Here is a 57,671-nt window from a genome sequence, read left to right on the forward strand (position 1 = left end):
GTTTTTTAAAGAGTCTTTGATAATTGTAAGTTTGAAAATCAAGCTCAGTTGAACACTTCAGCATTAACCGCCAGTAGTTTTTTAGCTTGCGATAATCTTTCATTTTACTAGCGTTCGAACCAAAGAATTGTTTCATGATTTGAATGCGTGTTTGATTCAATGAACGAGAAATTAATTGAACCACATGGAATCGATCAATGATTACTTCAGCGTTAGGGAAGAGCTCACAAGCCAATGTAAAATAAGCAGCATTCATGTCAACAACGATTGTTTTTACTTGTTGTCGTGCTTCTAAGCTAAAGCGGGAAAAGTACTCTCTTAAACCGTTTAAGCGACGGTCTGGCAGAATATCAATGATTTCATGAGTAACAGAATCACAGTAAATAAAACTCATTTTTCCGACAACATTTTTAACAGACTTGAATTCGTCTAGAGACAAGTTGGGCGGTAGATAAGTATAGTCAACTTTAAAAGCAGCGCCTAACTGAGTTAAAATGCGTTCAGTAGTTGTTGGAGAAACGTTGTGTCGTCGTGATAAATCCTTTAACGAAATGGCATCACCTAATTCAATAGCGAGGGACTGTTTCACTTTATTAGCTATAAAACAGCTAGGGGCAACTTCTTCTGATTGGGCGACAAAGGTTCTTTTACATTTACGACAAAGAAACCGTTGTTTCTTTAACTCGATATAAGCTGGCCGATTGGCCAGATGAAGCCATTTTACCCTTGAAGTTAGAAAGCCATTCTTAACAAGTAGAAAATCAGTGTTTTCTCGGTCACAACATTTACAATGAGTGGGTGTATAAGTCAAAGTAGCAAAATAAAGGGTTGCAGTAACGCCTTTTATTTTTTGTTCAACGCATGCTTTTTCAGCAAATGTGACATTGGGGTCTTTTAAATTAAGTGATAATCGGATATAATCGTTATGAAACATATGAATCTTCCTCCCTGAATTGGTCTTAGCAACTTTATTCTAACTGGAAAGTTCATATGTTTCTATTTTTTTGTGTAAAAATAGGCGTGAATGAATTTCTTCATCCACACCAAAAATTATACAGCCAAAAGAAAAAGTTGGCGGTGAGTGTATGATTGAATTATTAACTGAAGACTATCTTAAAATTTCCGGGTCATATGGTGGTAACCAAGGCTGGTTTAAAGATGATCAGTTTAGTCATGATGACGAAATAAATTATGGCGGTTGTGGCTTGATTGCCATGGCAGATTATTTATTGTATTTAAGCCTTGCCGATCACCAACTAGCAAAAAGCTTGCCCGGATTAGTCAAACCTCAGCAGTTAAAAGGCGCTACTTATGAAATGTTTGTGAAATCACTTTATTATAAATACTTAAAACCTTGGCGTAATCCGCTGTTTTCGCCAAAAAAATACCAAAAAGATGCTAACTTTGTCTTAGGGATTCAAGGTTGGCAACTAAAAAACGGCTTAAATCGTTATTTTAAACAAAGCCAAAGTCAGCGGCGAGTTAAGTTTATTAGCTTAAAAAATCATAAACATAAAATCAGTCAAATTATAAAAAAAGAGTTACAAGAAAACCGTCCTGTGCCTTTGATCGTTGGTCCTAATAAATCAGAATTTCCTAAAGGCTTAAAATTTATTGGTCGAAAGCAAGGGATGTTAGTCAATAGTATTGGGGGCAAGGAAGCTGGAAAAGTAATTGATATTACCGCACATTGGGTAATGATCACTAAGTATGAAAAAGACTATGAAAGTGAAATAGAAAAAATAACCATTTCTTCTTGGGGGAAAATGTACGAAGTTGAGTTAAAGCGTTTTTTGGAACAGTCAGATTGGATTAGTGGCATCATACAAGCTCGCTAAATTATCATTTAATGAGCTTGTTTTTTTGTGAGTGGAGTGTTATTGTAAATCTATTATAGAATAACGTTCGCTAAAGGTGTTTTAAGCGAACTTAGTTAGGAGGACTTATGAAAAAAATCGGATTTGTCTTACATAAAAAGAATAAAGCAATGATGTTAAAAACATGTCACGATGTTTGGACGTTACAGGATAGCAAAACTGTGGCCCAAGAAATCAAAGAAGTCATTAAACGCAATAAAGAGGCAGAATTTTACATCCACTCCTTGAAAGATTTAGAAATGCAGTTGATTCAATACTACCCACTTTTTCTTATCTTAAAAGAACAAAATAAACTTCTTTATATTTTAGAAAAAGAGGAACTAACTAATTATTCAGATGAAAGTTTATTTAATATTTTATATCAATTAGCAGAATTGGAAAATCATATTATTAGTGAACGAACGATTCGTGGGATTGAAAAAGCCCGGTTAGATGGAGTTGTCCCAGGACGGCCAAAACTAGAGGAAAAAAAATCAAAGAAATTAAGAAGCATTACAATAGTCGAAATAAAACCTTAAAAGAAATTGCCTTATTATGTGATGTTTCCATTGGAACAGTCTATAAATATACTAAAGCTTAAAGTCTCACTCAAAAAGAACGCAGTGCTACCAGTTAACTTGGTAACGCTGCGTTCTTTTTGAGTGGTATAATTAATCCTTTTGGCTTAAGTTAATAAATTTTTTATGACTGACTTCAGCAATTGCCATTAAAAGGGTTTCGTAAAGGGACTCTTCTTCAAAATCATGGAACAGAAAGTATTGTAGGCCATCTGGTAAAATGGAAAAAGTGTCAGTAATTAGTAAATCTGCTTCATCAATCGAAGTGACAAATTCAATAAAAGTATCGGAAAAATGGGTGATAATTAACTCTTTAATCGTCAAATTAGCCACGATAAAGTTGGAGAAGTAAAACATAATTTTAAACTTAATTTCTTTTTTTGAAAAAGATAAGCCATGAGCCCATTTTTTTAACATCGGAATGAGGTCGTTATACTGTTTAGTGGACCAATTAGTATAAGGAAATGTAGGCAAGTCTAAAAGGCCAGCAATTTTTTTATTTGTTTCTTCTCGTTGGCGGGTATTCGAACGAGTTTTTAAATGGTAGTTTTCAAGGCGCTTGAATTCTAATAAAATATCAGCCGAAAATAAATCAATATAACAGAGCTGCAGTGTACAAATATAGAGTGCTTCCCAGTAATTGTCTTTAGAAGAAAAAGTGGTGCCAACAATATCTGCGGCTAAAACTTCAACTAGTTCAATGGCGTAAGTAACAACTTTATTATTAGTTAGTTTTCCGAGGGCTTTCCCAGTTAGAACCCGTTCTTCAAAAGTTAATGTACCGTTAATGCAACAACGAGCGATGAAGTTAATGAATAAGCTACTATTATGACTAAGGGGTTTAATGTCTTTGCGACAATCGTATAAGTTAACAACGCTTAACATACTTTCAATAATCTCTCGGTTTTCTAAATGGATGAAAGTCACAGATTCCAGTGATTGACGACGTAATTGAACCGTATCGTAGAGGGAGTTTAGTGAGCGTTTTTCATATGGGTTAGACAACTTTTTTTCAATAAGATTAAAGTATTTGTATATGTTCGGGGCGTTAACGAGTTCAGCACTTAGGGGAAAGACTTTTTTTTCAATCTCTAAAATCGCATAAGTTAGCAATAAAATACTGTTTTCAGAACCATCAATCGTCAGTGAACCTTGCTTATTAGTAATTTTGATATTAAAAGAGCTGATTGTTTTATTAATTTCAACTAATTTCTTGTAGACGTAACTTTGTGAAACATTAATGTCAGCACACAATTGGACTAAACTATTATTTCTTTCAGTGAAAATATGTGAAATTATTTTAAAAGTAATTGAAGAATTTAAGTAGGAGTGACCTAAGCGTCCGATAACTTCTGTTTGATTTAATTTAGTTGTATAGTTTAAAATATAAGCTTTATTTTCCAGAGTAATAGTTAACTTGTCACCAAAAATATCATTGATATCAGCGTTAAGGTCAGAAACTAGGCGGCTAGCAGTTGTAATTGGGGTCTTAGTTTGATGTTGGATTTGATGTAAAGTGACTTCTTTATGAGAATAAAAGAGTAAAAGAATCCGGATTCGATTAATCTCAGTTTTTTTGAAAAATAGATCTAACATAATGGATCATTCCCCTTCTGTTTAAGCAGTGACGGACGGAAAATGGCAGGAAATGAATCAAGAAAAATGATATTTTATTCCTTAAAGTTTCATAAATAGTACTTAAATAATATAACTTTAATGTGTATAAAAATCAATAGTTAGTTTCAGAGAGGAAAAGATAACATCCTGATGAAGTTGAATAATCTAATTATGGTTTTTTTATCCTAATAAAGGAAAAACTATTTCGGGATGAAATACCCGAAAGTATATAACGAACGGTATTTCTTACATGATATGATAAATAGCGTAAAGGGAGATAAAACCCCTTTATACTTGAGATGTTATTAAATTAAGTTAGAGAAAAGGAGGGGAAGATTGGTAAGAATCATGTTGTATAAGAATGCTGGCATATTTATTGTATTAATCAAAAGAAACAAAGAAGAATATTAAATAAGTGGGAAAAAAACTTTTAAATAGTGTACATAAGGGAAACTATTTAAATGGTCACCAAAGGCTAAAGTAACTCAGGAAGTGTGAGTCTAAAATTTTATTTTTTTGGGGAGATAAATAAAATATCACAAAGTATGAGTCGGTTAAAGGCCAACTTGTTTGAATGTCACTAACTAGAAAAAAATCAGAGATGGTTTGTAAACATGCAAAAGGCCTAGGTAAAGAATGACTGTCATGTCCTCTGAAGTATTTTAGAAGTCAGTCCAGCCTAATGCTGGTAGTTCCAAAGGTGCTGTTCATAATTTATAGTGGCGGCTATTTTTATGTAAGAGCCAAGCAAGTGTCAGGAACTTTTCGAATATAAAATAGAAATAATTTCAAAAGGGTAACGATTGACAAGTTTAGTTATGATAAATGATGCTCAACCATTCCTTAAAACAAGTCAGTGTTTCAATGATTGTACTTGTAAAGGTCCAGCCATGGAAGGAGATTATAAATTATGAAAATTGGTTATACATTTAATAAAAAAGAAGTCTTATTAGAGAAAAACTGTTGCGATGAAGTAATTGAAGATCACGCTAGTAGTTCCTCAGCTCAAGAATTTAAAGAGTTTGTTGAGGAAAATATCGAACATAAAATTCACATTCATAGTTTGGAAGATTTAGGAATTCAAATATTTCACTCCTATCCAGCTCTTAAATATTTAAAAGATCATAATAAAATTTTGTATGTTATTGATAAAAGACCTTTGTCTAATTTAGCTGATGAAGAATATTTTGATGTGCTATACCATTTAGCCCTCTCGGAAAATCAAGTAGTCAAAGAACACGGCTACCCAACTTTAAGAGCTAAAAAAGGCGGATCCTTCCCTGGGCGACCAAGTGTTTCCGATGAAAAAATCAATCGTATTCAAGAGTTATACGGCCATCGTAATAAAACCATTCGCCAAATTGCGGATATTTGTGGCGTCTCTGTTGGGACTGCCTATAAGTATGCAACAGCTGTTAAAGACCATCTCAATTAAATAAAAAGCAAGGGGTCGTGACTATTGTCACGGCTCCTTTTTTGCTAAAGGGCTTCTAAAAGTCAAATAGCGACTCTCTCAACAACTGCTAAGCGTTACCGTCATTCGTAAGTCTTTAGCCTTTAGAAATCTGGGACAACGAAGAATCGTACCTCTTATGACATCTCTCACACCACCATTTTGGACAAATCTTTAAATCTGTCCCTTCTAAAGTAAGCCTTTTCAAGGTAGACTTATTGTAAGATCAAAGAAAGGGAGCGAAGCAAGTATGAAAAAAATTATTAATCAACCGGAGAACGTTGTTAACGAAATGTTAGATGGGTTAGTTTATGCCCATGGAGATTTAATTAGTCGAGTAAATGATAGCGGAGTCATTATTAGTAATGATTTAAAACAAGGCAAAGTTGCCTTAATTTCTGGTGGAGGTAGCGGACATGAACCGGCTCATGCTGGGTTTGTCGGTCAAGGAATGTTAGGCGCTGCTGTTTGTGGACCTGTCTTCACATCACCGACACCTGACCAAGTATTAGTGGCAATTCAAGAAGCAGACAAGGGAGCTGGCGTCTTTTTAGTTATCAAAAACTATTCTGGTGATGTTATGAACTTTGAGATGGCTAAAGATTTAGCTGAGATGGAAGACATTCAAGTGGAAACGATCATTGTTGACGATGATATTGCTGTGGAAGATAGTACTTATACTGCAGGTAAACGAGGGGTTGCGGGGACTGTCTTAGTCCATAAAATCTTAGGAGCAGCTGCAGATCAAGGTGCTACTTTAATTGAGATTAAGGAATTAGCAGAGGCAATCGTGCCTAACATAAAAACTTTAGGTGTTGCTTTAACTGGAGCAACCGTCCCAGAAGTTGGACATCCGGGCTTTGTTCTTGGTGAAGACGAATTGGAATTTGGAGTCGGCATTCATGGCGAACCAGGTTACAGCAAAGAAAAAATTGCCCCATCAAAAGAATTAGCTAAAGAGATTGTTGGGAAATTAAAAGGTCAATTTAACTGGCAAGCTGGCGAAGAATTTGGCTTACTAGTCAATGGTTTAGGTAGTACGCCGTTGATGGAACAGTATGTCTTTATTAATGACGTTAAAGAATTATTAGCAGCCGACGGTTTAACAGTTAGTTTCAAAAAAGTTGGCGACTATATGACCGCCATTGATATGGCTGGTTTATCATTAACAATGATTAAATTAACAGAAGCTGATTGGCTAGAAAAACTTAATTATAACGTTCAAACAATCGCTTGGTAAGAAGTTAAAAGGAGAGGAATTAAGACAGATGGATAATACTCAAGTAATCAACTGGTTAATGGATTTTACAACAAAAATTAATGAAGAAAAAGCCTATTTAAGCGATCTAGATAGTGCGATTGGTGATGGCGATCACGGCATGAACATGGCTCGTGGTACGACTGAAATGGCGAAAGCCTTAGAAGAAAAACAACCGGCAACGATTGCTGAGACCTTTAAATTAGCTGGTATGACCCTTGTCAGTAAAGTTGGTGGAGCGTCAGGCCCACTTTACGGCTCTGCTTTAATTAGCATGGCTAAAGCTGCAACTACTTCAGAAGAACTAATTGTGATGGTAAAAGCTGGTTTAGAAGGAATTCAAAAACGCGGCAAAGCTGAAATTGGTGAAAAAACCATGGTTGATATGTGGGCTGGTGTGATTGAGGCTTTAGAAGCAGGCAATCTAAGTAGTGAAAAAATCACAGAAATTGCTAGTTGGACGAAAGATCAAAAGGCGACGAAAGGCCGTGCTTCTTATTTAGGCGAACGCTCGATTGGTCACCTTGATCCTGGGACTGTGTCAAGTGGTTACTTCTTTGATAGTATGTTGAAAGCGGGGATAACAAATGGCTAAATTAGGAATTGTAATGGTGTCTCATGTACCAGAGCTAGTTAAAGGGATTGCACGTTTAATTGCTGAAGTAGCTAAAGATGTCCCAATTACTTATGCTGGTGGGACCGAGGAAGAAGAAGTTGGCACAAGTTTTGCTAAAATCGAAAAAGCCTTTGAAAATAACACTGGTGAGAAGATTTTAGCTTTCTATGACTTAGGCAGTGCTAAGATGAATTTAGAAATGGCCATGGAGCTGACAGATAAAGAAGTGGTTCTCTATGATACCGCCTTTGTTGAAAGTAGTTATACAGCGGCTGCGTTAATGCAAGCCGGAGCTGATTTTTCAGCTATCGATGAACAACTACAACCTTTAACTATTAAGTAAATCCCTTAGTGCAAAAAATCAAAATAACTTTAACTTCAGCTAATGAAAGTTATTAGATAAACGGGTTCTCAAAGTCAAATACTACAAAAGTTCAATAAATCCGGATGATCAAAAAGCTGATTATTCGGATTTATTTTCATTTTTTGGGATTTAACTGACTTTTATCCCACTTTCAATTTTTTTGAACAGCCATGAGCTTAAATATATGATAAACTAAAAAAAGTTAATTCAAAGATGAAAGTCGAGGAAACGAGATGAAAAAAATAATTAACCGTTCAACAGATGTCGTAACCCAACTTTTAAATGGGATTAATTTCGCCTACGCAGATATCTTAGAACGGGTACCTAAGACAGGTATTATCTTAAGTAAAGTTCAACCACAGGCCGTGGCGGTAATTAGTGGTGGTGGAACAGGTCATGAGCCAGCCCATTCCGGTTACGTTGGTGAAAATATGTTAGCAGCTAGTATTAATGGACCAATCTTTATCCCACCGACAGTGGCAGAAATCGTACAAACGATTCAATTAGTCGATAAGGGCCAAGGGGTATTATTAATCGTTAAAAATTTTGAAGCTGATGTGACTAATTTTTTAGCAGCCGAAAAATTAGCCCAAGGAGCAGGCCATCAAGTGGCTCATATTATTGTAAATGACGACTGTTCCATCGATAAAGAGACTTTCAAAAAACGGCGCCGGGGTGTAGCTGGTACTGTCTTTGTTCATAAGATTCTCAGTGGGGCAGCAGCTGCTGGTCAAACTTTAAAAGAACTAACCCTTTTAGGGGAACAAGTTGTGATGTCTTTGAATACTTTAGGTTTAGCAGTCGCCCCAGGGACCTTACCTGGTGAAAGTGCGCCTCAGTTTCAATTAGGGGAGTCTGAAATTTCTTTTGGGATTGGCATTCATGGCGAGGCTGGTTATCGTGAAGAACCGATTAGTCACTCGGAAAAGTTAGCTAATGAACTGATTAATAAACTAAAGAGCCAGTATCAATTAAAACAAGGCAGTCAATTAGCACTGCTGATTAATGGCTTAGGCGGAACAACGGCACTCGAGTTAATGATCTTTGCCAATGATGTTCGCCGCTTGTTAGAATTAGACGGCATAGATGTCCAGTTTAAAAAAGTCGGTAACTTTATGACTTCTCTAAACATGGCCGGTGTCTCATTAACTTTTTTAGAAATTAAAGACCCTCAGTGGCTGACTTATTTGCAACTACCAGTCAGTGCTTACGGTTGGTAGTTGCCCTTAGGGAATCAAAGCTCCAGCCAAAGCGTTTTCTAAAGTTGTTGAAATTTGAGCGGCTAAAATAACTGGTTCTTCAGGGCAACCATTCGTTAACCAGTTTTTAGTCACTCCTACAAAGGCGTGACTATAAAACTCCGTTGGAAACGTTAGTTGGGAAACAGTCAACTGTTTTCCAGCTTTTTTAGTGATGTCTGAAGCAATGGTTTTTATAAGGCCATTCGTATGTTCTAAAAAGTAGTGGTCAAAAGAGTTCTGTTCTGAAAAGGCGAAGGCATTCCGATAAAAGGGTTGGTTATGATAAAAATAGTCGAGAATTCGGAGAATCACATTGTGCCATTCTTCGTAGTCTAAAAAGTCACTAATGTTCTCACTAATTTCTTGTTGATAGATCCAAGTAAGTAATTCATATTTATCTTGAAAATGATTATAAAATGTTTGGCGGCGAATGTCTGCCGTTTCCATTATTTGACGAATCGTAATTTTAGTAAAGGGGGTTGTGGTCATTAAAGATTTTAAGGCATAAGCAATAATTTTTTTAGTGATTAAAGATTCTTGCATGTTGCTCCCCCTTTCTTAATAGCTAATTAATTATAACATGAAACGAAAAAGGGGCCATTGATTAAGGGTCTGAAAACAGTTCAACTTAAGAGAACATTCAGGCGTTCATTTTTTTTGTATGTCCTTTAAAATTGCGTTATACTTGCATGTAAAGAATTATAAATTAGGAAGAAGGGAACCAGATGGCAAGAATATATTTAGATCATGGAGCAACGACGCCGATGCATCCCTTAGTAATTGAAAAAATGGCAGAAACCATGGCGACTGTCTACGGTAATCCTTCTAGTGTTCATCGTTTAGGCCAAAAAGCCCACGGGGTGATGGAAGATGCTCGCCAAGTAGTTGCCGAAAGTATTGGTGCTAAAGCCCATGAAATAGTTTTTACGAGTGGCGGAACAGAAAGTGATAATACGGCGATCATTCAAACAGCCTTAGCCAATCAACACAAAGGTAAACACTTGATAACTACGGCTGTTGAACATCCAGCTGTTTTAAATACGATGGAGTATCTCCAAGGGGAAGGCTACGAAGTTACTTACTTAGGTGTCGATAAATTAGGTAATCTTTCTTTAGCAGAATTTGAAGCAGCTTTGCGACCGGATACGATCCTCGTTTCAATTATGCATACGAACAATGAAACAGGGGTTCAGTTTCCCTTGGCAGAAATTGGTGACATTTTAGCCAACCATCCCGCATATTTTCACAGTGATGGCGTTCAAGCTTATGGTTTAGCAACAATCGCTGTCCAAGAACTAGGTCTCGATTTGTTTTCAGCGACTGCTCATAAAATCAATGGTCCAAAAGGCTTAGGGTTTTTATACCGCCGGGATGGGTTAATGATGAAACCGTTAATTCATGGTGGTGAACAAGAAGAGAAACGGCGGGGCGGAACTGAAAACATCCCTGGCATTGTCGGTTTAGCCACGGCCGTTTCCTTGCTAACGACTGCAGAAAAAGCCAATCGCTTAGCTAGTTATGAGAGTTTTAATGAGAGTATCATCAAAGGCTTAGAAGCAGCTAAGATTGACTTTTCAATTAATGGCGATGTCAGTCGTAAATCCCCACATATTTTGAATTTACGCTTTAAGAATGTGCCAAATGACTTACTCTTAATGCAATTAGATTTACAAGGGATTGCCCTTTCAATCGGTTCAGCTTGTACCGCCGGGAATGTGGAACCATCTCATGTTTTAGAAAGCATGTATGGCTTGGGGCACCAAGCCACCAAGGAGTCTTTGAGAATTAGTTTCGGCTTAGGGAACACTTCTGAGGAAATCGCAAACTTCTTGGCTCATTTAATTCAAACTATCGAAGGCTTAAAAAGCTAAACCACCCTAGGAACCATAGACTAACTAAGGAAAAATAGGTATAATAAAGCTAGAATAAAAATATAGAGGTGAATAGAATGGCATTTGAGCAAACTGCAACAGTATTAGGCTGTCCCATTTCTTACAAAATTGGTCAAGAAGCTAAAAAATACACAATGCGAGACAATGGCTTTACGGAAACTAAATCTGGTAATTTCCAATTAATCCGCCCGTTAGATGCAACACCCCAAAGCAAACAAGGCTTTAAACTAAAAATTACAGTGTCAGAAGACTTAGAAACGTTAAAAATGTCTGTGACAACAGCCAATGGTATGAAAGCACTTGATATTTTTTCAAATGATAAATTTGCGATGAACCAAGAGAAGTTTTACTTCTTAATGGATGGTATGATTGATCGTGGTTGTTTCGAAAAAGTTGAATAAAAGCGTTAAAAAAAGGGATCGCTGACTTATGTCGCGAGCCCTTTTTCGTTACAATAAGGAAGTAAAGGCGGGGTGAGATGAAAGCTTGTACAGTTATCGAATTATCAGTTTTTAGTCAAAAAAATGGTGGTGGCAATCTTTGTGGTTTAGTCTTGAATGGTGCGGAATTAACCTCTCAAGAGATGCAAACAATTGCTAGCTTAGCTGGCTATAGTGAGACAGTGTTTATTGTTGAGTCTAAAGTAGCGGATATCGGCTTGCGTTTCTTTATGCCTAATCAAGAAACCCCTCTCTGTGGTCATGGAACGATTGGCGCAATTAGTTATTTAAGTTCCCAACTAGAGGCAGAACGTCAACACTGGCACATTGAAACTCAGGCAGGGATCTTAGAGGCCACATTTAATAAACAAGCACAAACAGTGACTATGAGCCAGTCCCCAGCAATGTTTAAACCTTATCAAGAGGACATCGTTGAATTATGCCAGGTGTTAGGAATCCAGCCCCAAGACCTAGACCCGACTTTGCCCGTTGTTTATGGTTCCACCGGTGTTTGGACCTTAATTGTACCTGTCAAAAAGCTTGCCAGCTTAGCTAAAATGCTTCCTCAAACTCAAGAGTTTCCGAAAGTTCTTCAAGGGCGCAAAGATATTTCCATTCATCCTTTTACTAAAGGGGAAACAAGTGACTATGTGGCTCGGCATTTTTCAAGTTACGCTTCAGGAATTATCGAAGACCCAGTGACAGGAACGGCTTCTGGGGTGATGGCAGCCTATCTATTAGTCTATGGGGATGACCCCCAAGTCCAGAGGGGGATCAACATAGAACAAGGGGTGGCGCTAAAGGAGCTTGGCAAGGTAACGGCACAAGCTAATTATTTAAATCAGCAAATCGACGTTAAGGTTAAAGGGGAAACGACTTATAAGCGTAAGTTTAATCTATCATTTTACTAAGAATTGGCTTAAATAGATGAAAAAAAAGTCAAAAGGGCTTATAATAAACACTACTGAAAATCCGACCTTCAAATCGTAGATAATTCAGAATTCGAAAGAAATGATGGTGATAGTATGACAGACAATAGCAAAACTCGGGTTGTCGTCGGCATGAGTGGAGGAGTTGACTCTTCTGTAACAGCTCTACTTCTGCAAGAACAAGGATACGATGTCGTTGGTATCTTCATGAAAAATTGGGATGATACAGATGATAACGGGGTGTGTACGGCAACTGAAGATTATAAGGATGTGGCGAAAGTCGCTAAACAAATTGGCATTCCTTACTACTCAGTTAATTTTGAAAAGGAATATTGGGACCGTGTCTTTGAATATTTCTTAGAAGAATATCGTCGTGGCAGAACGCCAAACCCTGATGTAATGTGTAACAAAGAAATTAAATTTAAAGCCTTTTTAGACTATGCTTTGAAATTAGGTGCCGATTACGTAGCAACTGGCCACTACGCCCAAGTGACTCGTGATGAAAATGGGGTATCTCATATGCTTCGAGGCATTGATAATAATAAAGATCAAACGTATTTTTTAAGCCAATTATCACAAGAACAATTAGCTAAAACGATGTTTCCTTTAGGACATTTAGAAAAATCAGAAGTCCGGGAATTAGCTGAAAAAGCTGGTTTAGCCACAGCTAAGAAAAAAGATTCCACAGGAGTCTGCTTTATTGGTGAAAAAAACTTCAAAGAATTTTTAAGTAAATACTTACCGGCTAAACCAGGCAATATGGTGACTGAGACTGGCGAAGTCAAAGGGCAACATGCTGGTTTAATGTATTATACAATCGGTCAACGCCAAGGCTTAGGCATTGGTGGTGGCGGTGATAACTCAGCCCCTTGGTTCGTGATTGGTAAAGACTTAACAACGAACACGTTATATGTTGGCCAAGGCTTCCATCACCCAACCTTATATTCAACCCATTTAGAAGCTAGTGAGATTCATTTCACAACGGAAGGGGAACGTGAGCTCGAGTTCACTTGTACGGCAAAGTTCCGCTACCGTCAAGCTGATGTAGGGGTTTCTGTTAAATTGAATCCTGCTAATCCAACAAAAGGGACAGTAATCTTTGATGAACCTGTCCGGGCGATTACCCCAGGTCAAGCAGTCGTCTTCTATGATGGGACGGAGTGTCTTGGTGGCGGGATGATTGATTTAGCTTTTAATGGTGCAAAAGAGTTACAATATATTTAAGAAAGACAACTTAGAAATACTAAAAGGAGTAGAGCAATCTACTTCTTTTTGGTTGTGAAAAAGACAAAAACTAAACTAATGAATGATAAGTCATTTTAATTATTATATGATATAATAAAAATGAGAATTTTTTTAAAGGATGTTATTAATAATGTATGATACTTATGATTCAGATATATCAATAATTGAGGCTACAGAAGAAGAGATTCGTTTTTTCGTTGGAAGTGTTGCCTCTTATTATGTTTTTTCAAAAAAAGAGCTATTAGCTGAGCAAACAGTTTTATTAAAAAATAACTATCAACAGGCAGAAGAGAGCCGCTTGCTAGGTCGAATCAATTTTAGCGATAGCAAAGCCTTTATTTATACCCATTTAGGTAGTTTATTTATTGCCCTGGAAACAAGGACTTATTTTGAAAGTTCTTCCCGTATCAAAATTAAAGTGTCTTATTTGAGAGAAGGGTATCAACTTGAACGTAAGGGTATGTTTGATATAGGTGTCATTAATAAACAGGGAGAGCAAATTTTTCAGTTAAATCAGCGATTTTTATTAGAAGCCTATTACACAGAAGAAGCCACTGATTTTATAGATAACCGTTCGGAAATCCAGTGCATTTACGAACAGGGGAATCATTTTGGCTTTGTCTATCAAGACAGTCAGCAAAAAATTAAATTTAATAAAATCTATTTTAATACTTTGTTCAGAACTGATAAAATTAAACAAGTCAGCGTCATCAGTGAAGTAGCAATTAAATTGAAAATGTTCAACAATCGTTTAGTTACGATTGATTTAAGTAAATTAGTTGTTAATAAACCGTTGAAACTTTTGGAAGGGAAATATTTAGACAAACTGCAAGGGGACCCAATTCAAAGTATTATTCAACAAAACCGGACTAGGTATTATGTCTTTTTAAAAGAGACTGGGGTTTATATTCAAAAAGGCCAACCAACTCAAGTTACCCAGTTTGTCAATCGCCTAGGCTGCTTGAGATTTGGTAAACATTTATATGTTTATGGCTTAATGTTTCATAAAGCATATAAGGCCCATGCCAAGTTTGATTATTTATTTACTAGTAGTGAAGCAACGCCGTTGGCTAAGTTTAAAAGACCCTTTAACCGTATTCGCATATTAAAAAAATTAGGTTATTTTAAATTAAATATAAATGAGCTAAATATCGGTGATCGCGTTCATTACCCACTGTGGATTGGTAGTCAGACTAATCCAATTCACCGATTACAGCTTAATCAAAAGAAAATCAAAAGTCGAGTGTATACTAAACTAGTGACTAAAGAGTTAGTTTATGTTTTACGGACTGATATTCACGGCAGTGTCAGTTATTCGATTGTTCCTAATAATAAAATGTATAATCTCATGAACAGGATTAAACAAAAAATAGCGATGCTTGGGGCAAAAATCAAGCTTAGTCAGAAAAAGACGAATGTTTATTTTGAAAAAATGGCTTCCAAGGCAGACGAATCAGCTTATCGGGTGTTTGAGAGCGTCATGAGAGTCAGAAATGTCCGTTCTAAAAATTTTTTCATCTTAGCTAAAGAAGCTAAAATGTATCGGCCAATGAAAAAGAAATATGGAAAACATTTAGTGGCAAAGTATTCTTTGAAACATTATTATTTATTGTTTAAAGCTGACTACTATATTAGTAGTGATTTAAGTAATCATATTATAAATGACCGCATCTACATTAACGAAATTATGACGAAGTTAAAAGAAGTGCCTTTGATCTTTTTACAACATGGTATTATGTTTGCGAAACCAGTTGAAAATCCTTTAGGTAAAATATTTTATAAAGAATACGGCGCCTACAATGTGTATAAGAATGTCGTGAGTTCTGATTTAGAAGCCTTTGAATTTTATAAAATGGGTTACACCTCAAAAGATTTGATTAAAACAGGTTTAGCTACGTTTGATTATGCCGAAATTGTTAAAAATAGTCAGAAGATTGTCTATATGCCAACTTATCGTTATTGGGAAGAAGGCATGATTTATAGTGGGGACATTGAGAAGACGACTTACTATGCGTCACTACTTAACATGATTAAAGTCTTCGAAAAAAATGGGCTTTTAGATGACTTAATCTTAGTTTCTCACAATAAGTTTTCTGAATATATTATTAAGGCCCTGCCAGAGTATCGCCACTTGTTTGCAGATAATCCTTCAGAAGCCTTAAAAATTGGCCGAATCTTTATTTCAGATTATTCTTCTGCTATTTACGACGCGATTTATCGAGGGGCTTATCCGATTTTTTATTGGAAGAACAAAGACTACTTGAGTGAAAATTATCAAGCAGAGCCACCAATTACTGAAAAAAATGCGCCAGGTCCAGTGGCCACAAGTGATGAAGAGTTAGTTGCCATTATCAAAGAGGCGATTGCAACTAATTATTATTTAAACAATGATTACCTTAATAAGTATCGAAATATTAACCAATTTACGGATAATCGCAATACCGAACGGATAGTTAACTATTTATTAGCAGATAATATTTTGTAAGAGGAGTGAAAAAAGTGATAGTACATTTGAAAGAAATTAGTCCGTTAAAAATTGAATTTAGCTTATGGACGAAAGATGCTCAGCGTGTCTATATTAGGAAGCGGAAAGACTTGAAAAATAATTTGGACATTGAAATCAAAGAAATCGCGGAAGATAAATATGTCGGGATTCTTGATTTAGAAGCCAATAAAAACTGGTTTCTCACTGTTGATTTTTTTGATTTTGTCGTAGTGTTAAATGATGGTAAAGAGCAATTTGTTTCGATGGAAGAGTATGGGAACATTGATGGCGTTGAGTATGGCTTAAATAAGATTTTCAAACTAAAACCTTATAAAAATTTAAAAGGTAATTTATCGTTTAAAAGCTACACTGACGTCGAGTTAAGGGAAAAAGGTATTAATAAAAACGATGGCACGATTGACTTAGATTTTGAGTTGCCTTTTGAAGATAATTTTGGTGTTTATTTACTAGAGTTAGAGCTTGCTCATAGTAAAGAAATTTATCAATTTGCGACAGAAGTAGCCAGTTCTAAAGAAGTTAATTTTTCAGTAGATATGAGTTTACTTGGGGAAGGTATCCCGATCTATTTTACAACAGAGCATCCAGTCGTTAATTATTGGGTGAGAGTTTACTATTATGATGAGTTGTTAAGTAGTAAAACAGAACTCCTAGTCACCGAAACTAATAGTATGAAAAAGACAAAAGTAGGTACCTTACTGACTTTCGAGCAAGAATTTAGTGGCTATAAGCTGACTAATGTTAAAGTCGAAAAGGATGGTATTCGTCTAAAAGTACTAAGTGACAATTCCGCAGCCGAAGTCTATGTCAAAAAACGTAATAACTTTCGTGCCCCGGTTGATGGCACAGTTTTTGTGAAACTTGATAAACATAAAAATGACTACCTATTAAAGTTTGATGACTTTCGATTTGAATTTAATTTAAATGAAGATCGCATTTTTGATTTTTATTATGTGGAAGAACACGATAAAAAAACATTTATGAAAAATCTAACCTTTGATGAAGTTTTTGAAAAAGAGATGATAACTTTTCATAATAGTGATTACAGTGTCTATGAAACAAATGATCATAGTTTGGCTTTAGCGGTAAGAAGGAATTATCGGGATAGTCCGAAAAATACAGTTAAGTTAGGGATTATAGGCAGTTGCTTTAGTCGTGTTGGTTTTTCTAACAAAGCATATTTCAATCCAGGCTACTTTGCGAAGTATGAAATTGTCGATACGATTTTTCATAGCACGGCGGCGAGTCTCTTAAGTTCCCCTTTAGACGTTCCTTATCGTCAACTTTTGGAAGTTGAAAATGAAACAATCAGAGAACGGATTGAACTTGAGTTTAGTAAAAAGCATTTAACCAAGATGAAGGAAAAGAAAGCAGATTTTTTAATCATTGATTTTTTTGCTGAGGTTTCTTCAGAAATAGTTAAAATTCAAGGAAATCAGTATCTAACAAATAACATCCAGATGAAAAAGTATAAAATTATTGAAGAAGCAAATTTAGTGGGGGAAATTGTCACGGTTGAAAATTGGGAAGTTAGAAAAGCAATCTTTACAGACTTATTAAAAGAATTTATACAAGAATTAAAAAAAATAGTCCCAGAAGAACGAATTATTTTAATGAAAATTAAATTAGCTGAGGATTACTATACAAAAGAAGGAACTAAAGAACGGTACAGTCCGAAAGAAATCGAAACGATTACTCAGCTGAATGAGAAATATAGCATGATTGAAGATCTATTTATTGATTGCTTACCAAAAGCAAAAATCATTAATTTAGGGGATAAAAACTTTATTAGTGATAAAAGATTTCCTTTAGGGGCATCAATTAATCATTTTGAAAGTGCCTACTATAAAGAATTTATGACCCGTTTAGATACGATTGTCATTCGTGAATTGACTAAAAAGAAAATCAGCCGCCGTAAAAAGTAAAAAACACTCAAAGGACCGAATTAAATCGGTAACTTTGAGTGTTTTTTTATAAGAGTGGGGCAAAAACTGCTAGCACAGCTCGACCAACTCGTTTGTACCAAGGAATATCTAAGGCAGCAGCTAGACTAATTTCTTGGCAGTCTTTTTCGGTGGCTAAGAAATCAGTTAACATCTCTTTTAAAGCAGTCGTTTTATACATCCAGACGCCACATTCGAGATGTAAGTATAGACTGCGATAATCAAGATTAATCGTGCCGACGACGCCATAAATTCCATCAACAACAAAAGTTTTAGAATGAATGAAGCCAGGGGTGTACTCGTAAATTTTCACGCCAGCTTCGATCAGTTGGGGATAGTTTGAACGACTCATTGTATGGACGTACCACTTATCAGGGATATGCGGGGTTTGAATTCGTACATCAAGGCCACCTTTAGCAGCATTGCACAAAGATTCCATTAAGACATTGTCAATTACTAAGTAAGGAGTAGTGATGTAAATATACTTTTCTGCCCGATTAATCAGATTTAAGTAAACATTCTCACCAACAGTTTCATTTGTAAAGGGCATATCGGTATAAGGTTGATAATAGCCACTGGTTGGTTCTGACAATTGGGGGTAGCCGGGATAATATTCGCAGTAATCCCGCTCTTCAGAACGTTGAAAATCCCAGAGAGCTAAGAACATTAATGTAAAGCCCCAAGCCCCTTCCCCTTTAAGTAACAAACCAGTATCTTTCCAATGACCAAATTTTTCAACTTTGTTAATGTATTCATCGGCTAAGTTATAACCACCAGTAAAGGCGACTTTACCGTCAATGACTGTTAGTTTTCGGTGATTGCGATTATTAAAAATCGAAGACAAGACTGGCACAAAAGGATTGAAGACCGCACATTTAATTCCCAGTTTTTCTAGTTTTTGATGGTAGTTATGGGGGAGGGTAAACATACAGCCCATGTCGTCGTAAGATAGGCGAACGTCAACGCCAGCTTGGGCTTTTCGGACTAAAATTTCTAGTAAACTATCCCACATCACCCCTTCTTCAATAATAAAGTATTCCATGAAAATATAATTTTCAGCTTTTTCTAATTCTTCAAGCATTTTTTCAAAGGCAATTTCACCAGTGGCTAAATACTCACTAGTCGTATTTTTAAAAGGGGGGACAATTCCGTAATTAGATAAATAGTGAGATTGAAAAAGGGCGTTGGGATTTTCCGAAGTCATCCGCAAGTCAGGAATCGTGCAAGCTAAAGCATGGGCTTCTTTTCCTTCAATTTCTGCCATCTTGTCAGTTAGTTTTTTCGGCATCCGCAAGCGCCCGAAAATTAAATAAATAAAAGTTCCAAAAATTGGTAATAACATAATTGGAATCAGCCAAGCAATTTTATAAGCGGGATTTGTTCGGGCATTGATAATCCGTAAAACAATTACGATCGACAAAATAATGTTTATGACATAAAAATAAACGAAAAATTCTTGGAAGCGTAAGACAATCGCGAAAATTAAACTTAGTTGAACAAGTAAGAGCAAGACCGTTAAAGCGGCTCGATGAGTCAATAATTTTAATAGGTTCATTTAGTTAACTCCTTTGTAATAATCAGAAAGACACCTTAATTATACGCTAATAGTCAATTAGATGGGAGTTTAATTGGTAATTACCAAGATTTAGTTAATTATTAAATTAAGTTGGCTGAGAAGTGAGCTTTAAGATCGAGGCAATCATCCCGAGAATTAATAAGGCAATTAGGGTAAAAGAGAGATAAAAATTATTAAATAGATCAGTCGTCAAACCGAATAACAGGGGACCTAAAGCGCCGATCATAAAGCCACCAGACTGCATAAATGCTGATAAAGTAATAACTTCTTGGGCATTACGACTGTGAGTTAAAGGTAGCATTAAGGCTAGAGGGAACAAACCACCTGCTCCAAGACCGAGGAAAATCGTCACTATCCAAGGTGAGACATGGCATAACAATAAAATAATCCCAGTCAGTTCAGAGAAGCTACAAAACAACAACCAAAAGCGTTGATTTTGCTGACGGCTAACGAGCCAAGGAATCAAAAAACTCACAGGGATTTGAATCATTGTAAACAATGTTAGTAACAAGCCGGCTGATTGGGGATTGAAACCAAGTGATTGGGCGAAGGGGGCTAGCCAAGCTGTTAAGGAATAAAAGACAGCTGCCATTAAGCTGAAAAAGAGCATAAGCCACCAGTTTTTCCTTTGCGGACTTTCGATGTTAGCTGTCACCTGAGTTTTAGGCGTGGCTTTAAGTAGCGGCAACAATGCCAGAGCAGCTATCAAAGCTAGTAAGCTCCAAATACCTAGAGGGGATTGCCAATTGTCATTAAACCGTCGATAGAGAGGAATAGCTAAGCTTGAGGCTAAGGCCGCACCACAAACCATGGAGACTGAGTAAAAGGACATTAGATAATGACTAGTAGGATAGTGCTTTTTAATTAAGCCAGCAATTAAGGGGCCGGCCATGCCGATGCCCATCCCGGCTAAAAGGGCGGTAAAAATTAATAGTAAGCTACTGTGAAGTTTGAAACGAATGACTAAGGCACTAAAAAGCAAGACCATGGCAAAGAACAAGGCTTTTTCCACAGACCAGCGGCGACTAAGTTTAACTGCTAAGGGGGCAAATAAGCCCATACAGAAAACGGGAATTGTCGTAATTAAACTAGCAGTTAAGCTAGTCATGGCAAGTTCCGTTTTGATAATCATTAACAAAGGGCCGACAGCGGTAATCGCTGGCCGTAAATTTAGAGATAATAGAATAACGAGTAAGACAAAATATATTTTTTTCATGTGATAACACTCCTTTTTTATAGTGATAATTGGAGTATATCCTTGCAGAGATGATAAAACCATACTATTATTACTATAGAAACGATAGGGAAAAGCTATTGTTGAAAGGTGGAAACAGTCGTGGAGTTAAAACAGTTACGTTACTTTTTAGTTTTATGTGAAGAATTACATTTTTCCGAAGCAGCCTTTCGTTTAGGCATCTCACAACCAAGTTTAAGTCAACAAATTAAAAACTTAGAAAGTGAAGTTGGGCTATTACTATTTGATCGAATCGGTAAAAAAAACAGTCAAACAGAAGCGGGTCGCCGTTTAGAATTTTATGCCAGAAAAATTATTAACAGTATTCAAGATGCAGAATTAGCAATCGAAGATTTAAAAACCGGAGGCAGTGGTCAAATCCGCGTAGCCATGTTGCCTTCAGATCTTGATTATCGTTTAAGTCAGATGTTAGCAGAGTTTCATCAAACGTATCCAGAAGTTAAAGTGACGGTCATTCCCTCATTGGAAATTGAACAACTGTTAATAAAAAATCAAGTCGACCTTGGAGTTGGCTTGTTAAGAAGCCCCTCGAAACAGCTCAATCAAGAAAGTATTTTTACTGAAACTTACGGCTTGTTTGTGCCAAAGACTCACCCATTAAGCCAAGTCAAAAGCATTCAAGGGAAAGACTTAGAAAAGCTGCCATTGTTACTTTATCCAAGTGGTTTTTACGGGCGTCAGTTAATTGACCAGTGGGCGCAGGAGCGGAAGTTAAGTTTAGAAACGGTCATGGAAACAGGTTCAGCTAGTTCTCAGTTTCAGTTAACCGAAAAAGGTGTAGGACTAACAATTCAACCACAACATCTAATTGGCGAACTAGGAACAGAAAATTTAGTGGCAATTGAAATTAGCGACGGCCCGATTCGGGAAGTGGCTATTAGTTATTTAAAAGACAGATACATTAGTAAAGTTATGTTAGATTTTATGACTGCCGTCAGTTTAATATTTTAATGAAAACTAAGTCAAAATCAAAGAAAACTTTCAGAAAAAATGCTATAATCAAGGCTTGTTTTAAAGAAATCTAGGGGGATATTATGACATTTAAACAATTATGGGAATTAGGGGAAATCTACACTGCACCACTGAATTTATTTTTAATTTTATTAGGAGCATCCTTTGCTAAAGGGGAATTTGGCGTTTTTGGGAATTGGCGTTTAGTCATTTATATTTTTACGATTGTCTTTTTTCATATTGCTGTAAATATTTTTAATAACTACATGGATTATCAAAATGCGTCAGAAGAGCACGATTATAAAGAAGCGAGTAATATTATTGGCCGAGAAGGTTTGAGTCTGCCATTAGTAAAAGGCGTTTTTTATGGTTTTATGGCAGCTTCTGGTCTTTTAGGTTTGATACTAGTCATGAATACTAACTGGTTTTTAGTGATTATTGGTTTCATTGGTTACTATGTTGGCCTTTTTTATTCGGCGGGGCCGCGGCCTCTTAACAGCTTACCAATTGCTGAAACAGTGACGTCGATTGCCAGTGGCTTTTTAGTGCCCTTTGTTGCTGCTTATGTTGTTAGTTTTCCGACGGGAGAGTTTACTTTAAGTTATGCCGCTCAATTATTTCTGGTCTGTCTGCCACCAGTTTTAATGATGTTTAATAACTTATTAGCTAATAATACATGTGATTTAAAAGAGGACATCGTGAACGGTCGCAAAACTTTAGTCTATTATATCGGTCAACCAAAAGCTGTGAGACTGTTACAAGTCTTTTTCTTATTAAGCTTTGGCTTGTTACCAGTATTAGTCTTACTAGGTTTAGCACCATGGCCAGTCTTAGTTTTAATTTTACTTGTGCCAAAATTATGGCAACAATTGAAAGGTTACTTTGGGACCCAAGACAAACAAAAGACCTTTCCACTTGTGTTAAAAAGCATGGCTTCAATTATGGTTGGCTATCCGGTATTGTATTTTATTGGGGTGTTGTTTTAAGAGAACAGGATAAAGGATAAAGTAGTTGCCTTTTGTAAGGTTGACTACTTTTTTATTTATAAAGATTCCAATCTAATAAAATTTAAATCCTAGAAGAACTAGGATTGCCTTAATTATAGACACTATCATTTGAAATTCATTCTCAATTAGGCTAAAATAAGGAGGATTGGTTTTATCAGCAAAAATTGAATGTGGAGGTAATGATAGATGTCCGTATTAGAAGTGAAAAACTTACATGTCTCAATTGAGGACAAAGAAATTTTAAAAGGTGTGAACCTAGTAATGAAAACAGGTGAAATTCACGCCATTATGGGGCCTAACGGTACCGGTAAATCAACTTTATCAGCAGCAATTATGGGAAATCCAAATTACGAAGTCACAGAAGGTGAAATTCTGTTAGACGGCGTTAATATTTTAGAATTAGAAGTTGACGAAAGAGCCCGTGCAGGAATCTTCCTAGCAATGCAATACCCAAGTGAAATTCCTGGGATTACTAATGCTGAATTCATGCGAGCAGCAATTAATGCCAAACGTGCTGAAGACGATAAAATTTCAGTGATGGATTTTATTAAAAAATTAGATCAAAAAATGGAATTACTTGATATGGCTGAAGAAATGGCTGAACGTTACTTAAACGAAGGCTTTTCTGGTGGTGAGAAAAAACGTAATGAGATTTTACAATTATTAATGATGGAACCAACGTTTGCCATCCTTGATGAGATTGATTCTGGTCTAGATATCGATGCCTTGAAAGTTGTGTCAAAAGGCGTGAATGAAATGCGTGGCGATAACTTTGGCGCTTTGATTATTACTCACTACCAACGTCTCTTAAACTACATCACACCTGATGTTGTACATGTGATGATGGAAGGCCGCGTAGTTAAAACAGGCGGCGCTGACTTAGCGAAGCGTTTAGAAGCAGAAGGTTACGTCGGGATTAGTAAAGAATTAGGAATCGAATTTAAAGACGAATAAGAAAGGATGACAAGATAAATGAAGGAACAAGAATGGAATACTTATCTTGACGACCTAAAAGTCTTTTCAGCAAGTCAAGGAGAGCCAGTTTGGATGCTTGATTTACGTCTCGCAGCTTTAGCTAAACTGGCAGAATTAAAGTTACCAGTCATTGAACGAGTAAAAATTGACCGTTGGCCTTTAACAAGTGTCGCGGACTTTGAAGAAACCGTTGAATTTGATAATGTTTACAGTTTTGATACTTCAAAAGATAACCCAATGCTCGTTCAACACGGGAACACGACAGTGGCGGAACAAATGCCGATGAGTCTCGTTGAAAAAGGCGTGATTTTTACGGATATCTTTACTGCCATGACTGAGCATTCAGAATTAGTGAAAGAAGCTTACATGCAGTTAGCTGTCAAAGCCGATGAAGATAAATTAACAGCTTTCCACGCTGCCTTTATGAGTGGCGGAGCGTTTTTATACGTACCGAAAAATGTCGTGATTGAAGAACCGATTGAGGGAATTTATTTACATAATGCTGCCTCTACGACGAATTTTGTCAAACATGTCCTTGTCTTAGCTGAGGAAAACAGTGAGTTTAACTACTTAGAACGTTTCCAAACAATCGGTGAAGGCGATGTTAAAACTAATGCAAATATCGTTGTTGAAGTGATTGCGAAACAAGGCTCACGAGTTAAGTTTTCAGCGATTGACCAATTAGGTGTTAACGTTACAGCTTACATGAACCGTCGCGGACATATTTTAAGAGATGCCTCAGTCGATTGGGCAATTGGTGTTATGAACGATGCCGATGTAGTTGCTGATTTCGATTCTGACTTAATTGGCGAAGGGTCACATTCTGAAGTTAAAGCGGTGGCGATTAGTGCTGGCCGTCAAACCCAAGGGATTGATACCCGCGTCACGAACTATGGCAAGCATTCGATTGGTCATATTTTACAACACGGTGTTATTCGTGAACGGGGCACGTTAACGTTTAACGGCATTGGTCATATTATTAAAGGTGCTAAAGGGGCAGACGCCCAACAAGAAAGCCGTGTCTTAATGCTTTCGGATCAAGCCCGTGGCGATGCGAACCCGATTTTATTAATTGATGAAAATGAAGTCACAGCCGGTCACGCTGCCAGTGTTGGTCGCGTTGATCCAGAAGAAATGTACTACTTAATGAGTCGTGGTCTACGTCGTGTCGATGCTGAGAAATTAGTTATCCGCGGTTTCCTAGGCTCAGTCTTAACAGCTATTCCAGTGAAAGAAGTTCGTCAAGAACTAGCAGAGGTTATTGAAAGGAAGTTATCGTAATGTTAAAGGCTCACGAATTAAAAAAAGACTTTCCAATATTGTTTCAAGAAGTCAATGACGAACCTTTAGTTTATTTAGATAACGCCGCCACAACCCAAAAACCTCAGGCTGTTTTAACTGCCTTACAAGACTACTACAGCTCTGACAATGCCAATGTTCATCGTGGCGTTCATAGCTTAGCAGAACGCTCGACAGCAGCTTATGAAGGCAGCCGTGAGTTGGTTCGCCAATTCATTAACGCTGAAAGTAGTGCTCAAGTCTTATTCACTCGTGGCACGACGACAAGCCTTAACTGGTTAGCTCGTAGTTACGGTGATGCGAATGTCCAAGCAGGAGATGAGATTGTGATTTCTTACATGGAACATCACTCGAACATCGTTCCTTGGCAAGAATTAGCTAAACGCAAAGAAGCAACTTTAAAATACATCGAGTTAACAGCTGATGGTCACTTAGACATGGCTGATGCTCGTAAAAAAATTACGAATAAAACGAAAATTGTCGCCATTACTCACGTTTCGAATGTCTTAGGGGTGACTAATCCCTTGACTGAGTTAGCAGAGTTAGCCCACCAACAAGGAGCAGTCCTAATTGGTGACGGCGCCCAAGCCGTCCCACACATGGCAGTTGACGTCCAAGCTTTAGGGGTCGATTTTTACGCCTTTAGCGGTCATAAAATGTGTGGACCTACGGGGATTGGCGTACTCTACGGGAAACGTGAGCTCTTAGAAGCCATGGAGCCAATTGAATACGGTGGCGAGATGATTGACTTCGTCTACGAACAAACAAGCACTTGGACGGAACTTCCTTGGAAATTTGAAGCGGGAACACCGAACATTGCTGGGGCAATTGGTTTAGGGGCAGCGATTACTTACTTAAATCAAATTGGAATGACTGCTATTCACGAATATGAGCAATCATTAGTGACTTACGTCTTACCGAAACTCCAAGCCATTGAGGGCTTAACTATTTATGGGCCTCAATCTGCTGAAGAGCATAACGGGGTAATCGCCTTTAACCTTGATGGGGTCCACCCTCATGATTTAGCTACAGCGATGGATATGCAAGGGGTGGCTGTTCGAGCCGGGCATCATTGTGCTCAGCCGCTACTGAAATATTTAGATGTCCAATCAACAGCCCGAGCAAGTTTTTATTTTTACAATACGCTAGAAGATGCTGATATGTTAGTCACAGCTTTGATAGCAACAAAGGAGTTTTTCCAAAATGGCCCTCTCTAGATTAGATAATTTATACCGTCAAGTGATTCTCGATCATTCAAGTCACCCTCATCACCATGGAATTTTAGATGAGGCAACGACGGAAATCGAGATGAACAACCCAACTTGTGGGGACGTTATTCAATTGCAAATGAAACTTAACGCAGATAATCTGATTGAAGACATCCGCTTTGCAGGCAGTGGCTGTTCAATCAGCACCGCCAGTGCGAGTATGATGACTGATGTGGTGATTGGTAAAACAACGGAAGAAGCCTTGGAACTAATTAATAGTTTTTCAGAACTAGTTCAAGGAAATGAAGTGCCAAAACTTGATGATTTAGGAGATGCGGCAATTTTAAGTGGTGTCGCCAAATTCCCAGCTCGGATCAAGTGTGCAACTTTAGGGTGGAAAGCTTTAGAACGGGGCATTTATGAAAATAAACTAACTAGTGTCGAAGGCGCAATCCATAGAGAAGATGAAGGGGGAACTCACGAATGAGTGAACAAATAACTGACTTAGACTTAGGAACAAGCGAAGTTCCTGAACTTGAAGAATACCGTTACGGTTTCCATGATGATGTGGAATCAGTCTTTACGACGGGTGCTGGCTTAACAGAAGAAATCGTTCGTGAAATTTCACGAGTCAAAGAAGAACCAGAGTGGATGTTAGACTTCCGCTTAAAATCTTTCGAGACATTCAAAAAAATGCCAATGCAAAAATGGGGACCTGATTTATCAGACATTGATTTTGAAGCCTTAACTTATTATAAAAAAGCAAGTAACGAACCAGCCCGTGACTGGGATGATGTGCCAGATAAAATCAAAGAAACCTTTGAACGAATCGGGATTCCAGAAGCAGAACGTAAATACTTAGCGGGAGCAAGTGCTCAGTATGAATCAGAAGTGGTTTACCACAACATGAAAGAAGAATTCTCGAAACTGGGAATCGTCTTTACTGATACGGATTCAGCTTTAAAAGAATACCCTGAATTATTCAAAGAATACTTTTCAAAATTAGTCCCACCAACAGATAACAAATTAGCGGCTTTAAACTCGGCTGTTTGGTCTGGCGGAACGTTTATTTATGTGCCTAAAGGGGTTCAGTGTGACGTGCCACTACAAACTTACTTCCGAATCAATGCCGAAAACATGGGTCAATTCGAAAGAACCTTAATTATTGTTGACGAAGGGGCCAGCGTTCACTACGTGGAAGGCTGTACGGCACCGACGTATTCAACTAATAGTTTACATGCAGCGATCGTTGAAATCTTTACTCGGAAAGACGCCTACTGTCGTTATACAACAATCCAAAACTGGTCAGATAACGTTTATAACTTAGTGACAAAACGCGCGAAAGCCTATGAAAATGCCACAGTTGAGTGGATTGATGGTAACTTAGGTGCCAAAACAACGATGAAATACCCATCTGTTTACTTAGATGGTCGTGGGGCTCGTGGGACAATGCTTTCAGTGGCCTTTGCCAATGAAGGACAAATCCAAGACACTGGTGCGAAAATGATTCATAATGCACCAAACACGTCGAGCTCAATTATTTCAAAATCAATTGCTAAAAACGGTGGGGAAGTTAACTACCGTGGGCAAGTCACTTTCGCCAAGAAGAGCCAAGGCTCAATCTCTCATATCGAATGTGACACAATCATTATGGATGACTTATCGAAAAGTGATACGATTCCTTTTAACGAAATTCATAACAGCCAAGTTGCTTTAGAGCACGAAGCGAAAGTCTCAAAAATCTCAGAAGAACAGTTATACTATCTAATGAGTCGTGGCTTAACTGAGATCCAAGCCACAGAGATGATTGTCATGGGCTTCGTTGAACCATTTACGAAAGAACTTCCGATGGAATATGCCGTTGAATTGAATCGGTTGATTCAGTATGAGATGGAAGGCAGTGTAGGTTAATCATGTTATAAGAGCTAGAAAAGGCGTTGTATAGCCAATTCTAGTTCTTTTTTTGCCTTCTTTTAGAAAAAAGCTATCTTAAAAGCTATCTATTTGTTTAGAAGCCTAAATAGTTTGCCAATTTCTGACTAGTATTTTCGGCTTGTTGCGGTGTAACGTGAGAATAGATATTCATTGTTGTTTTCACATCTTTGTGGCCAAGTCTTTTCTGAACCTCATTGATTGTTGCCCCAGATTCAAACATGAGAGAACAGGCGGTATGTCTGAATCCATGAGGCGTTATCGTTTCAAAGTTATGACCGGCTGCCGTTGCCTTCTTATAAATCCAGTCTAGCCAATCGTTAACAGCTTGCGGATAATAAAGATCATTTAAACTATTAGGAAACAGCAATTGCTTCTTTTTTGATGTATTGTAGCCAAGCTTTAAATAATCTTGTTGTAAGGTGCTGATCCATTTACGCAAAACTTTCAGTGTATCATCATCAAGGCTAATCGTTCTGTAAGAGCTAGTAGTTTTTGGTGTCTGCATAATAATATTGTCATGTTCATCAATGGCAATAGTTTTTCCGATGGTAAGTGTCTTGTTGAATGAGTCAACATCAGTAATATATAGCGCTAAGGCTTCTGACTTTCTCATGCCAGTAATGGCTAATAACCGGAAGAAGGCGAAATATTTATAATTATCTAATGTTTCAACAAATTGAAGAAAACTCTTAAGCTGATCTTTATCATAAAAGTTCGGCTTTTTTTCAGCTTCTTTCCGCCTGGGAAGGATAGTTTTTTTCATTGGATTAGACTCCATTAGTTCCATAGACACACCATAATTCATAACTTGAGCGGTAGCACGTCTAATATAATGATACTGCTTATAGACGTCATGCCATTCGTTCACACACTTTTGACAGTATGAAACGGTGATTTTATCAAGCTTCATTGTACCAAACTTAGGCAAGACATGATTCTCAATAAATCGCCTATTTGTTGCAATTGTAGAAGGCTTTACACTCTTTCTGTGCTGTTCTAACCAATCATCGTAAAGTTCTTTGAATGTGGTGCTAGGCTTTTTTCTGGAAGCTTTTAGAATGTTAGACTTTAGCTTATCAAATTCAAGTGAAGCGTCTGCTTTAGTGTCAAAGCCTTTTCGTGTTGTAACTATTTTCTTGTTAGTAATTGGATCAGTAGCCACGTAACCGCTGAATTGCCACTTACGTTTGTTGTCCTTATTCTTGTATTGTTTGAATGTTGCCATTGTATATCCTCCTTGTCGCTAGCTGGGGGCAAGGAATTAGAGGGTTACTTCAATTTTTCAATCTTGTGCATTGCTTCTTGAATAATATCTGTTACAGAATTATATATATTTAAGTCAATACTTCCCAAGACTTCAAACTTACTAGACTTTTCATCTAAAGCGTAACTATCCAAGTTAATCATAGTTTTGTTTAGTTCGTATAAAGAATGACTTATAAAACCAGAATTAGTATGACTAACACCACCAATTAATAAATCACATATTTTTGCTACTAAAGTAATCGATTCATCCAAATCAAAAAAATCTCCATCTAATAATTTATATTCTGAGTAAATCAAATCAATAAATTCATTGTATTGGTTATAATATAAGTCATCTTTTGAAACATATTTCGTTTTGTTGTCTTTTATATATATATCGATTTTCTCATCTAATAATGAATAGAAAATATCAGAAATAACCATAAACCTTTCATCATAATTTTTAGGAAAGTCATTATCCGAGAAGCCTAAATTATTTTCGTAACTTCTTATTTCGTTTGAAAGATAAATAATAAAATGTATAAAGTCTTTATCAATTCCGTAAAGAAGTTCACTAGTAGTAACTGAACCAAGGTGTGCAATTTTTTCTAATCTTGCTTTATTGGGAAGATTTTTCCCCGTTTCCCAATTGGAAATAGTTCCACTTTTTGATTTTTCGTCTACTTTTAGTGCGAAATCACTCATGCTTAGATTTAGTTTAAGTCTGATTTTTTTTATTCTTTGTCCAACTTTTTGAGGATCGGGCTTTAATAGTTCGTTTAACAAATCGTTTTGTTTCATATTTTCACCTCCGTTAGTACTTATTCTAAACTATTTTGCAAAGAAATACAAAGAAAAGTTTGACTTGATTAAATAATAGTGTTATAAATAGTTATGCAAAGAAATGCAAAGAAAGTTCGAAAGGGGGTGGGATAAATGAATATTATTGCTGGTTATCGAAGAATGTTAGGATATACTCAAAATGATATAGCGCAATTACTAAAAATAAGTAAGCAATCTTATTGGTTAAAAGAGAATGGTCGAGTGGCTTTTTCTGACAAGGAAAAAGTAATCTTTCGAAATTTATTAGTTTCGATATTTCCTGACATATCTATTGATGAAATTTTTTTTGCACATTTGCAAAGAAATACAAAGAAAAACGATTTAGGAGGATAGTATATGGAGCTGAAAATTGATCATATAGAATTGTCCCAACATGCAAGTGATTTATTTGTCTCTAGAGTAATTAGTGAAATAAAACCATCGTTGGAAGCGATCGCAAAACAACTAATTCAAAAAGAATGGTTATCGCTAGGAGAAGCTGCCGAATATATTGGAGTATCAAGAAGCACATTAGCAACACACTTTGTTAATAAAGGGTTAGCAGTTTCAAAAATACAACAAGTAAAACGAATCTCGAAAAAAGATATAGATGAATTTTTAAATGAAAATAGAATTTAGTCTAGCTGGGGGCGAGAAATAAAAAAAACACTAAAGGATAGCCGTCCAATAGTGTTAGGGGTAAAGAATATTTGTATGAACTTTACCTCTCTATCATAACAAAGAAAGAGGGAAATTGAAATGAAGAAGAATAAATTAGTATCAGATTATGCGTGTGAGGTTGCGGATGTTACAAGTCAAATAGGACTACTAGAAAACTATTTAAGTTGTTTAGCTTTACAGGGAAGTCAGAAAAATCATGAGTTAGTATTATTTTCCTTATTTAATGAGAAAGGCTTATCGAATGCCACGGAATCATTAAAGATGATGAGTGAAAAAATTCAAAGTATCGCTGACATTCTAGTGGATTGCGAAGCAGAGGTAGTGAGAGGTGAGACTTATGGAATTACTCACTCTTAAAGCAGCACTAAGTTATGCGGAAAATAGTTATCCAATCATACCATTATATCCAAATACTAAAATACCTTGTAAAACTAGTGATTTCTCGAATGGTTTTCATTCAGCGACAACTAACCAAGAAATGATTTTAGATCATTGGAATCAAGAAAAAAACGTATCATGCAATATAGGTTTACAGGTTGGAAAAGAAACAGGTCTAGTTATCCTTGATATTGATGTCCATGGTGAAAATGGTTTTGAAACATTAGAAGTGCTAGAAAATCACTTTGAGAAGTTGCCCAATACTTTGATTATTGATACTCCTACAGGAGGAAGACATTACTATTTTAATTATCCGAGTAATGTTACGATCCAACGTCAAATTAACGCCTTCAAAGGAATAGATATTTTAGTAGACGGATATGTGGTAGCACCACCTTCTCATATAGATGGGAAAGCATATAAAAGAATAAGCGGTAAATTACCAGAGTTAGCCGAGTTTCCTCAATTTTTACTAGATTCCTTAGAAGCAAGTGCGGATAATTACCCATCTAGTAAGTTGGAAATGCCACAGAATCAACCTATGACACAAGGGAAACCGAAGTATACGGCAAAATTCTTAACTGAAATGGTTGAAGGTTCAAAGACTGGTGGTAGAAATGATTTTCTTATGAGATTTATAGCCAAGTGCTTATCCTTAGGAACTGACTTAGAGACAATCTATACCTTAGTTTTAGTTGTAAATGATAATTTCATTGACGTACCACTTGATGAAAAAGAAGTAAATACTATTTTTAAAAGTATTGTGAAAAAGCACTTACAGAAAGTAAAAAGCATTTAAAGAAAGTGGGGTGATTACTTGAAAGAAGTGAATGAAAATATTGTTGAGTTTATTCAAAAAGCTAAACCAGCGTTAGAAAAAAAAATTTCAGATACGCCAAGTTGGTTAGTTACTGATGAAAAAGGGGTAGAAAAAGTAGTTGCTCAAAAATTAGCTCATGTCCTTATGAAAGAAATACCAATCATCAGAGTGAGTTCCTTCTCACAGGGCGCAAGATTCGACAAGGTGACAGGTACATGGCGAATGGATAACTTATCCGAGTATTTGGACAGTGTCATTACAGACGAGCTAGAGAGCGTGGGCAAGTGGTCTCAAAGCAAACTAGCCGAGGTCAAACGATTTATTATGATTAAAACGTATGATAGAGAAGCAAAAAGCAATCCGTTTGACCACAGTAAGCCACATCTTGTTAGTTTTAAAAATGGTACTTACAATTTTAAGACGCAGCAGTTGCAGCCGCACAATCCAAAAGATTACATTTTCCAAAGTCATAATTTTGAGTTGGATATAAATGAAGAACACCTACCAACTAAAACATTATCTTGGCTTGAAGAGTTAACTGGAGATAATACAAGCGCCAAGTATTTAATTGAAATGATAGGTTACTGCTTTTATAGAAGCTATGCGCCCTTTCAGTCCATTACTATATTAATTGGTGCAGGAGGGAATGGGAAATCAGTTTTCTTGAATCACTTAACAAAGGTCTTAAATGATGAAAATGTTTCTAACGCTTCATTGACTGATCTAGGTAACAAAAATAATAGATTTGCTACCAGTATGTTATATCAAAAGTTAGCTAATATATTCGCTGATATTTCAGCAGATTTCATAGATTCGACAGGATTGTTAAAAGCATTGACCGGAAACGATATGTTATTTGCAGAATATAAGGGGCAAGATCCTTTTATGTTTAAGAACTTTGCTAAATTGATATTTTCGGCCAATACTCTCCCGCAATTTAATGATTTTAGTTTGGGATTTGACCGCAGATTATACGTTGTACCATTCAACGTTGTGATAGGCAAAGAGTTTAAGCAAAAACATGATTTAAAAGCGATTGAACAAGAGATACCACAGTTTGCCTACTATTGCTTAAAAGCGTTCAGTGAAGCAATGGAACGAGGGCAATTGAGCTTGTCAGAGCCAATGATTAAAGCTAAGGAAGAATGGTTGAAGGAAGCCAATCACTTATCACGATTCATTGATGATTATTGCAGAATTGATGAAGAAGCTAAGACAGGAGACTCTACTAGAAATATTTTTGATAAGTACCGAGATTTTTGTTTTGATGAAAATATTAAGAGTTTGTCACAGCCAAAATTCAATCGGCAGCTTGAAAATCTAGGAATAATTAAAAAAACAATACGACAAGATAATACTAGAGTTGCAAGATATATAAAATTATTTTTAAAGAATGACTATGATTTAGATTAGTTGTTGAGAGCAGAAGTGAGAAAACACCCTACCACTCATGCCATAGGTTGAAAAGGTTGATGTAGCAACGTTTTACTAAGTCGGTAATAATGGTAAGACCATGCCACCCACTTTTTCAACACCATGCCGGCACGAGTGGTAAAAATGGAGTGGCATGGTCATGGTGTCAAATAAGATGATTGCAAACGTTGATATAACAGTGTTAGTAAGAGGTGGTAGGGGTGGCATGGCGTTTCCCCACTACCGACCGCTACAATAAATATCCTTAAATAAATATATTAAATAATAGAAAGAGTGATGATATGTTAAACATTATTTCAGTTGATGAAATGCCAAATGAGAAACAAATAGATCAAGCAGAAAGACTTTTATTCTTAACAATGGAAGCGACTAAAGATTATGTGGTAAATGAAAAGGAAGGCAGTAAAAGCATTTATGCAAATTTAATGATGGGATTGCTTAACACGTTAAGGAATGATAGTAATTTCCCAGATGATGTACAAGAGGTGGAACATTTAGTAAATGTTATTTTTCAAGAATATTTAGAAAAAGGAATGCCAAGCGGAAAGCTTGATGACACTTATAATTTAATGGTACTTAGAATGACAATGGCGCTTGCTTGTAATAAGGAAGTTATGGCGTTATGTAAGAAAGCTTTCAATTAAAAGTATAAAAAACAAGCAAAAGTATTATTTTTTTAAAAGTGAGTTCCAGCATACTGACACAAGGGTTACAGCGATATTGGACTACTTGTGATTATGTAGTGTAATCAACAGTAATCGAAAGTGAATTTTAAGGAGGAAGAAATGTTAAAACTAGTATGGGTTCCTAAAGAATTTAAAGGTTTCAGTTTTACAGGGTTTCACAATGAAATGAAAGAAACAATGAAGGAGGTTAAGAAAAGGCAACATGAGACTCATAAGATGTACGCAGATATGCTTATTATGCAAAATAAAGCGGCTAAACTTTCAGAGGAAGAAGCTGCTCATAATATTAAAGTAATTGTGGACTGGATGGAAAAAGAATTAGAATTATAAACTAAAGGAGAGAAAATAATGATAAACATTGAGAAACAAAAATACGATGAAGCGATGGATTTAATTGACGAACTACTAAGGCTTTCAATCTACGGAGAGTCTGATGAGAATTACGAACATAAGGTACGTGAAGCTTTGAGGTTAGCAGTTGAACTATTAGATGATGGTACAGACAGAGAAATTTATCGAAAACACAAAGGACTTAATGAAACCCAAAATTAGATGTAATGGTGGAGGTTGTCGGAAGCTGATAGACTTTGATAAAACTTATTGTGACAAACATCAACCTAAGAGAGTTTATCATCAAGAGGAATACTGGGAACGTAAAGAGAAGGAAGGTAGATACTTTGCCTTCTACCGTTCCAAGTCGTGGCGGAAAGCGTCTGAGCTATATAGAATAAATCAACCTTGTTGCGAAGATTGTTTAATTGAAGGAACGATCCGTAAAGTTGACGTAGTGGATCATACAGTGGAGCTAAGAGATAATTGGGATAAGCGGTTAGATGAATCAAACTACCGCTCACTGTGCCACTTCCACCATAACCGCAAGACACAAAGGGAAAGAATGAGGCGTGAGAAAGAAAAAAGAGACACCCACTAAGGAATGCCCCCGTCGGTTCGGGTTCTAAAGAACCGATGATGATACCTTCTTTTTCAAAATAAGCCTATTCCAAAGTTATTGGTGGTAAGTTGTTAGTAGCTACTACCGTTTACTAATGTAATCGCAAGTGGTATAATGAAAGTAGGAGTTATATGAATGAAAAAATAGTAGTACCGTCTACAGATGGTACAAAAGAACAGATAAGCTTACCTAATTACGGCGAAATTATTATCACTGTCAGAAATGGGAAAGTCACCAATATTAGAACGGTAAACGATAAAAAAATATGTTGATATACACCTAAATAGCAAAGCTAAGGATGTATTACTAGATGATTGTTTTCATTTGGTAGTGCATCCTTTTTAGTTCCTTGAAAACTGAATAAAGCAGAAGTATGAAAATGCAGCCCTCTGACACGATAGAGACCAGCGAAAAACTGCTTATAAAAAATAGAAAGGAGAATAATTATGACTAAACCAGTTAAATTATTAGAAGGTACACGACAGCATTTGTCATTAGAGGAACGATCACAACGAAAAGAAGCGAAAAATGAGTTATTTAAACAACAGCCGTTAATCAGTCACCCCCCTAGTTGGTTGCCCCAGTCAGCAGTTAGTGAATGGAATCGACTAATACCAGTCTTAAAAAAAGATTTCCCTATTTCTGAAACAGATTACAGTTTGTTAGTTGCGTACTGTTTATCTTATTCAAGGATAAAAACGGCAGAAGGTGAGATTAGAAAGTTTGGTACGTTTGTCACCAGTGATAAAACAGGTATCACACAGGCTAACCCAGCGGTTAAAGTACAGTCTCAAGCAATGAAAGATTTAAAATCAGCTGCCAGCTCTTTAGGTATGACTTTAGAAGCCAGAGCAAAACTTGCCCTAAATAAAGCCAAAACGGAAAAACCGAGTGATCCTTTCGAGAGGTTACTAAATGACGGTTAACTTTGCCTTAGATTACGCTGATAAGGTGTTAGCTGGGGATATTATAGCCGGTCAAAAAATCATTCAAGCGGTCACTCGATTTAAAAATGATTTAAAAAGGTCTGAACAAGCCGACTTTCCTTACTATTTCAATAATGAAGTTGCTAACCAATCAATTCATTTTATGGAAATGTTGCCAGGGACTGACGGACAAAAAATAAACATGTTGCTCTTTCAAAAGTGGTTAATTGCTGAACTCAATGGCTGGCGAGAGAAAAAAACAGAGAACAGACGGTATAATAGAGCGTTTATCTCAATGAGCCGTAAGAATGGGAAAACTTATCTTGTGAGTGGTATGGGTTCAAATGCGTTACTTATGGAGAAAGAGCCAGCAGAAGGTAGGCAAATTCTATTTGTTTCTAATGCCTTAAAGCAGTCCAAAATTGGTTATAACATGATGGCAAACGGTTTGCGTAAAGTAACGAAGCAATCAAAATATATGCGGCAGCGATTAAAAATATTGAACTCACAAATTACAGATTTAGATAGTAATAGCTTTGCCATAGCTTTAGCGTCTGAAACAAGTACACTAGACGGTTTTGGAGCTACGACAGCCATATTAGATGAATGGCACGAAGCAAAGGACAGGAAAGTCTACAACGTCATTAAATCAGGTATGGGCAATCAAAAAAATGGATTACTTGCAGTTGTTTCAACAGCAGGACTTAATATCAATGTTCCAATGTATGAGGAATACGAGTTTCTTACTAAAGTTTTAGAAGCAAAAGAAGAAGCTGATCGTTACTTCATTGCTATATGGGAACTTGACGACAAGGAAGAAATTCATGATGAGAGGTTATACATTAAAGCTAATCCTATTTTTGAAAGTGAAGCGATCAAGCAAACGATGATTCAGGCGATACGTGATGATGTGGCATTAGGTATCAAGCAAAATAACTTAAATTCGGTGCTAGTGAAGAACTTTAACTTATGGCTACAAGCGTCAGATGATAGTTACGTCGCAGCCGAAGATTGGAATGCTACTGAAATTGAAAGTGAGAATATTCAAGGTAAAGACGTTTATGTGGGAATTGATTTATCAAAAACCAATGATTTAACGAGCTTGTCTTGGATAGTACCACTTGAAGATAATCAGTTGTATTGTGATAGTCACTCGTTTATAGGCACAAAGTACGGGCTACAAGACAAAATAAGACGTGATGGCATTGACTATATCCAACGTGAAAAACTAGGAGAATGTACCATTACTTCATTAGAAAGTGGCATTATCGACTATGAAGAAGTCTTTCGTTGGTTGATTGATTTCATACAAGAAAACGACTTGAATGTACTAGGTATTTGTTACGATTCTTGGAACGCCAACAGTTTAATTAGTCGTTTTGAGAAAAATAATTATCCGTTAATTGAAGTAAGGCAAGGGGCTAGGACACTGAACACACCAACAAGAACGTTTCGAGAGCAGTTATACGATGGGAAGTTGTTACACCCAGCGAATAAGTTACTGACTCATGCCGTGAATAATGCCATCTTAAAGGAAGATAATAACGGCATTCAAATTAATAAGGCGAAAAACTCAAATCGAATTGACCCTATTGTCGCTTTGATGAATGCCTACACAGAAGCAATGTTCTACTTTGAAGAAACGGAAGGGAGGGAAGCTGATAATGAATTTTACACATCTGAAAACTTTAGTTTTTAACCATATTCACACGCTACTATTTTTAATCGGTCTTGTGATTGTACTTAGTGCTATTACATTGCTGACAAGTATGGAATGGGGCTTGTTGGCACTAGGGATAACACTCATAGGCGTTGCGTTAACATTAAACAATTATTAAGAAAGGAGGTAAATACGTGGCACTTTTTAAAGCAAGAAGTATAAAAAAAACAACAGGCGATCCATTTCTTGATAGTGTGGTTAGTCTGACAAGTGACAATCAATCAGACTTTACAAGTATTCGGGCATTAAGAAACAGTGACGTTTTTACAGCTATTAAAGTGATTGCCAGTGACATTGCGTCAAGTGAGTTACAACTTATCAAAAGTGGTTTAGTAGAGGAAGAAGCAAAATTATCTTATTTGATTAATGTTAAACCTAATCAATTGATGGACGGATGGCATTTTAAGTTTGCTTTAGCAGCTAATATGCTTTTAAACGGTAATAGTTTTGCTGAAATTATCCGAAATGGTGAAGAAGTTGCTGAACTACGATTGTTGCTTAATTCAGAAGTAAGTTTAATTCAAAATGAAAATGGCACACTGACTTATGAGAAAAAAGAAGGCACTGCCAGTATAAAATTAGCTGCCCATGATGTGTTACATTTCAAGTATTTCTCACAAGATGGGATTGTTGGGTTGTCACCTTTACACAGTTTAAAAGATGAGTTGAATGTCCAAGAAGCAGGGAACAATACCTTGTATAATTTCTTCTCTAAAGGCGTAAACGGCAGCGGTATTCTAACCGTTCATAAGTCGGACTTAGATGGTAAGGCTAAAGAAGCAATCAGAAAGAAATTTGAAGAAGCTAACGGCTCAAACGATGGCGAAAACTCATTACGAACCATCATATTAGATGAAACGATGGACTATAAAACATTAGAGATTAATACAGAAGTGTTAAAGCTGGTAAATTCTAATGATTGGACGACTAAACAAATTGCTAAAGTGTTTGGCATTAGTACTGATCGTTTGGGAGTGGAGCAGCAACATTCAAGTAATGTTCAAGCTAATTTAATGTACTTGCAAAATACGCTCATTCATTTCTTCTCGGTCTTCACTACAGAAATTAGAAGCAAGTTATTAGATGATAAAAAGTTGAGTGTCCGTTTTAATGCGGATCGTTTACTTGAAACTGACCCGCAATCAGTCTTAGAAACCACAATTAAGGCAGTACAAGGCTCACTCTTAACCATTAATGAGGGGCGTAAAAAGATAGGGTTGCCAAAAGCAGATGGCGGAGACAGGCTACTAGTTAGCTTAAACTACACGCATTTGGACAACTTAGACACTTACCAATTTAGAAAGGAGAATACAGTAGATGAGTAAAGAAGTAGAAGAAAAACGGTTAACAGATGAAGCAGAATTAAAATCAAAAGAAGCAGCTGTACCGGACGAAACGGCAGCAGAGAGTGATCCCGAAAAAAAGGGGAAGATGATTAATGGGTATGCGTTGAAGTTTGACACACCTAGTAAAGATTTAGGAGGGTTTCAAGAGGTTATCACAAAAGATGCCTTAAAAGACACTGATTTATCTGATGTGGTTTTATTAGTGGGGCATGATTATTCTAAACCACTAGCTAGAGTCAAGAACGGTACATTGAAGCTAGAAGTAGATGAAACAGGCTTGAAATTTGAAGCGACACTTCCTAATACAAGTTATGCCAATGATGTGTATGAAAATATCAAAGCAGGTAATACTGATTCTATGAGTTTTGGTTTTAAAGTAGGTGAAGATGGGGATGAATTTGAAAAACGTGATGGTGAAGTTATCAGAAAAGTTAATTCAATTCAATCCTTATGGGAGTGTTCCATTGTGACCGTCCCAGCCTATGATGACACCAATGTAAAAGTAGACACTCGGTCATATGATCAGTTCTTAACAAAAAATACAGATAAAAAGAAAGAGGAAATTATTATGAAAAAAACATTAATTGACACAGAAAAAACAGAATTAAGAAGCTTTGAGGACTATATCCGTTCACACGGTGAAGTAAGAGACGGCTTAACTACCATTAATACGGACGTGGTTATTCCAAAAGATGTAACCGGTGAAGTCTTTGACCTAAAACGTGCCACAACGAACTTAGCCCAATTCGTGACAGTGAAACAAGTCTCAAATGGTGAAGGGAAGTACCCAGTAGCAACTAATCAACAAGCCATCTTAGCTACTAAAGCAGAACTAGCAGAAATTGCAGACATTGACGCTGATATGTTTACGCAAGTTGATTACAAAGTTGAAACACGAGCAGGCAAGATTGCCTTATCCAATGAAGTGGTAGAAGACGCCGTAGTTGATATTGTGGCAGAAGTGAAAGCTCAACTCACTCAGTTAGTCGATAATACTGACAACAAGCATATCATTGACTTGCTTAAAACATTCAAAAAAGTACCCGCAGCAAGTTTAGATGATTTAAAGAAAGTTTACAATGTGGAACTTGATCCAGCGTTAAATAAAATGATTATGACAAACCAAACAGGCTTTAATCACTTGGACACACTAAAAGATAGTGACGGACGTTATATCTTACAGCCTGATGTCACATCACCAAGTGGCTACTCATTGTTTGGGTCGCCTATGTTAGTTGTAAGTGATAAGCAACTAGCTAACAATGGTAAAGCTTTCCCAATGATTATGGGTGACTTAAAACAAGCGGTATTCGTGGCCAGACGTAACCAAGTAACAACTCAATGGGAGAAATTTGATTACTACTCTCAAGGTCTAGCGGTCATTGTCCGTAATGACTACAAGAAAATAGATGGAGAAGCGGCACGTTATATTGAATTTACCCCAGCAGTAGGCGAATAAAAAAATAAGGTGTGTACTTAGCGGTACGCACCTTTATTTGATTATCTATATGTGGCGATGTCGCCGCATTTGAAAGGAGATTAATATGTTAGAATTACAAGATATTAAAAACAGTTTAAGAATTGATCACACGATGGACGATAAAATGATTGAAGGTTTAATCATGACGGCTAAAGAATATGTTATTAGCGCCATTGATTCGAGCGATAAAGAAGGCGTTATAGAGGGCTACGAGCAATTCGAGTGGTCTGTCAGTTTATTAGTCCAACATTGGTATTTGAACCGTCAAGAAGCCAGTAGTGAACGATTACCAGTCACTGTACAAGCTATGATTCAACAAATGCGAGGTGCTTATTATGGCACTCATTAATAACGTTAGTGAGCTTAATGAAAGGATTGATATATTAGAAATAAAACCAAGTGGTGGTTTCGAGCCGGGCGAAGATGAGCCAATAATTTTACATTCATGTTGGGCAATGATTAAAACAAGTATGATAAAGGATATATATGTAAATAATGGAACGGCATACGAGGGAACGACTACATTTGTAATCAGAAGTGGTCAACCTATTATTATAACAAATAAATTAAAAATAAGATGGAAGCAACAAGACTATAATATTGTGACGTATAACCCAGATACAAGCAGAAAAGAATTTGATGTGATTATCGGGAAGGAATATAAATAGGAAAGACACACTCTTAACAGGGTGTGTTTTTTTGTGTATAATTATTTTAAGGAGTGATCAAGTGAAAAACAGAAAAGAAATAAGATATCAAGAGTTTCTGGGTGGGATGATAGGTGGAATTATAATTATATTGGTGTTCGGGGTAAGGTATACCTTAGAAGGCTCATTAGTAGAATGGTTGAGTGCTATTGGCACTCTAGGAGCAGTTATTATATCACTTTGGTTAGCAAGGGATAATAAAAATTATTCTAATATAACTGGAGATTGTTTTGAATCAGTAATAGCATACGGTGATTATGATGACTATCAAAAATTTATTAGTATAGAAGATTTTGAGAAAGCGGAGAAATTACTTTTTGAGGGGAAAATATTATTTTATAATCCTTCTGATTTTCCAAAAACAATATATAATTTAAAAATGAGGTATGAATTTATAAATCAAAATAATGAAAGCTTAGATACTATGAATGAGTTACGTGATGATAAACGAAATGTAATAGACTACATTAGCTTATCGCCAAGGGAGACAAAAGTATTACAGGTTAAGCAAGTTTTAAATAAACAAGATGTTCAAAATGAGTTTCATTACTACTTTTTTAATGCTAGGAAAATATATATTGAGGGGCAAAATGAAATGAAAGAAGCAGTCTATATTAATGTTTTTATTAATAATGCCCCCAGCTAAAAAGCTATCTATATGCTATCTATTTGTAAAAACAGATACTAATAGATGAAATTTATATATTGTAAATGTCACTATGAAGCTCTATTTAGCAGTATTTACGATTACTTAAAAGTGTTTTCCTTAGATGGAAGGCAGTGTTGGCTAAAGCCTTTTTTAGCACTAGAAACGTTGATTTATCAATGTTTCTAGTGCTTCTTTTTTTCGTAAAAGCAAACTAACTACAAAACTAACTACAACAGCGATTAAAATAAATATTTCTCTTTTTCAATGAATTGTGCGAATTGATCTGCACTGCGTTCTTCACGTTCAGGATAGAAGTAGTTATAGACCTGACGAGTCATTTTAGAATCTTTATGACCAACTCGGTACATAATATCCTCTAAGTTCATATCAGCCATTGCGCAAAGAGAGACATGTGTTTTTCTAAATTCATGAAGTGTAATTCGTTTTAAGTTGTACTTAGTCGCTATGACATCATACCAGTCATTTGGCTGACCGGGGCGACAAAAAAGATTATCTTTATTAGGGAAGACTAGCTGATGCTTATTCGTTGCTCTAATTCCCAAAACCTTAAACTCAAACTGCTGTCTAGTTCGCCATTCCTGTAACATAGCCATCGTTTCTAAATCAATTGAAATATTCCTTTTACCGGCATTTGTTTTGGCGCTTTGACTGGCTACTTTAGTTTTTTTAGATTTTGGATCGTACTCAACTTCTGCCAATGTTTTACTGATTGTTAATTTGTTGTTATCAAAATTAATATCGTTCCATTCTAAGGCAAGTATTTCAGATTTTCTTGCACCAGTGTAGGCTAAAATACGAAAATAGGTTTCGATTTTCATATTGCCATGTTTTTTACAAGACTCCAAGAAAATAGCTAATTCTTTTGGTGTATAAACAGTCATTGTTTCTGTAGCGACTAAATGTTCATCAATTTCTTGACGTTTGATTGGTTCAGTTTTACGCATGGGATTTTCAAGAATCAATTCCTGTTGAACACCATATTGTAAAATTTGAGCAACAGCCCTGCGGAAATAATAAGCTTGCTTATAACCATCTCTTATCCAGCGACGATTGACTTGAGTACAAAATCGGACTGAAATGTCTTTAAGCATTTTATTTCCGAAGTATTCAAGTGCATGATCTTCAATCGCTCTTCTTGTTATCATGATAGTAGATGGTTTTACTTTTAAACGATATTGTTCAATAAATTCTTCATAAAGCTCTTTAAACGTAATATTACCATTCATCTTTAACTTATTTTTATCAAAATCAAGTTGTAACTGTCGATAAGTTTGCTGGGCTTCTTTTTTTGTTTGGAAACCACTTCTAGTAGTGCGTACTTCTTCACCAAATTCCGTTTTTCCAAGGTAACATTGGAATTTCCAAAGCTTTTGATTATACTTAGTGTATTGTTTAAAAGATACTGACATATAAAATCTTCCTTCCTAATTCATTATTTGGATTAGGATATTTTGTTGTTTGTAAGATTTTAATATTCGTTTTTATTCCCTATTTATGTTCAGCGCTTTTTAATTGATTTAAAACGTTCTTTAAGTCTTCTAGGTCATATAAATGTTGTCTCCCGATAATAACCGCTTCTAAACCGTTTAGATGAAGCATTTTTAACGTGTCGAAACCAATATGCAGCTCTTTCATTAAGGTTTGTTGGTTCACATATCTACCAAGAATCAAAGGTACTTTATCAGGAGTATTCATAGGCAATTTCCTTTCTGAGACTAATAGAATATTCAAAATTAATCAATAAAATTTTATTCAACCTTTCTTTCAGATATAGTATATGTTTCAAGGGATGCGAGCTAGAAGCAAATACTGTATATTGATTATAAGACTTCCAGCTCCCATTTCCTAGAAAAATATTGATGAGTTAAAATCTTACTTCTTACAAATATCGTTTTGATTTTATAAATTGGATAAATAGAAATATGTGTTTAAGCTTCAATATCTTAAATAGTTATCTGTAAATTTGTCTCTTTTCTTCTATCAAATTATCTTTTGTCAAAAGATATCATAGGAGTTTCACCTCTCCCCAGTTTATGGCGAGCTTTACAGAAGTATCATTATATTCTTTGCATGTCGTGGCAGTAGGTGACAAGTCTACTTTGCTTGAAAAAAATCGCTCGCAATAAAATACACGGTCATGGCGCTTTTCAAGCGTTGCTCAATACAAAGAAAACGTATTTGATAGAAGATTATTCAATTATCAAAGAACAATGTTTCTATAAGTAAATTGGAAAAAGAAGAAATAAAAGCAACATAATTCTGATTTTTTTCAAAAAAGATAGAAAAGAGACAGGCAAAGTAGCCTGTCTCTCTAATTTAACCAAGGTATTTTTCTGGATCAAAATTGCGGACTATTTTTATAAAAGTTTCAGTTAAGTTTTGAAAGCAATCTTCATCCAAATAGCCTTGTCTGGATGCTTCTTTAATTAGCAAGGGCTTGAAATCTTTAAGTAACAATTCCATAGCTTGTTCATCCCCTTTTTTGGCTTGTTCAATTAGTGGTAAGAAATTTTTCATTATATCCCCCCTTCCTTAATGTTAGGTGAAAGAAGGAAGGGGGAGCACGATTGTTACACCATTGATTATCTTTTTAAAAATACCTCAAGTTTTTTTAATAATCTTTTTCTGAATATAGAGACTCCTTGACGGCTGATATCAAAAATTCGGGCAATTTCACTATCTGTTTTACATTGAATATATTTTTCATAAAGTAGTTTTTTTTCTTTGAAGTTTAGTTGTTCAATAGCCCTAGATAGCGCTTCGTTCTCAGCGAAATTTTCTAGATTCATAATTTCAGATTCTGAGATAAAATCAAGAGATAAATAAGATTCGGATATACTGCTTCTCATAATATCTTCTAATGAATCAGTTGGAAAGTAGGTATGAGAATATTTTTGTTTCTTTTTTAGGCAAGCACTGGCAGAATTTTTAATAGATTGCTGTACATAACTAACAAATAAATAGTTAACTTCAACTTCTGATTTCATGATTGAATCATCCTTTACTAATTATTTAATTTATACTGCCAGTAACCTCGAGTCACTTTCTCGACGTTTATAGAAGAATCTGAATTCATTCTTGGTAAAATATTGTTCGTCAAATTTGAGTAGTTGATAGATAGTTGAAAATCATTAATCAATTTTTCATATATTTGTTTATTACTTAGTGGCACACCATGACTTTTAAGAAGATGAGAAATTTGTAATGCTATTTTTGAGTAAGGAAGGTAGGATTTTCCTTCTTTTTTTGCTAATAAGTACTTAGCGTTCTCAATATCTTCTTTTTTAATATGATTTTGTCTCATTGTCGAATATTCATTATTTTCGTGAACATTCGTGTTAGTTTGACTAAGCTCATTTAATCGCTCTTTTAAGTCAAAATATTGTTCAGTTAGTTGTCGTCTTTCAGTCATAATTGCTTGCATAAGATGGTAAATGACTTTTTTTTCTTCTGAAATATTCATGTTTTCTCCTTTCAAATTAGGTATTCAACAATAAATTGAAATACCTAATGGAAAAAGCAACAAATATTATATATTGACAACACATAGATTCTCATCTATATTATACATAGATGTCCGTCTATATGAAAGGGTGAGGCGTATTGAAATGAAAAGACTTAGTTGATATCAAAAAAGTATAAAAATAAACAGTAGTCTTAAGGGAGACAATCTCCTTATTTTTTTGAGCATCACATAGATGTGCATCTATGTGGTTGAGGAAGGGATAAAATGAAATCATTAGTTTTATTTGAGTCAGAGATGTGTTGTGGTATCAAGATGACAGGAGCAGAAGTAAATAAAAATCTATTATATTTGAGCCCAACATTACAGAAAATTCAACGAGAAACAAATTACGAAGTGGAGCGTCATAGCTTAACAATTGAACCAAATGTATTTTTGGAAAATGAGGAAGTCAAATCATTAATAGATAAAAATGGCATTAGTGTCTTACCGATAACCATTGTGGATGGAGAGGTAAAAAAGTTTGGTGCCTATCCCTCATTAAAAGAATTTGAAAATTTTACAGGTGTAAATGAATAAAAATTTAGGAGGAAATATCATGGAAATGTATCAACCAGAGGCAATTCATTTAACGAAATATCTATTTTTCACAGGTAAAGGAGGCGTTGGGAAAACTTCTACAGCTAGTGCTACAGCAACTTATCTAGCTGACAAAGGGAAACAAGTCATGTTGGTTAGTACCGACCCAGCAAGCAATTTGCAGGATGTCTTTGAATTAGAACTCTCAAATAAAGGGACTAAAATTCCTAATGTAGAAGGTTTAGTTGTCGCCAACTTTGACCCTGTGGAGGCGGCTAATGACTATAAAGAAAGTATTGTAGGACCTTATCGTGGTAAATTGCCAGATTCAGTTTTGGAAAATATGGAAGAACAATTGTCAGGCTCTTGTACTGTAGAGATAGCCTCATTTAATGAATTTGCCAATTTTTTAACGGATAAAGAAGCCTCTACAAAATTTGATCATATTATTTTTGATACTGCCCCAACAGGTCATACTCTGAGAATGCTTCAATTACCTTCTGCTTGGAATAATTATTTAGATGAGAATGAGACCGCAACTGCTCCTTTAGGACAATTATCAGGTGCTGTAGACAAAAAAGAAATGTATGATCTAGCTGTTAAAACCTTAATTGACGGTCAGAAAACGACGTTGATGTTGGTAACGAGACCGCAAAAAACGTCTTTATTAGAAGCAGATAGAGCGTCAAAAGAATTGGAAGAAATGGGGATTAAAAATCAAGCATTAATTATTAATGGGGTACTGGAAGAAGCAACAGATAAAGTCTCTGAGGAATTTTATGCTATTCAACAGGAAGCATTAAAACAGATGCCAGCAAGTTTAGCTAAGTATCCAGAATATTTTGTACCATTACGTCCATATAATTTAACTGGAATTGAAAATATTAGAAAATTATTGAATGAACATCAAGAAGAACTATTGACGGGATCAATTAAACCAAAAGAATTTCCCCACTTACAAGCCATTGTGGATAATTTATATAAAACGGATAAAAAAGTTATTTTTACAATGGGTAAAGGTGGCGTAGGGAAGACGACGATAGCCGCAGCAATTGCAATGGCATTAGCGGATAAAGGGAAAAAAGTTCATTTAGCAACGACTGATCCAGCAGCACATCTTCAATTTGTTATTTCAGAAACTGACAAAATTAGCGTGAGTCATATTGATGAAGAAAAAGAACTAGCAGATTATCAGTCTGAGATATTAACAAAAGCTCGTGAAACAATGTCAGAAGAAGATGTGGCATATGTTGAAGAAGACTTACGTTCCCCTTGCACACAAGAGATTGCTGTTTTTAGAAAGTTTGCGGAAATAGTTGAAGGAGCAGATAGTGATGTTGTTGTGATTGATACCGCACCAACAGGTCATACACTATTGCTATTAGATTCAACACAAAGCTACCACAAAGAGAATGAACGTTCTTCTGGAGATATACCCGAGTCTGTTCAAAAGCTACTGCCTAAGTTACAAAATGGGGATGAAACAGAAGTAGTAATGGTCACATTACCCGAAGCAACACCTGTTTATGAATCAATTCGATTAAAAGATGACTTGGAGAGAGCGGGAATCGCTCGTACTTGGTGGGTAGTGAACAATAGCATGCTTTCTAGCGGAACAACGAACCCAATGCTTTTAGCAAGAGCACAAAATGAAGAAGTTTGGATTGATAAGGTAGCAGAGCTGTCTAACAATCATTACGCAGTGATTGAATGGAAAGCTGAGGATATTTCAGGAGATGCTTTAAGAGATATTTTATAATTTACGAGATAACTCATATTTTACTCATTGACAAAACATAGATAAAGTTCTATATTAAATATAGATGAACATCTATATGGAGGTGAGAATATGGATTATTTAGGATTATCAAAAATTATGAAGGCAATTGCAGAGCCTAATAGACTTCAAATATTAGATATGATTTCAACTGGTGAAAAGTGTGCATGTGATATTTTGGATAATTTTGATTTTACTCAGCCGACACTATCACATCATATGAAGGTTTTAATTGAGGCGGGAGTAGTAACCGCACGTAAGGAAGGCAAATGGCAATATTATTCTCTGGTAACAGAGAACATTGAAGAATTTCAAGAATTAATACATCAGATATTGAATATAAAACAAAAAGAAGGAGTTATGTAAAATGAGTAAAGTATCGTTGTATGAACCAGCAATGTGTTGTGACACAGGAGTTTGTGGTCCCGGAGTAGATACAGAATTGCTTCGAGTTTCCTCTATTATTCAAACATTGGAAAAAGCCGATGGTGTAGAAGTAGAGCGTTTTAATTTAACAGGTAATCCTGCGGCATTCATAGAAAATGAAAAAATTGGGGAGTTGTTACAGTCTAAAGGAGCCGACATACTACCAGTTGTTTTATTAGATGGTGAAATTGTGAAAATGGCTGGTTATCCGTCAAATGAGGAGTTTAGTGTCTATACTGGTGTTAATTTCTCAGAGGATAAGAAAGAAGAACAATCAAATAGTTGCTGCTCTCCATCATCTGGATGTTGCTAAACGAAGAAACTAAAGCTTATGAGAAGAAATTCTCATAGGCTTTTTTATTAAGTGAGACAGAATCTATTGACAATAGATAGATGAACATCTATATTATATATAGAAGAACTTCTATGTATGGAGGGATGAAAGATGGATTATGAATTAACAGCAAAAGTTTTTAAAGCATTAGGAGACCCAAAAAGAGTTCAAATTGTGGATATGCTCTCTTGTGGTGAGCGTTGTGCATGTGATTTATTAGAGCATTTTGAATTTACGCAACCAACGCTTTCCCATCACATGAAAGTGTTAATGAATGCAGGGATTGTTCAAGCCAGAAAATCAGGGACATGGCACAACTATTCATTGAATGCGGAGAATATGAAAGTATTATCTGGTGTTATTCAAACAATAATTCAAAACACAGATGACTGTATTTGTCATACGATTGATAATGCTGCATGTTCTTGTGAGGGTAAAGGGAGAGTAACAGCTACAAAGAAAGTAACAACTGCTTAGAATGATGATGTTAAATTTAAAGGAGGAAACCAAACATGAAATTGTACCAACCAGATCAGCTACCATTAACAAAGTATCTATTTTTTACAGGAAAGGGAGGTGTTGGTAAAACAACGACTGCTTGTGGCACTGCTACTTATTTAGCAGATAGTGGGAAAAAAGTTATGTTAGTCAGTACCGATCCAGCAAGTAATTTACAAGATGTTTTTCAAACAGAATTAACAAATAAAGGGAAAGAAATTCCAGAAGTTCCGGGATTAACTGTAGCAAATTTTGATCCAGTAACAGCAGCTGATGACTATAAAGAAAGTGTTGTAGGACCATTTAGAGGGAAACTACCTGATTCTGCTTTAGCGAATATGGAGGAACAATTATCTGGTTCTTGTACAGTAGAGATTGCTGCCTTCAATGAATTTTCTGGTTTTTTAACTGATCCAGAAGCAGAGAAAAAGTATGACTATATTATTTTTGATACCGCACCAACAGGTCACACGTTAAGGATGTTACAGTTACCGTCTGCATGGAGTAATTTTATGGATGAAAATACAACAGGAGCTTCATGCTTAGGTCAATTATCTGGTTTAGGTGATAAAAAGGAAATTTATGAGCATGCTGTAGCCACATTAGCTGATGGAGCAAAAACAACTTTAATGCTTGTAACTAGACCACAAAAGGCACCACTTTTAGAAGCAGATCGAGCTTCTAAAGAATTACAAGAGATAGGCATTGAAAATCAAGTTTTATTAGTGAATGGCGTCTTAGAGGAAGCAACAGATAAAGTATCTCAATTGATTTATGATGGACAACAAGAAGCGTTGGCACAAATGCCAGATAGTTTGAAAGCTTTTCCTGAGTACAGTATTCCTTTACGTTCTTACAATGTGACTGGTGTTGAAAATCTACGCCAATTGTTGAAATCCAATCAAGGTGAATTTTTAACTGAAATAGTCACACCAAGAGCATTTCCTAGATTGAAAGACATCGTGAATGAGTTGCATCAATCTGGTAAAAAAGTGATTTTTACAATGGGTAAAGGTGGCGTTGGGAAAACGACTATTGCTGCGGCAATTGCCACTGGTTTAGCAGATAAAGGCAAGAAAGTTCATTTGGCTACAACCGATCCAGCTGCTCATTTACAATTTGTGATTTCTGAATCCGATCAAATCAAGGTGAGTCATATCGATGAGGACAAGGAATTAGCAGATTATACAGAAGAAGTATTAAGCAAGGCTCGTGAAACGATGTCACCAGATGATGTTGCTTATGTAGAAGAAGATTTACGTTCGCCTTGTACACAAGAAATCGCTGTATTCAGAGCTTTTGCAGAGATTGTGGATGATGCCGATTGTGATGTGGTAGTTATTGATACCGCACCAACAGGACATACATTACTATTACTTGATTCTACCCAAAGCTACCATAAAGAAGTAGAGCGGACATCTGGTGAAGTACCAGAATCAGTGAAACGTCTCTTACCTCGTTTGCAAGATGGAAAAGAAACCGAAGTGGTCATGGTCACTTTACCTGAAACAACACCTGTTTATGAATCTATGCGACTACAGGAAGACTTGGATCGAGCAGGCATTGCTCATACATGGTGGGTCGTGAATAACAGTATGTTAACAAGTGGTACAACAAATCCAATGTTATTAGCCCGAGCACAAAATGAAAATACATGGATTGATAAAGTAGCAGAATTATCTAATAATCATTATGGGGTTGTAGAATGGCATGCAGAAGAAATCTCTGGAGAAGCACTACACAATATATTGAATTAGAAGCATTTTATTTTTTTTATTGATAGATAGAAATTTTTCTATCTATCATGCACTTATTTGAATTTTATGATGGAGGAAGATGATGATGGAAAAAGAAGAACAAAAAGGATTGGGAATATTTGAAAAATATTTAACGCTTTGGGTGGCTTTGTGTATGGTTACGGGTGTTTTAATTGGGAAATATTTGCCAGCTGTTCCAGCAACTTTAGGGAAATTCGAGTATTATCAAGTATCTATTCCAACAGCAATCTTAATTTGGTTGATGATCTATCCGATGATGTTGAAAATAGATTTTACTAGTATTGTCAATGCAGCTAAAAAACCTAAAGGTCTGATTGTAACCTGTACAGTGAATTGGTTAATTAAGCCATTTACGATGTATGCCATTTCAGCATTTTTCTTTTTCGTTGTATTTAAAGGGATTATCCCAAATGATTTAGCCAAAGAATATGTTGCAGGAGCAGTATTGTTAGGTGCGGCACCCTGTACTGCAATGGTCTTTGTTTGGAGTTACTTAACCAAAGGAGATCCAGCTTATACATTAGTTCAAGTTGCGATTAATGATTTAATTATTTTAGTGTTGTATGCGCCAATCGTTGCTATTTTATTAGGTGTTGGAAATGTAGCTGTTCCAATTAATACATTGATTTTGTCGACTGTTTTATTCGTAGTGATTCCACTTCTTTTAGGTGTTGTCACTCGAACATTCATCATAAAAAATAAAGGACTTCATTATTTTGAAACAGTATTTCTAAAAAAATTTGATAAGGTTACGATTATTGGGCTTCTCTTAACGCTAGTGATTATTTTTTCTTTTCAAGGTGAAAGAATCTTGAATAATCCACTGCACATTCTTTTGATTGCAATTCCGCTAACCATTCAAACACTATTTATTTTTGCTATTGCGTATACATGGGCTCGCTTTTGGAAGTTGCCTCATTCGATTGCTGCTCCGGCAGGCATGGTTGGAGCTAGTAATTTCTTTGAATTATCTGTAGCAGTAGCCATCTCACTATTTGGTTTACAGTCAGGGGCAACATTAGCAACAGTAGTGGGCGTATTGGTTGAAGTACCAGTCATGTTGCTATTAGTTAAAGTTGCGAATAGTACAGTTGGATGGTTTCAAAAAAATGAGTTACCTCAATCGTTAAGAAGCTAGTTTAAGAAGACTAAATTTATTACTTGGAGATGTTGATTGTGGCAGGTGTAACAAAAAAATTATCATTATTGGATCGTTATTTAACCCTCTGGATTTTTCTTGCAATGGGCTTTGGTATTGGATTAGGTTATTTTGTACCAGAGGTTGTGACAGGAATAAATAAACTGGAAGTTGGAACAACTTCTATACCTATTGCGATAGGCTTGATATTAATGATGTATCCACCGTTAGCTAAGGTGAAATATGAAGAGATGTGGCGTGTCTTTAAAGATTGGAAGGTTTTATTATTATCACTTTTCCAAAACTGGATTGTCGGTCCCATTTTAATGTTTATTTTAGCTGTTGTCTTTTTACATGATTATCCTGAATATATGGTGGGGTTAATTATGATTGGTCTGGCTCGTTGTATTGCAATGGTAATTGTGTGGAGTAACTTAGCTCAAGCGGACAATGAGTATACGGCAGGATTAGTGGCGTTCAATTCCATTTTTCAAATTATCTTTTATTCAGTGTTTGCCTATATTTTTGTGACAGTTATTCCGGGATGGTTAGGCTTAGAAACGCATGCTGTTTCAATTGGAATGGGTGAGATTGCAACAAGTGTTTTCATTTATTTAGGTATTCCTTTCATTGCAGGCTTTTTATCTCGTTGGATTCTAATAAAGAAAAAAGGAAAGAAATGGTATGAAGAAAAATTCATTCCTAAAATTAGTCCAATTACATTGGTTGCCTTATTATTTACAATTGTTGTGATGTTCTCCGTTAAAGGAGAAAAAGTCATTGAACTTCCAATGGATGTAGTAAGGATTGCCATTCCATTACTCATTTATTTTGTCCTTATGTTCTTTGTTTCATTCTTTATTTCTAAACGTATGGGAACCAGTTATCCAATTGCAGCTTCATTATCGTTTACCGCAGCGAGCAATAATTTTGAATTAGCAATTGCGGTAGCAGTTGGCGTATTTGGTATTAATTCAGGGGAAGCCTTTGCAGCAGTAATTGGTCCACTAGTGGAAGTTCCGGTTTTGATTGGTTTAGTAAATGTAGCATTGAAATTTAAGCAAAAATATTTTAAGCAAACTTAAAAAAGGAATGAGGCATCTTTATGAAAATTGTGATTATTGGTTCAGTAGCAGCTGGGACAAGTGTGGCTGCAAAGGCTAGACGAAATACAGAGGAAGCAGAGATTGTTGTCTACGACCAAGACAAGGATATTTCCTATTCAATTTGCGGGATTCCTTATTATATAGGAGATGAAGTTGAAGAGTTAGATAAGTTGACCCCTAGAAATGCTGCATGGTTTAAAAAGCGTTATAATGTAGATATTTTTACAGAGCATCGAGTGACAGCTATTCATCCTGAAACTCAAACGCTTGAGGTTGAGAATCTTCAAACAAAGGAGAAGAAAACCGAATCCTATGATGAATTGGTTTTAGCAACAGGATCCAAACCGATTGTGCCAGAGATTTTTAAAGCACAGCAAGCTAATAGAAATCTTTTTCATGTTCGTACTATTCAAGATGCTGCTGCCATTCACTCATTTATTGAAAAAGAAAAGCCACAACAAGCTACTATTATTGGTGCAGGCTTTATTGGATTAGAAATGGCAGAGCAATTGGTTCATAAAGGAATAGAGGTAACTATTATTCAACGTGGCAATCAAGTCATGAAACAAATGGATGCTGATATGGCTTATCGTGTCCAAAAGGAGCTTGAAAAGAATCATGTTAAGCTCCAACTGAATACAACAATCACAAAAGTAATAGAGAAGGATGGCTATATTACTGAATTAGCAACCAATCAAGAGCAAACAATCAAATCGGATTTAGTCATTCTTGCAGCTGGTGTTACTCCGAATACTTCACTTATTCAATCGACAACTATTCAATTGGGAAAATCTGGTGCGATTAAAGTGAATAAGAAAATGCAGACAACGGTACCACATATTTATGCGGTAGGAGATGTTGCTGAGAGCTATTCTGTCATTACAGATAAACCAATATATCGTCCACTTGGATCAACTGCTAATAAGATGGGTAGAATTGCTGGTGATATCATCACAGGAGGAACACTGGAACATCGTGGTATTTTAGGAACTGGTATTGTTCGAGTTTTTGATTTAGCGGTTGCATATACTGGTTTAACAGAAAAAGAAGCTAAATTAGAAGGATTAGAGACAGCTATTCTTTATAATATTAAGCCAGATCATGCGGACTACTTAGGTGGAAAAGAGCTGACAATCAAAGCTTTAGCAGATAAAAGTAGCGGGAGAATTCTTGGAGCTCAGATTATTGGAGAGCAAGGTGTAGATAAACGAATTGACGTAATTGCCACTGCAATTTCATTTGGTGCAGTAGCAGAAGATTTGTTCCATTTAGACCTTGCTTATGCACCACCATTTGCGACAACGAAAGACCCCGTTCTTTATACTGGAATGGCGTTAGATAATGCAATAAGCAATGGAACACCTTTAATGACCCCAACTGAATTGATTGAGCGACAAGCAAGTGGAGAACAACTGCAAATTATTGATACTCGTTCCAAAAAACAATATGAAATTTCTTGTGTTAAAGGGGCTATCCATATTCCATTAGCAGAAATACGTGATAGAGTGGCGGAGCTAGATAAAAATGTAACAACAATCACGTATTGTAATAAGGGCGTAACTGGAAATGCTGCTCAAAATATCCTGTTAAACGAAGGATTTAAAGAAGTCTATAATTTATCTGGAGGAAATAAAAATTACCAGATAATTGCCCAAATGCTCGCCTCTAACTGATTTAATGATGAAGGGATTAAATAGATGACAGAAGAAAAAAGAGCGCTGGCAAGACTTGCTGGTATCTTGGGAGCTTTCCTCGCTGCCAAACTATTAAACTATCAAATAAATGTTAGTATATTTGTAAATTTTGTTATAATTGTTGTGGTTCTATATGTTTTAGCTAAAAAAAGAGAATCTAAAGCTAAAGAAGACAGAAAATAGTTTGTCGCAAATGCAGTTGCACCTTGACTGCATTTGTTTTTTGACAAAAGAAATATGAGTAAGGAGGTAATGAGTAAATGAGCTATGCACTAGATTTAAAAGGCTTAAAAAAAGTATATGCGACCGGTGTTGAGGCGCTGCGTGGTATTGATTTAACTGTAGAAGAAGGAGATTTTTATGCACTGCTAGGTCCAAACGGTGCTGGAAAATCAACAACAATTGGAATTATTACCTCACTTGTTAATAAGACTGCTGGTCAAGTAAAGGTTTTTGATTATGATATTGATAATGATTTAGAGCGAGCAAAGCAACAGATTGGTCTTGTGCCGCAGGAATTTAATTTTAATCCGTTTGAAACGGTTCAACAAATTGTAGTAAATCAAGCAGGATATTATGGTGTCTCAAGAAAAGAGGCACTGAAACGTAGTGAAAAGTATTTGAAGCAGTCCAATTTATGGGAGAAAAGAAACGTTCGTGCCCGTATGTTATCTGGAGGGATGAAACGAAGACTTATGATAGCTCGAGCATTAATGCACGAGCCACGTCTGCTAATTCTTGATGAACCAACTGCTGGAGTGGACATTGAGCTTAGAAGAGAAATGTGGGCATTTTTAAAAGAGTTAAATGAAAGTGGCACAACAATCATTCTTACAACTCATTATTTAGAAGAAGCAGAGATGCTTTGTCGTAACATTGGAATTATTCAATCAGGTGAGCTAATTGAGAATACAAGTATGAAAGCACTTCTATCAAAACTACAATATGAGACTTTCATTTTTGATTTAGATAGCTACGACAAAAAGCCTGTGATAAAAGGTTATAAGCACTTTTTTGAAGATGATCTAACACTTGCTATAGAAGTTGAACGAAATCAGGGAGTTAATAATATTTTTGAGCAGCTCAATCAGCAAAATATCAAGGTTCTTTCTATGCGCAATAAATCAAATAGATTGGAAGAGTTGTTCTTAAAAATTACCGAAGACAAACATCAAAAGGAGGAGAAAAATGTTTAGTATCTACTTTACAGCACTTAAAAGCTTAGCAGTTAAGGAAACCAACCGTTACCTACGGATATGGGTACAAACTTTAGTGCCTCCTGTTATTACGACCTCATTATATTTTGTTATTTTTGGAAAAATGATTGGTGGTCGTATTGGTGATATGGGCGGCTTCTCCTATATGGAATTTATTGTACCAGGTTTAATTATGATGTCTGCAATCACAAGTTCTTACGCAAATGTTTCTTCATCTTTCTTTTCTCAAAAATTCCAAAAGAATATTGAAGAGCTATTAGTTGCACCTGTACCCACACATGTTATTATTTGGGGATTTGTTATTGGTGGACTGGGTAGGAGTATCTTAGTTGGGACATTGGTTACAGTCATTTCTCTATTTTTTGTTCCACTTCATGTTTATTCATGGTTTATTGTGGTGATTACATTATTGATGACTGCAATTTTATTTTCATTAGCAGGCTTAATTAATGGTGTTTTTGCACAATCTTATGATGATGTTTCAATTGTACCAACATTTGTTTTACAGCCATTAACTTATTTAGGTGGTGTATTTTACGCCATTTCAATGCTACCACCTTTTTGGCAAGGAGTTTCAAAAGTCAATCCTATCGTTTATATGATTTCTGGGTTCAGATACGGTTTTCTTGGGACAACTGATGTGCCACTCGTCATTTCTATAACGATTCTAATTCTTTTTATTATCATCCTTTATTCTGTTTGTTGGTATCTTGTTGATAAAGGGAAAGGGCTGAGAAGCTAGTAAAGAAGGAATATCAAAGGTTGAGAGAGTAAAAATTAGATTATTAAACAGTAAAAAGATAGAAACTTATTTGTATTTCAATAATAAGCTTCTATCTTTTTTAATTTTAATGTCATCAAACGAATTAATTGAACAACAAATGATTGGAACAGGATTCAAATATTGAAACTTTTTCTAAGAAATTGCATATAGCGAAAATGACAAAGCTTGCTGTCTGTATAAGTTAGTATCGGAACAAGGGAGCGTTCATAGACAATTGTATGGAATCAACATTGACATAATAAATTTGAAAGGCTACAATACAGTTGAGTGATTGCTCAATTGAAAGGGTGAGAAATATGAATAAACAAGAATTGATCTGTGATTGCGATGTTATACATAAAGAAGTTGTAGAGAAAGTGAAAGAAGTGATGCCTGAAAAACAAGCAATAACTAATTTAACTAGTTTATATAAGGCATTTGCAGATAAAACTAGATTGGAAATACTGTATGCATTACACGAGAGTGAAATGTGTGTTTGTGATTTGGCTGTGTTGCTGAATATGACGAAATCGGCAATTTCTCATCAATTAAAAACTTTAAGGCTCGCTAATCTGGTAAAAAACAGACGTGAGGGTAAGATTGTGTATTATTCACTTACTGACAAACATGTGTATGAAATTTTCGAACAAAGTTTCAAGCATGTAGCAGAATGAATCTGGAGGTCCCGATATGAAGAAAGAGTATATTTTAGAGGGGTTAACTTGTGCAAACTGCGCAGGGAAAATTGAGAATGACGTTAAGAAAATAAGCGGTATAGAAAATGTGACACTTAACTTAATGAATACGACGTTAGCATTTGATAAGAAAGATGACAACGGTCTTGATGAAGAAATCGAAAAAATCGTGCATACGTACGAACCAGAAGTTGG

Annotated in this window: 61 protein-coding genes (1 of these 61 running past the window's edge); 49 read left to right on the forward strand and 12 right to left on the reverse strand. The window is 36.0% G+C overall.

Annotation, left to right across the window (positions count from 1 at the left end; translation table 11 throughout):
- A partial coding sequence (locus CBF35_RS00005; RefSeq protein ID WP_126777861.1) for an ISL3 family transposase occupies positions 1–934 on the reverse strand: 934 nt, incomplete at its 3' end.
- A 151-nt stretch (positions 935–1,085) separates the two neighbouring features.
- Here CBF35_RS00005 and CBF35_RS00010 point away from each other — a divergent pair.
- Positions 1,086–1,838 (forward strand): hypothetical protein, encoded by a 753-nt coding sequence (locus CBF35_RS00010; protein WP_126777862.1) that lies wholly within the window; start codon positions 1,086–1,088, stop codon positions 1,836–1,838.
- A 107-nt stretch (positions 1,839–1,945) separates the two neighbouring features.
- Complete coding sequence (locus tag CBF35_RS00015) at positions 1,946–2,395, forward strand: recombinase family protein (RefSeq protein WP_126777863.1); 450 nt, start codon at positions 1,946–1,948, stop codon at positions 2,393–2,395.
- 132 nt (positions 2,396–2,527) lie between these two features.
- Here the strand turns inward: CBF35_RS00015 and CBF35_RS00020 are convergent, their stop codons facing one another.
- Entirely contained in the window at positions 2,528–4,030 is a 1,503-nt protein-coding gene (locus CBF35_RS00020; RefSeq protein WP_126777864.1) for a helix-turn-helix domain-containing protein, read from the reverse strand.
- A gap of 931 nt (positions 4,031–4,961) precedes the next feature.
- On the opposite strand from CBF35_RS00020, the gene CBF35_RS00025 reads away from it, so the two are divergent.
- From CBF35_RS00025 to dhaQ, 5 genes are all read left to right on the forward strand, one after another.
- A complete protein-coding gene (locus CBF35_RS00025) occupies positions 4,962–5,486 on the forward strand; it encodes a helix-turn-helix domain-containing protein (protein ID WP_126777865.1) in 525 nt (174 codons plus the stop codon).
- Positions 5,487–5,754: 268 nt separating this feature from the next.
- A complete protein-coding gene (dhaK, locus tag CBF35_RS00030) occupies positions 5,755–6,744 on the forward strand; it encodes a dihydroxyacetone kinase subunit DhaK (protein ID WP_126777866.1) in 990 nt (329 codons plus the stop codon).
- Positions 6,745–6,772: 28 nt separating this feature from the next.
- Positions 6,773–7,357 (forward strand): dihydroxyacetone kinase subunit DhaL, encoded by a 585-nt coding sequence (gene dhaL / locus CBF35_RS00035; RefSeq protein WP_126777867.1) that lies wholly within the window; start codon positions 6,773–6,775, stop codon positions 7,355–7,357.
- A complete protein-coding gene (dhaM, locus tag CBF35_RS00040) occupies positions 7,350–7,721 on the forward strand; it encodes a dihydroxyacetone kinase phosphoryl donor subunit DhaM (protein ID WP_126777868.1) in 372 nt (123 codons plus the stop codon). The genes dhaL and dhaM overlap by 8 nt, the downstream gene beginning before the upstream one ends.
- Positions 7,722–7,975: 254 nt before the next feature.
- Positions 7,976–8,962, forward strand: coding sequence for a DhaKLM operon coactivator DhaQ (gene dhaQ / locus CBF35_RS00045; protein ID WP_126777869.1), 987 nt, complete (start codon positions 7,976–7,978; stop codon positions 8,960–8,962).
- 6 nt (positions 8,963–8,968) lie between these two features.
- Here the strand turns inward: dhaQ and dhaS are convergent, their stop codons facing one another.
- Positions 8,969–9,526 (reverse strand): dihydroxyacetone kinase transcriptional activator DhaS, encoded by a 558-nt coding sequence (gene dhaS, locus CBF35_RS00050; RefSeq protein WP_126777870.1) that lies wholly within the window; start codon positions 9,524–9,526, stop codon positions 8,969–8,971.
- A gap of 182 nt (positions 9,527–9,708) precedes the next feature.
- Between dhaS and CBF35_RS00055 the strand changes: the two genes are divergently transcribed.
- The 6 genes from CBF35_RS00055 to CBF35_RS00080 all read left to right on the forward strand — a co-directional run bounded on the left by CBF35_RS00055 (position 9,709) and on the right by CBF35_RS00080 (position 17,917).
- Positions 9,709–10,854, forward strand: coding sequence for a cysteine desulfurase family protein (locus tag CBF35_RS00055; protein WP_126777871.1), 1,146 nt, complete (start codon positions 9,709–9,711; stop codon positions 10,852–10,854).
- A 77-nt stretch (positions 10,855–10,931) separates the two neighbouring features.
- Positions 10,932–11,276 (forward strand): DUF1831 domain-containing protein, encoded by a 345-nt coding sequence (locus CBF35_RS00060; RefSeq protein WP_126777872.1) that lies wholly within the window; start codon positions 10,932–10,934, stop codon positions 11,274–11,276.
- 77 nt (positions 11,277–11,353) lie between these two features.
- On the forward strand, positions 11,354–12,226 hold the full coding sequence (locus tag CBF35_RS00065; RefSeq protein WP_126777873.1) for a PhzF family phenazine biosynthesis protein: 873 nt from the start codon (positions 11,354–11,356) through the stop codon (positions 12,224–12,226).
- A 114-nt stretch (positions 12,227–12,340) separates the two neighbouring features.
- Complete coding sequence (gene mnmA, locus CBF35_RS00070) at positions 12,341–13,468, forward strand: tRNA 2-thiouridine(34) synthase MnmA (protein ID WP_126777874.1); 1,128 nt, start codon at positions 12,341–12,343, stop codon at positions 13,466–13,468.
- Between the two features lie 151 nt (positions 13,469–13,619).
- Entirely contained in the window at positions 13,620–15,974 is a 2,355-nt protein-coding gene (locus CBF35_RS00075; protein WP_170174662.1) for a CDP-glycerol glycerophosphotransferase family protein, read from the forward strand.
- A gap of 14 nt (positions 15,975–15,988) precedes the next feature.
- Positions 15,989–17,917 (forward strand): DUF6270 domain-containing protein, encoded by a 1,929-nt coding sequence (locus CBF35_RS00080; protein ID WP_126777876.1) that lies wholly within the window; start codon positions 15,989–15,991, stop codon positions 17,915–17,917.
- 46 nt (positions 17,918–17,963) lie between these two features.
- Here CBF35_RS00080 and cls read toward each other — a convergent pair whose 3' ends face one another.
- On the reverse strand, positions 17,964–19,490 hold the full coding sequence (cls, locus tag CBF35_RS00085) for a cardiolipin synthase (RefSeq protein WP_126777877.1): 1,527 nt from the start codon (positions 19,488–19,490) through the stop codon (positions 17,964–17,966).
- 106 nt (positions 19,491–19,596) lie between these two features.
- Positions 19,597–20,727 carry an MFS transporter gene (locus CBF35_RS00090; protein ID WP_126777878.1) on the reverse strand — a complete coding sequence of 377 codons (1,131 nt, stop codon included), beginning with the start codon at positions 20,725–20,727 and terminating at the stop codon, positions 19,597–19,599.
- A gap of 120 nt (positions 20,728–20,847) precedes the next feature.
- Here CBF35_RS00090 and CBF35_RS00095 point away from each other — a divergent pair, with 120 nt between their 5' ends.
- The 7 genes from CBF35_RS00095 to sufB all read left to right on the forward strand — a co-directional run bounded on the left by CBF35_RS00095 (position 20,848) and on the right by sufB (position 28,117).
- Positions 20,848–21,717 carry a LysR family transcriptional regulator gene (locus CBF35_RS00095; protein WP_126777879.1) on the forward strand — a complete coding sequence of 290 codons (870 nt, stop codon included), beginning with the start codon at positions 20,848–20,850 and terminating at the stop codon, positions 21,715–21,717.
- Positions 21,718–21,800: 83 nt separating this feature from the next.
- Complete coding sequence (locus CBF35_RS00100; RefSeq protein ID WP_126777880.1) at positions 21,801–22,703, forward strand: prenyltransferase; 903 nt, start codon at positions 21,801–21,803, stop codon at positions 22,701–22,703.
- A gap of 207 nt (positions 22,704–22,910) precedes the next feature.
- Positions 22,911–23,678, forward strand: a complete 768-nt coding sequence (gene sufC / locus CBF35_RS00105) for a Fe-S cluster assembly ATPase SufC (RefSeq protein ID WP_126777881.1) — start codon at positions 22,911–22,913, stop codon at positions 23,676–23,678.
- Between the two features lie 18 nt (positions 23,679–23,696).
- A complete protein-coding gene (sufD, locus tag CBF35_RS00110) occupies positions 23,697–24,980 on the forward strand; it encodes a Fe-S cluster assembly protein SufD (protein ID WP_126777882.1) in 1,284 nt (427 codons plus the stop codon).
- A complete protein-coding gene (locus CBF35_RS00115) occupies positions 24,980–26,215 on the forward strand; it encodes a cysteine desulfurase (protein ID WP_126777883.1) in 1,236 nt (411 codons plus the stop codon). The genes sufD and CBF35_RS00115 overlap by 1 nt, the downstream gene beginning before the upstream one ends.
- On the forward strand, positions 26,202–26,693 hold the full coding sequence (gene sufU / locus CBF35_RS00120) for a Fe-S cluster assembly sulfur transfer protein SufU (RefSeq protein ID WP_126777884.1): 492 nt from the start codon (positions 26,202–26,204) through the stop codon (positions 26,691–26,693). Before CBF35_RS00115 ends, sufU begins: the two co-directional genes overlap by 14 nt.
- Positions 26,690–28,117, forward strand: a complete 1,428-nt coding sequence (gene sufB, locus CBF35_RS00125; RefSeq protein WP_126777885.1) for a Fe-S cluster assembly protein SufB — start codon at positions 26,690–26,692, stop codon at positions 28,115–28,117. The genes sufU and sufB overlap by 4 nt, the downstream gene beginning before the upstream one ends.
- Before the next feature lie 97 nt (positions 28,118–28,214).
- Here sufB and CBF35_RS00130 read toward each other — a convergent pair whose 3' ends face one another.
- Together CBF35_RS00130 and CBF35_RS00135 are read right to left on the reverse strand one after the other, a co-directional pair.
- Positions 28,215–29,366 carry a tyrosine-type recombinase/integrase gene (locus CBF35_RS00130; RefSeq protein ID WP_126777886.1) on the reverse strand — a complete coding sequence of 384 codons (1,152 nt, stop codon included), beginning with the start codon at positions 29,364–29,366 and terminating at the stop codon, positions 28,215–28,217.
- A gap of 44 nt (positions 29,367–29,410) precedes the next feature.
- Positions 29,411–30,187, reverse strand: coding sequence for a helix-turn-helix domain-containing protein (locus CBF35_RS00135; protein ID WP_126777887.1), 777 nt, complete (start codon positions 30,185–30,187; stop codon positions 29,411–29,413).
- A gap of 135 nt (positions 30,188–30,322) precedes the next feature.
- Between CBF35_RS00135 and CBF35_RS00140 the strand changes: the two genes are divergently transcribed.
- From CBF35_RS00140 to CBF35_RS00215, 15 genes are all read left to right on the forward strand, one after another.
- Positions 30,323–30,562 carry a helix-turn-helix transcriptional regulator gene (locus tag CBF35_RS00140; RefSeq protein WP_126777888.1) on the forward strand — a complete coding sequence of 80 codons (240 nt, stop codon included), beginning with the start codon at positions 30,323–30,325 and terminating at the stop codon, positions 30,560–30,562.
- Between the two features lie 3 nt (positions 30,563–30,565).
- Positions 30,566–30,847: a helix-turn-helix domain-containing protein gene (locus CBF35_RS00145; protein ID WP_126777889.1), complete on the forward strand. Its 282-nt coding sequence runs from the start codon at positions 30,566–30,568 to the stop codon at positions 30,845–30,847.
- A 120-nt stretch (positions 30,848–30,967) separates the two neighbouring features.
- Entirely contained in the window at positions 30,968–31,246 is a 279-nt protein-coding gene (locus CBF35_RS00150; protein ID WP_126777890.1) for a hypothetical protein, read from the forward strand.
- A complete protein-coding gene (locus CBF35_RS00155; RefSeq protein ID WP_126777891.1) occupies positions 31,227–32,066 on the forward strand; it encodes a bifunctional DNA primase/polymerase in 840 nt (279 codons plus the stop codon). The genes CBF35_RS00150 and CBF35_RS00155 overlap by 20 nt, the downstream gene beginning before the upstream one ends.
- A gap of 27 nt (positions 32,067–32,093) precedes the next feature.
- Positions 32,094–33,500, forward strand: a complete 1,407-nt coding sequence (locus CBF35_RS00160; RefSeq protein WP_244922546.1) for a DNA primase family protein — start codon at positions 32,094–32,096, stop codon at positions 33,498–33,500.
- A gap of 302 nt (positions 33,501–33,802) precedes the next feature.
- Positions 33,803–34,165 carry a hypothetical protein gene (locus tag CBF35_RS00165; protein ID WP_126777893.1) on the forward strand — a complete coding sequence of 121 codons (363 nt, stop codon included), beginning with the start codon at positions 33,803–33,805 and terminating at the stop codon, positions 34,163–34,165.
- Between the two features lie 141 nt (positions 34,166–34,306).
- Positions 34,307–34,537, forward strand: coding sequence for a hypothetical protein (locus tag CBF35_RS00170; RefSeq protein ID WP_126777894.1), 231 nt, complete (start codon positions 34,307–34,309; stop codon positions 34,535–34,537).
- 18 nt (positions 34,538–34,555) lie between these two features.
- The gene (locus tag CBF35_RS00175) at positions 34,556–34,759 is read left to right on the forward strand and encodes a hypothetical protein (protein ID WP_126777895.1); all 204 of its coding nucleotides are present in this window, start codon (positions 34,556–34,558) and stop codon (positions 34,757–34,759) included.
- A gap of 846 nt (positions 34,760–35,605) precedes the next feature.
- Positions 35,606–36,085, forward strand: a complete 480-nt coding sequence (locus CBF35_RS00185; RefSeq protein WP_126777897.1) for a phage terminase small subunit P27 family — start codon at positions 35,606–35,608, stop codon at positions 36,083–36,085.
- The gene (locus CBF35_RS00190; RefSeq protein WP_126777898.1) at positions 36,075–37,784 is read left to right on the forward strand and encodes a terminase large subunit; all 1,710 of its coding nucleotides are present in this window, start codon (positions 36,075–36,077) and stop codon (positions 37,782–37,784) included. The genes CBF35_RS00185 and CBF35_RS00190 overlap by 11 nt, the downstream gene beginning before the upstream one ends.
- Before the next feature lie 155 nt (positions 37,785–37,939).
- The gene (locus CBF35_RS00195) at positions 37,940–39,130 is read left to right on the forward strand and encodes a phage portal protein (RefSeq protein WP_126777899.1); all 1,191 of its coding nucleotides are present in this window, start codon (positions 37,940–37,942) and stop codon (positions 39,128–39,130) included.
- Positions 39,123–40,610, forward strand: coding sequence for a phage major capsid protein (locus tag CBF35_RS00200; protein ID WP_126777900.1), 1,488 nt, complete (start codon positions 39,123–39,125; stop codon positions 40,608–40,610). Before CBF35_RS00195 ends, CBF35_RS00200 begins: the two co-directional genes overlap by 8 nt.
- 85 nt (positions 40,611–40,695) lie before the next feature.
- On the forward strand, positions 40,696–40,980 hold the full coding sequence (locus CBF35_RS00205) for a head-tail connector protein (protein ID WP_126777901.1): 285 nt from the start codon (positions 40,696–40,698) through the stop codon (positions 40,978–40,980).
- Entirely contained in the window at positions 40,967–41,299 is a 333-nt protein-coding gene (locus tag CBF35_RS00210) for a phage head completion protein (RefSeq protein WP_126777902.1), read from the forward strand. Before CBF35_RS00205 ends, CBF35_RS00210 begins: the two co-directional genes overlap by 14 nt.
- Positions 41,300–41,360: 61 nt before the next feature.
- Positions 41,361–41,984, forward strand: a complete 624-nt coding sequence (locus CBF35_RS00215; protein WP_126777903.1) for a hypothetical protein — start codon at positions 41,361–41,363, stop codon at positions 41,982–41,984.
- A 242-nt stretch (positions 41,985–42,226) separates the two neighbouring features.
- Here CBF35_RS00215 and CBF35_RS00220 read toward each other — a convergent pair whose 3' ends face one another.
- The 5 genes from CBF35_RS00220 to CBF35_RS00240 all read right to left on the reverse strand — a co-directional run bounded on the left by CBF35_RS00220 (position 42,227) and on the right by CBF35_RS00240 (position 45,471).
- A complete protein-coding gene (locus CBF35_RS00220; protein WP_126777904.1) occupies positions 42,227–43,417 on the reverse strand; it encodes a site-specific integrase in 1,191 nt (396 codons plus the stop codon).
- A 79-nt stretch (positions 43,418–43,496) separates the two neighbouring features.
- Entirely contained in the window at positions 43,497–43,703 is a 207-nt protein-coding gene (locus tag CBF35_RS00225; protein WP_003744413.1) for a hypothetical protein, read from the reverse strand.
- 621 nt (positions 43,704–44,324) lie between these two features.
- Positions 44,325–44,525 carry a helix-turn-helix domain-containing protein gene (locus CBF35_RS00230; RefSeq protein ID WP_002372173.1) on the reverse strand — a complete coding sequence of 67 codons (201 nt, stop codon included), beginning with the start codon at positions 44,523–44,525 and terminating at the stop codon, positions 44,325–44,327.
- Positions 44,526–44,590: 65 nt separating this feature from the next.
- A complete protein-coding gene (locus tag CBF35_RS00235; RefSeq protein ID WP_002415733.1) occupies positions 44,591–44,995 on the reverse strand; it encodes a sigma-70 family RNA polymerase sigma factor in 405 nt (134 codons plus the stop codon).
- A gap of 17 nt (positions 44,996–45,012) precedes the next feature.
- A complete protein-coding gene (locus CBF35_RS00240; RefSeq protein WP_010783800.1) occupies positions 45,013–45,471 on the reverse strand; it encodes a hypothetical protein in 459 nt (152 codons plus the stop codon).
- 267 nt (positions 45,472–45,738) lie between these two features.
- Between CBF35_RS00240 and arsD2 the strand changes: the two genes are divergently transcribed.
- The 14 genes from arsD2 to cadA form a co-directional block, all read left to right on the forward strand.
- Positions 45,739–46,050, forward strand: coding sequence for an arsenite efflux transporter metallochaperone ArsD-related protein (gene arsD2 / locus CBF35_RS00245; RefSeq protein WP_003744430.1), 312 nt, complete (start codon positions 45,739–45,741; stop codon positions 46,048–46,050).
- A 19-nt stretch (positions 46,051–46,069) separates the two neighbouring features.
- On the forward strand, positions 46,070–47,809 hold the full coding sequence (arsA, locus tag CBF35_RS00250; protein WP_126777905.1) for an arsenite efflux transporter ATPase subunit ArsA: 1,740 nt from the start codon (positions 46,070–46,072) through the stop codon (positions 47,807–47,809).
- 90 nt (positions 47,810–47,899) lie between these two features.
- On the forward strand, positions 47,900–48,193 hold the full coding sequence (locus CBF35_RS00255) for an As(III)-sensing metalloregulatory transcriptional repressor ArsR (protein WP_002333381.1): 294 nt from the start codon (positions 47,900–47,902) through the stop codon (positions 48,191–48,193).
- Position 48,194: 1 nt separating this feature from the next.
- Positions 48,195–48,566 carry an arsenite efflux transporter metallochaperone ArsD gene (gene arsD / locus CBF35_RS00260; protein WP_003744436.1) on the forward strand — a complete coding sequence of 124 codons (372 nt, stop codon included), beginning with the start codon at positions 48,195–48,197 and terminating at the stop codon, positions 48,564–48,566.
- Positions 48,567–48,698: 132 nt separating this feature from the next.
- Positions 48,699–49,064, forward strand: coding sequence for an As(III)-sensing metalloregulatory transcriptional repressor ArsR (gene arsR / locus CBF35_RS00265; RefSeq protein ID WP_003744438.1), 366 nt, complete (start codon positions 48,699–48,701; stop codon positions 49,062–49,064).
- 35 nt (positions 49,065–49,099) lie between these two features.
- A complete protein-coding gene (arsA, locus tag CBF35_RS00270; RefSeq protein WP_002333378.1) occupies positions 49,100–50,842 on the forward strand; it encodes an arsenite efflux transporter ATPase subunit ArsA in 1,743 nt (580 codons plus the stop codon).
- A 79-nt stretch (positions 50,843–50,921) separates the two neighbouring features.
- The gene (arsB, locus tag CBF35_RS00275; protein WP_003744447.1) at positions 50,922–52,001 is read left to right on the forward strand and encodes an arsenite efflux transporter membrane subunit ArsB; all 1,080 of its coding nucleotides are present in this window, start codon (positions 50,922–50,924) and stop codon (positions 51,999–52,001) included.
- 29 nt (positions 52,002–52,030) lie between these two features.
- Positions 52,031–53,086 carry an arsenite efflux transporter membrane subunit ArsB gene (gene arsB / locus CBF35_RS00280; protein ID WP_003744449.1) on the forward strand — a complete coding sequence of 352 codons (1,056 nt, stop codon included), beginning with the start codon at positions 52,031–52,033 and terminating at the stop codon, positions 53,084–53,086.
- Between the two features lie 20 nt (positions 53,087–53,106).
- On the forward strand, positions 53,107–54,780 hold the full coding sequence (locus tag CBF35_RS00285; protein WP_010785419.1) for an FAD-dependent oxidoreductase: 1,674 nt from the start codon (positions 53,107–53,109) through the stop codon (positions 54,778–54,780).
- A 24-nt stretch (positions 54,781–54,804) separates the two neighbouring features.
- Positions 54,805–54,984 (forward strand): hypothetical protein, encoded by a 180-nt coding sequence (locus CBF35_RS00290; protein ID WP_003744454.1) that lies wholly within the window; start codon positions 54,805–54,807, stop codon positions 54,982–54,984.
- Positions 54,985–55,061: 77 nt separating this feature from the next.
- Positions 55,062–55,997 (forward strand): ABC transporter ATP-binding protein, encoded by a 936-nt coding sequence (locus tag CBF35_RS00295; RefSeq protein ID WP_002372158.1) that lies wholly within the window; start codon positions 55,062–55,064, stop codon positions 55,995–55,997.
- Entirely contained in the window at positions 55,990–56,760 is a 771-nt protein-coding gene (locus tag CBF35_RS00300; RefSeq protein ID WP_003744460.1) for an ABC transporter permease, read from the forward strand. Before CBF35_RS00295 ends, CBF35_RS00300 begins: the two co-directional genes overlap by 8 nt.
- Positions 56,761–57,098: 338 nt before the next feature.
- On the forward strand, positions 57,099–57,455 hold the full coding sequence (cadC, locus tag CBF35_RS00305) for a Cd(II)-sensing metalloregulatory transcriptional repressor CadC (protein WP_003744462.1): 357 nt from the start codon (positions 57,099–57,101) through the stop codon (positions 57,453–57,455).
- Positions 57,456–57,471: 16 nt separating this feature from the next.
- On the forward strand, positions 57,472–57,671 hold the beginning of the coding sequence (cadA, locus tag CBF35_RS00310; RefSeq protein WP_003744464.1) for a cadmium-translocating P-type ATPase CadA. Its footprint extends 1,903 nt past the window's final position; the window shows 200 of its 2,103 coding nt (coding positions 1–200); it begins with the start codon at positions 57,472–57,474; its stop codon lies off the right edge, out of view.

Source organism: Vagococcus salmoninarum (genome assembly GCF_003987495.1).
Classification (GTDB): domain Bacteria; phylum Bacillota; class Bacilli; order Lactobacillales; family Vagococcaceae; genus Vagococcus_D; species Vagococcus_D salmoninarum.

What these genes read in the sequence shown, in the direction of transcription:
- CBF35_RS00075 (WP_170174662.1), top strand. Translation starts at nt 13,620, where the DNA reads ATGTATGATACTTATGATTCAGATATATCAATAATTGAGGCTACAGAA.
- CBF35_RS00240 (WP_010783800.1), bottom strand. Translation starts at nt 45,471, where the DNA reads ATGAATATTTCAGAAGAAAAAAAAGTCATTTACCATCTTATGCAAGCA.
- arsD2 (WP_003744430.1), top strand. Translation starts at nt 45,739, where the DNA reads ATGAAATCATTAGTTTTATTTGAGTCAGAGATGTGTTGTGGTATCAAG.
- CBF35_RS00130 (WP_126777886.1), bottom strand. Translation starts at nt 29,366, where the DNA reads ATGGCAACATTCAAACAATACAAGAATAAGGACAACAAACGTAAGTGG.
- dhaK (WP_126777866.1), top strand. Translation starts at nt 5,755, where the DNA reads ATGAAAAAAATTATTAATCAACCGGAGAACGTTGTTAACGAAATGTTA.
- CBF35_RS00225 (WP_003744413.1), bottom strand. Translation starts at nt 43,703, where the DNA reads ATGAATACTCCTGATAAAGTACCTTTGATTCTTGGTAGATATGTGAAC.
- CBF35_RS00190 (WP_126777898.1), top strand. Translation starts at nt 36,075, where the DNA reads ATGACGGTTAACTTTGCCTTAGATTACGCTGATAAGGTGTTAGCTGGG.
- CBF35_RS00015 (WP_126777863.1), top strand. Translation starts at nt 1,946, where the DNA reads ATGAAAAAAATCGGATTTGTCTTACATAAAAAGAATAAAGCAATGATG.
- sufD (WP_126777882.1), top strand. Translation starts at nt 23,697, where the DNA reads ATGAAGGAACAAGAATGGAATACTTATCTTGACGACCTAAAAGTCTTT.
- CBF35_RS00295 (WP_002372158.1), top strand. Translation starts at nt 55,062, where the DNA reads ATGAGCTATGCACTAGATTTAAAAGGCTTAAAAAAAGTATATGCGACC.
- dhaS (WP_126777870.1), bottom strand. Translation starts at nt 9,526, where the DNA reads ATGCAAGAATCTTTAATCACTAAAAAAATTATTGCTTATGCCTTAAAA.
- sufU (WP_126777884.1), top strand. Translation starts at nt 26,202, where the DNA reads ATGGCCCTCTCTAGATTAGATAATTTATACCGTCAAGTGATTCTCGAT.
- CBF35_RS00205 (WP_126777901.1), top strand. Translation starts at nt 40,696, where the DNA reads ATGTTAGAATTACAAGATATTAAAAACAGTTTAAGAATTGATCACACG.
- CBF35_RS00090 (WP_126777878.1), bottom strand. Translation starts at nt 20,727, where the DNA reads ATGAAAAAAATATATTTTGTCTTACTCGTTATTCTATTATCTCTAAAT.
- sufC (WP_126777881.1), top strand. Translation starts at nt 22,911, where the DNA reads ATGTCCGTATTAGAAGTGAAAAACTTACATGTCTCAATTGAGGACAAA.
- dhaM (WP_126777868.1), top strand. Translation starts at nt 7,350, where the DNA reads ATGGCTAAATTAGGAATTGTAATGGTGTCTCATGTACCAGAGCTAGTT.
- CBF35_RS00140 (WP_126777888.1), top strand. Translation starts at nt 30,323, where the DNA reads ATGAATATTATTGCTGGTTATCGAAGAATGTTAGGATATACTCAAAAT.
- CBF35_RS00150 (WP_126777890.1), top strand. Translation starts at nt 30,968, where the DNA reads ATGAAGAAGAATAAATTAGTATCAGATTATGCGTGTGAGGTTGCGGAT.
- CBF35_RS00290 (WP_003744454.1), top strand. Translation starts at nt 54,805, where the DNA reads ATGACAGAAGAAAAAAGAGCGCTGGCAAGACTTGCTGGTATCTTGGGA.
- CBF35_RS00165 (WP_126777893.1), top strand. Translation starts at nt 33,803, where the DNA reads ATGTTAAACATTATTTCAGTTGATGAAATGCCAAATGAGAAACAAATA.
- CBF35_RS00100 (WP_126777880.1), top strand. Translation starts at nt 21,801, where the DNA reads ATGACATTTAAACAATTATGGGAATTAGGGGAAATCTACACTGCACCA.
- arsB (WP_003744447.1), top strand. Translation starts at nt 50,922, where the DNA reads ATGATGATGGAAAAAGAAGAACAAAAAGGATTGGGAATATTTGAAAAA.
- CBF35_RS00220 (WP_126777904.1), bottom strand. Translation starts at nt 43,417, where the DNA reads ATGTCAGTATCTTTTAAACAATACACTAAGTATAATCAAAAGCTTTGG.
- CBF35_RS00170 (WP_126777894.1), top strand. Translation starts at nt 34,307, where the DNA reads ATGTTAAAACTAGTATGGGTTCCTAAAGAATTTAAAGGTTTCAGTTTT.
- CBF35_RS00200 (WP_126777900.1), top strand. Translation starts at nt 39,123, where the DNA reads ATGAGTAAAGAAGTAGAAGAAAAACGGTTAACAGATGAAGCAGAATTA.
- arsD (WP_003744436.1), top strand. Translation starts at nt 48,195, where the DNA reads ATGAGTAAAGTATCGTTGTATGAACCAGCAATGTGTTGTGACACAGGA.
- arsR (WP_003744438.1), top strand. Translation starts at nt 48,699, where the DNA reads ATGGATTATGAATTAACAGCAAAAGTTTTTAAAGCATTAGGAGACCCA.
- CBF35_RS00235 (WP_002415733.1), bottom strand. Translation starts at nt 44,995, where the DNA reads ATGAAATCAGAAGTTGAAGTTAACTATTTATTTGTTAGTTATGTACAG.
- CBF35_RS00175 (WP_126777895.1), top strand. Translation starts at nt 34,556, where the DNA reads ATGATAAACATTGAGAAACAAAAATACGATGAAGCGATGGATTTAATT.
- cadC (WP_003744462.1), top strand. Translation starts at nt 57,099, where the DNA reads ATGAATAAACAAGAATTGATCTGTGATTGCGATGTTATACATAAAGAA.
- CBF35_RS00185 (WP_126777897.1), top strand. Translation starts at nt 35,606, where the DNA reads ATGACTAAACCAGTTAAATTATTAGAAGGTACACGACAGCATTTGTCA.
- CBF35_RS00115 (WP_126777883.1), top strand. Translation starts at nt 24,980, where the DNA reads ATGTTAAAGGCTCACGAATTAAAAAAAGACTTTCCAATATTGTTTCAA.
- CBF35_RS00020 (WP_126777864.1), bottom strand. Translation starts at nt 4,030, where the DNA reads ATGTTAGATCTATTTTTCAAAAAAACTGAGATTAATCGAATCCGGATT.
- arsA (WP_002333378.1), top strand. Translation starts at nt 49,100, where the DNA reads ATGAAATTGTACCAACCAGATCAGCTACCATTAACAAAGTATCTATTT.
- arsB (WP_003744449.1), top strand. Translation starts at nt 52,031, where the DNA reads ATGTTGATTGTGGCAGGTGTAACAAAAAAATTATCATTATTGGATCGT.
- CBF35_RS00055 (WP_126777871.1), top strand. Translation starts at nt 9,709, where the DNA reads ATGGCAAGAATATATTTAGATCATGGAGCAACGACGCCGATGCATCCC.
- CBF35_RS00145 (WP_126777889.1), top strand. Translation starts at nt 30,566, where the DNA reads ATGGAGCTGAAAATTGATCATATAGAATTGTCCCAACATGCAAGTGAT.
- dhaQ (WP_126777869.1), top strand. Translation starts at nt 7,976, where the DNA reads ATGAAAAAAATAATTAACCGTTCAACAGATGTCGTAACCCAACTTTTA.
- CBF35_RS00300 (WP_003744460.1), top strand. Translation starts at nt 55,990, where the DNA reads ATGTTTAGTATCTACTTTACAGCACTTAAAAGCTTAGCAGTTAAGGAA.
- CBF35_RS00010 (WP_126777862.1), top strand. Translation starts at nt 1,086, where the DNA reads ATGATTGAATTATTAACTGAAGACTATCTTAAAATTTCCGGGTCATAT.
- mnmA (WP_126777874.1), top strand. Translation starts at nt 12,341, where the DNA reads ATGACAGACAATAGCAAAACTCGGGTTGTCGTCGGCATGAGTGGAGGA.
- sufB (WP_126777885.1), top strand. Translation starts at nt 26,690, where the DNA reads ATGAGTGAACAAATAACTGACTTAGACTTAGGAACAAGCGAAGTTCCT.
- CBF35_RS00060 (WP_126777872.1), top strand. Translation starts at nt 10,932, where the DNA reads ATGGCATTTGAGCAAACTGCAACAGTATTAGGCTGTCCCATTTCTTAC.
- CBF35_RS00210 (WP_126777902.1), top strand. Translation starts at nt 40,967, where the DNA reads ATGGCACTCATTAATAACGTTAGTGAGCTTAATGAAAGGATTGATATA.
- CBF35_RS00065 (WP_126777873.1), top strand. Translation starts at nt 11,354, where the DNA reads ATGAAAGCTTGTACAGTTATCGAATTATCAGTTTTTAGTCAAAAAAAT.
- CBF35_RS00155 (WP_126777891.1), top strand. Translation starts at nt 31,227, where the DNA reads ATGGAATTACTCACTCTTAAAGCAGCACTAAGTTATGCGGAAAATAGT.
- arsA (WP_126777905.1), top strand. Translation starts at nt 46,070, where the DNA reads ATGGAAATGTATCAACCAGAGGCAATTCATTTAACGAAATATCTATTT.
- CBF35_RS00025 (WP_126777865.1), top strand. Translation starts at nt 4,962, where the DNA reads ATGAAAATTGGTTATACATTTAATAAAAAAGAAGTCTTATTAGAGAAA.
- CBF35_RS00230 (WP_002372173.1), bottom strand. Translation starts at nt 44,525, where the DNA reads ATGAAAAATTTCTTACCACTAATTGAACAAGCCAAAAAAGGGGATGAA.
- CBF35_RS00285 (WP_010785419.1), top strand. Translation starts at nt 53,107, where the DNA reads ATGAAAATTGTGATTATTGGTTCAGTAGCAGCTGGGACAAGTGTGGCT.
- CBF35_RS00255 (WP_002333381.1), top strand. Translation starts at nt 47,900, where the DNA reads ATGGATTATTTAGGATTATCAAAAATTATGAAGGCAATTGCAGAGCCT.
- dhaL (WP_126777867.1), top strand. Translation starts at nt 6,773, where the DNA reads ATGGATAATACTCAAGTAATCAACTGGTTAATGGATTTTACAACAAAA.
- CBF35_RS00135 (WP_126777887.1), bottom strand. Translation starts at nt 30,187, where the DNA reads ATGAAACAAAACGATTTGTTAAACGAACTATTAAAGCCCGATCCTCAA.
- cls (WP_126777877.1), bottom strand. Translation starts at nt 19,490, where the DNA reads ATGAACCTATTAAAATTATTGACTCATCGAGCCGCTTTAACGGTCTTG.